Origin of the sequence: Enhygromyxa salina (assembly GCF_002994635.1) — a bacterium.
GTDB classification, from domain to species: domain Bacteria; phylum Myxococcota_A; class Polyangia; order Nannocystales; family Nannocystaceae; genus Plesiocystis; species Plesiocystis salina_B.
The window spans coordinates 1-57,671 of the sequence record NZ_PVNL01000011.1; the positions used below are offsets into that span (position 1 = coordinate 1).

Consider the following 57,671-nt stretch of genomic DNA (forward strand, 5'->3'; position numbering starts at 1 on the left):
GGCCCATGGGGCCGGGGCCTTCGGGGTCGAGGCGGTTGGGGTGGCCCTCGCGGATCGCCTTGAGGTCGGCGCCGGCGCAGAAGCAGTCGCCTGCGCCGGTCAAGATGGCGACGTCGAGGTTGGGGTCGTGGTCGAATCGTTCGAACGCGGCGCTGAGGGCCTCCGCGGTCGGGCGGTCGACGGCGTTGCGACGTTCGGGGCGATCGATCGTGACGATCGCGGTGCGGGCGGTTGTCTCGTAGCGAACGCTCATGGGCTGTGTTCGGCTGGTTTGGTCGGCTCGGCGGCTGGGGCGAGGTCGGCTGGGGCCTCGGCGAGCATCGGGCGGATCACGAAGAACCACACCAGCAGCAACACGAGCGCGACGAGCGGGACAGCGAAGTTCTTGAGGGTCTCCATGATCTGAGCTTCAGAAACTAGCCGATCGCGACCAGGCGCCGGGCCCGGGTGTCGAGCCGCACCCGCGTGCCTTCGGCCAGCCGCGTGCACCCGTGGCAACCGATCAACGCGGACAGGCCCAGCTCGCGGGCCATCAGCGCGCCATGGGCGAGCGCCCCGCCGTACTCGGTGCACACCGCCTGGATCCCGAGCCGCGCGAGCGCGACGGCGGCCTGGGCGGTGAGCGCTGGAATGCACAGGACCGCGCCAGCCTCGGGTGGATCCGCGAGCAGATCGCGAAGGTCACGCCGCTGCGCGATCGGGCCGTCGAAGGAGCCGCCAATGGCGAGGCCGCGCAGACGCCCACCGCAAGGGTGCGGCAGCGGCTGGCCCGCGATGATGCGGCTGGGTGGATCGAGCTCGCGCTGGGACTCGAGCAGCGCGATCCGTCGAGCGAGCTCACGCTCGAGCTCGTCGCCGTCCCCGAGCGCGAGCGGATCCGCGTCGAGGGCCACGAGCTCGGCGCCGTCGAGCAAGAACACGCGGGCGTCGTCAATGTCGAGACGGCGGGCGGCGTAGCGCCACAGGGCCCGCAGCGGAGCCAGGCCACACGCGAACAGGTGATCGTCCCACTCGCCGAGCAGGCCCACGGCCGCGGCCTCGCTGGTGGGTAGTGGCTCGCCTTCTTCCTCTTGTTCGACGTCGTCGAGCAGCTCCGCGAGGCTGGGGCTGGCGATGTCCCACACCGCTGGCAGCACGTCGAGGAAGTGGGCGCGCGCGCGCAGGGTCAGCGGGGTGTCGAGCCGAGCTGCGCGCGGATCAGTCCGTTCGGTCGCGGTCGGGCTGGAGCTCGCGGTGACCCGGGCCAGGCCGGCCCGACGCGCGGGCACCAGGCGATCGACGTAGGCGTCGATCATGTTGAGGAACAACGCCTCGGCGCGATCGAGCGCGACGCGGATCGGCGGCTCGCTGGCGAGCAGCGCGGCGTACTCGGTCAGCATCACGCGGGCGTGGGGGAGCGCCTCGTCGCGCAGCCACTCGAGGGCCTCGTGCACGGACATCACCGACGACGTCGCCAGCGCGGCCGAGCCGAGCGCGCGCGGGAGCACGCGGACGTACAGCCAACCAGCCAAGACCACGGGATCGCCCGACTTTCCCGGTCGCAGGCTGGCCAGCCGGCGCATCACCCATGCGTGGGCCGGGGACAGCGGCGCGGGGTTGTGCTCGCCGTCGAACAGCAGCGAGCCCCGCATGTGCTTTTGTTGACCCTCGCGCGCGACGGCCTCGGAGAACGCGGCCCAACCCGGATGCAGCGGGGCCGTGAGCGGTCGCGCCTGGACCAGCCAGGGCTCGCCGCTGGGATCGACGACGATCTCGAGGTCGACGCCGTGCGGTCCGCCCTCGCTGGCGGCGACCTCGACCGCGAGCTGCTCCACGCGGGCGCGGCTGTCGTCGGGCCACTCGCTCAGCGGCCCGGCCCAGTCCGGCGAGCGTCCCTCGGCCAGCGGCTCGGGCCCGGCGTTGGGGCCGTGGGTCTCGACGTAGAAACGATCGCCCGGCTCCCCGCCGCGCACGACCACGAGCAAGGCCTGGCGAGGGACCTCGCGCTGGATCAGCATGAGCGTGCGGCCGGCGTGGAGGTTGCCGACGCCCTCGAGCGTGCGACCGTGGGCCTCGATCATTGCGAGCGCGCCCTCGAGCTGGGTGAGATCGCGGATCCCGGCGATCGACATACCGAGCCCGGCGCCGCTGGTGTGCTCGCGATCTTCGCGGCTGCCCGCGCTGCGGGCGATGAGGGTGTGCCCGCTCGCGAACTGATCGCGAATCCAGGTGATCATGTCGTCGCCGTCGACCGCCGCGCTCAACACCGCCCGCGCCCGCGCGAGATCCAGGACCACGCCGGGCGGCACCCGCATGCCGCGAGCCGCGAGCGCGTGCTGCCGGGCGACCTTCGGATAGCTGCCGAGATCATCGCGGTCGGGTGTCTCGCCGATCGTGAAGCTCACACGGAGATTCTACGCGCTTCGCCCCGAACTTGGGGGTTGGTCCGTCGTGACGCAAAATCACCGGGTGGACGTCCACCTACCCTGTCCGCCGCTCGCCGAGTGGCTGCCGGTCCGACTGTCGGGACTGAAGGTGGGCGCGTGGGCGCCGAGCGAGGCCCCCCGCCGGGTTCGCTCGACGCTGGGCCAGTGGCCCACGCTCAGCGAGGACGACGACCCCGACGCGCCGAAGCCCGCGCAGCTCGACGCCCTGCTGTTCGGTGTCTGGCTCGAGCGCCCCAACCCGCCGGAGCCGTGCCTCGCCGCGCTGCGTCCCGGGACCCTGATCATCGAGCTCGCGGTCCCGCGTCGGCGCATCGTTCGCGGGCTGCTGGGGATCGAGCCGCGACCGCTCACCCGGGCCGCCGCCGGCCAGGCCCGAGTGCTTCAGTGGCTAGCCCGCGGCTACCATCAGCCCGAGCAGTGGGAGAGCGTCAACCCGCACGGGGTGATCGTCACCCTCGCCCGAGCACGCCACGGCGCCTGAGGGATCTCAGTGAACGGCGCGGGCGAGCGCGAGGATCTCGAACAGCGCCCGCGTCGCGGGTGAGCGGTTGAGCGTGTAGAAGTGGATGCCCGCGACGGTCGACGTCTGCCGCCGAAACGGCCCGCGGCTGGGCGGATCCAGCAGCTCGCGACACTGGTGGGCGGCGTAGCTGACCCCGGTCCAGAACACCTCTTGCGGATCGTAGCCGTCGGTGGTCTCGGCGATGCCATGCAGGCGGCTGCGCAGCATGTTGGGGATCGACGCGCCGCACATCTTGGTGAACCGCTCGATCTGCTTGACGTTGGTGATCGGCATGACGCCAGGGATGATCGGCACGGAGATGCCGGCCCCGCGCACGCGATCGATGAACCCGAAGTACGCGGCGTTGTCGAAGAACAGCTGGCTGATCAAGAACTCGGCGCCCGCGTCGACCTTGGCACGAAGGTGGCGAAGGTCGGCTTCGTCGCTCTCGGCTTCGGGGTGGATCTCGGGGTAGCAAGCCCCGCCCACGCACAGCTCGGGCCAGCGATCGCGCAGCCACGCGCACAGCTCACTCGCGTAGCGAAACCCGCCGGGGGTGTGCTCGAACTGGGTCTGCCCACGCGGCGGGTCCCCGCGCAGCGCCAAGATGTTGCGGACCCCCGCCTCGAGCAGCCGCTCGACCACGGCTTCGATCTCGTCGCGGGTGCTGCCGACGCAGGTCAAGTGGGCGAGCGGCTCGATCCCCAGCTCGCGCTTGATCCTGCCGACGATCTCGACCGTGCGCGTGCGGGTGCTGCCGCCTGCACCGTAGGTCACCGAGACAAAGTCGGGCTCGAGCGGGGCGAGCTGCTCGAGGCTGCGCCACAGCACGCGCTCGCCCTTCTCGTTGTTGGGCGGGAAGAACTCGAAGCTGAACACTGGGCGCTTGTGGGCCAGTCGATCGCGGATCAGCATGCCGTCCCCCCAATAGCACGCCCCCAACACCGCGCCCATTGTCGTCTGGCTCCCGCTCGCGGGGCACGTTCACGGCCGATCAAGGCCGCTTGGGAGCGCCAAAGGGATCGACGATCTCCGGCGCGAAGCTGTGGTCGTCACCGGGCTTCGGCTCGGTCTTCGGCTCGGGCTTGGGCTCGACCACGGGCTTCGGCTCCGGCTTCGGTTCCTGCTTGGGCTTGGGCTTGCTCGGTTTCGGCTTCGCTTCGGGTCGTTCAGGCTCCGGAGCGGGCTCGGCCGGAGCCGCGGGCGCCGGCTCCAGAACAAACTCGAGGTCTCGATCACGAGTGGGCGTGACAACGACGTGCAGGTCTTCGTGGCCCTCGGCCCGCAGCACCAGCTCGATGGCCACGTCGCCGATCGGGACCGCGGTCTGGGTGACGATGCCGGACTCACCCGACACGGGCTCGGACGCGATCGGTTGACCGCGGGCGTCGAGCAGCGTGACCGGTACATTGGTGTGGAACCGCAAGCTGGCGACAGCTGGCTGGATCGGCGTAGCGACGCTGGGCTCCCGCTGCGCTCGGGGAGCCTCGGCCGGCGCGACCCCGGGCACCTCGTCTGGCCCAAGTCGACCACCGAGCAGCACGGCCGCGTAGGTCAGCGCGATCACAGCGACAACCGCGACAAACCAGATCGCGAGCACCCGCGCGGGAGAGCGTGCCGAGCTCTCGCTCGTGGTCGGCTCCGCGGCGCTCGGCAGCTTGGCCCCGACCGGGAGCGTCGCCGCGATCGGCAAGGTCGCGCCGATCGGCAGCGTCGGCCCGATCGGCAGCGTCGATCCCCGCGGCCCCGCGCGCTCGGCCGGGCTCATGCCCGCCCGCCCCGGTCCGTCCAACAGCGTGCGCTCGGTCAGCAGCGGCATGGTGTGACGCTCGAGCAGCTCGACGGGCGCGCCGGTCCCCACCGCAGCGATCGCCTGCTCCATCTGCGTCATCGAGGCGAAGCGATGGTCGGGATCCTTGGCCAGCGCCCGCAGCACGATGGCGTCCATCTCGTCGCTGATCCCCGCCTCGGGCGCCCACCTCGAGGGTGGCTCGGGCGGCTCGAGCAGATGTTTTTGGCGCATCGCCGGGAACGTGTCGGCCTTGAACGGCACGCGCCCACACAGCAGCTCGTACATCATGATGCCAGCGGCGTAGATGTCGGCGCGATGATCGGTCGGGCGGCCGCGGGCCTGCTCGGGCGACATGTAGTCGGGCGTCCCCAGCACCATCCCGGTTCGGGTCAGGCGCAGGCCACCGCTGACCTGCATCTTGGCCAGCCCAAAGTCGAGGACCTTGATGTAGTCGGGATCCTCGTGTCGACCGACCCGCAGCACGTTCTCCGGCTTGACGTCGCGATGGATGATGCCGACGTCGTGCGCGGCCTGCAGCGCGCGACACAGCTGGCTCATGATGTGCGCGATCCGTGGCCACGCGAGCGGAGCCTCGCGCTTGCAGATCGCCGACAGCGACTCGCCCCGCAGGTGCTCCATGACCAGGTACGCCGATCCGTCGGCCTCCTTGCCAAAGTCGACCACCCCGACGACGTTCTCGTGATCGATCAGCGAGACCGCGCGGGCTTCTTGCAAGAAGCGCTCGGCGATGTCCTTGCGCTGGGCGTAGCGGCGATTGAGGACCTTGACCGCGAAGGTCTTGGGCAGCGTGGTGTGGCGGGCCACGTAGACCGTGCCCATCCCGCCCTTGCCGAGCATGCGCACCAGCTCGAAGCGCTCGCGGATGATGTCGCCCGCCCGATCATCAGGCTCGGCGCTTCGCTGGACCACGAGCGGCTTGGCCCCCTCGTCGGGGTTGGCAGCCTGGCGGTCCTGCAGCGCCATCGTGGGCGCGATCGTCTGCGTCATCGCGCTGATCAGAGAGTCCGGCGCTCCACCGCCGCTGATCGTCTCGGACTCGAGCACCGAGCGCTCGAGGTCATCTTCGGGCCCGGCCTGCGTCTCGCCGAGTGCGTCGGTCAGCGCCACCGGGGGCAGTATATGACCCCCCCACGACCGCACCACCGGGAACGACGGTCCATGCAGCGCCAGCGACTCAGCCAGCGGCTCAAAAAGTACCGCTGAAGCCGAGCCCCGCGTAGCCGGGGGCCACGTTGGGCAGCACCGACACGTTGCGCAGCCGCGCAGCCTTGTTGCGCTGCAGCCCGATGACCAGCAGGGCGATCCCTGCGCCGAGGAACACGGGCGCGACGATGCCCCCGGTGACCGCGAGCGCGTTCATGGTCCGGCCCGACTTGCGCGCGGCGTCCCGCTCGGTCGAGAACGGCGCGGCCGCGTCAAAGTCCTTCTGCGCAGACCCGCCGAGCACCAGCCCGGCGACCAACAGACCCGCTCCAGCCGCGCCAACACCGATCATCACGCCGCCACCAATGACGAGGCCGCGACCGGGGTTCTCATCGACGAACACCTCGACGGGCTCGTCGTTGGGCTTCTCTTCGGGCTTCTCTTCGGGCTTGTCCTCGGGCTCCTCGGCTGCGGCGAGCTTGGCCAGGATGTCCTCGATCTTGCCCTTCTCACTGGCGATCTCGCTGGTCAGCTCGGTGCCAGCGGACTCGAGCGAGGCCTCGTACTCGTCGAGCAGGAGCTTGGCGTCGTCGATGTGTGACCGGTCTTGGTCACCTCGGTAGGCCCGCAGGTAGGCGTCGAGCGCCACGTTCATCAGGGTCTGGCGGGTGGCCGAGTTGCTCGGGGACTCGGGCAGCGTTCGCACGGCCTGGGCCCACAGATCTCCAGCAGCCCCGTAGTCGCCACCGTCGAATTTTTCCTGACCTTGGGTGTACAGATCCTCGAAGCTCGGCGCAGCTTGGGCGACGTGAATTGGCGCCGTCACCAAGGCGACGGTGAGGAGGCTAGCGAAGAGACGCGACGGCATGCTCATGTGGCGGCCCATGACCGGGCGGACCATAGCACGAGGGGCGGCGGCGATACGACTCTCGGGCACCCTTTGGATGGCCCGGCGGACGGCCGTCCGCGATCGCCGCGCGACCTGGCTCGTCCGCTGGGCCCGGCGCAGCAGTGGGGCCAGCCGGCGAGCCGTGATAAAACCGGCCTCAAAATGCCTTACCAGGTCTCACGCACCGACACGGGTCAGTTCGTCTTGATGGACCCATCCACGGACACGGTCATCATCGACGACGAGCTCGCGGCGGGCTTCGAAAAGCTCGAGCGCGCGGTCGCAGACAAGCCCGCGACGACGCCCGCTCCAGGGGTGAGCGCGGGCGGCCTGGCAGGCGCCGACGCGACGACCCAGGGCTCCTCGGCGTTCAGCTTTCAGGGCGGACCTCGCTACACGCCGATCTTGCTGGGCGTGGTGCTGCCGTTCGCGTGGTTGGCGGTGCTCTACTTCGCGCTCTCGAACTTGCTGTCCGAGCACGCCCTCGACCGCGGCGCAGCCGAGCAGACCCAGACCCAGATCCAGGAGCTCGAGCGCGACGTCCAGTCACTTCGCAGCGAGATCTCTGGGGCGCCCCGCTCGGCCAAGACCAAGCCGCAGCGCAAGTCCAAGTCGGCAAAGGCCAAGCCCGCGTCGGTGTCGGGCACAGCGGTCCGCGAGGTCGCTCCTGACGACGACGACGACGACGACGACGACGACGACGCCGTCCAAGACGACTGAGCGCGCGCTCGGGATCACCCAGCCCGCGCCACCAGATCGAGGCCCACCGTGGAGTTCAACTCGCTCGAGTACGTGCTGCTGCTGGTCGTCTCCAGCTTGCTGTTCTTCGGCGCGGGCTATCGGGCCCGACTGATCATCCTGATCGCCGCGAGCTTGATCTTTTATGCGGCCTGGAACGTGCCGCTGGTCAGCCTGATCGTGATCTCGGCGGTGATCGACTTCACCGCCGGGCGGCTGCTCGGGCGCTATGGCAGCGATCAGGCCCGCAAGCGCAAGGCCGTGCTGGCGGTCAGCCTGATCGTGAACCTCGGGCTGCTCGGCTACTTCAAGTACGCCAACTTCTTCCTGGACAACCTGCACGCCGCGTTTGATCTGGGCCCCGGCGCCGAGTTTCTGGACATCGTGCTGCCGCCCGGCATCAGCTTCTACACGTTCCAGACCATGTCCTACACGATCGACGTCTACCGCGGAAAGATCCGCCCGACGTCCTCGTTCTTGCGCTTCTTCTTGTATGTCTCGTTCTTTCCGCAGCTGATCGCAGGCCCGATCGAGCGCGCCGGGCACTTGCTCGTGCAGTTCGATCAGGCCGCCAACCGGCGGTTCGAGGTCGACAACCTCGTCAACGGCGCGCAGATGATCGTGTTCGGGATGTTCAAGAAGGTGGTCATCGCCGACCACTGCGGGCGGCTCGTCGATCAGGTCTACGCCGATCCCGGGGTCTACGACGGGTGGAGCGCGTTGATTGCGACCTACGCGTTCACCCTGCAGATCTACTGCGACTTCTCAGCCTACAGCGAGATCGCTCGGGGCTCGGCGCGGATCTTTGGCGTCGACCTGATGCGCAACTTCGATCAGCCCTACCTGACCAGCAACATCTCGGACTTCTGGCGACGCTGGCACATCTCGCTGTCGAATTGGTTTCGCGACTACGTGTACATACCGCTGGGCGGCAACCGCAAGGGCAAGACCCGCACGCTCGCGAACCTGACGATCACCATGTTCTTGTCGGGCCTGTGGCACGGCGCGGCCTGGACCTTCGTGATCTGGGGCCTGTACCACGGGGTGTTGTTGCTGCTCCACGCGCAGGTCGGCCAGCGTCTGCGCGCGCGCTTGCTCGGCGGCTCGGCCGGGGCCAGGCCTGACTACCTCGGTCTCGGCGTGCGGTTCGGGTCGTGGTTTCTGTGCTTTCACCTCGTCGTGTTTGGCTGGATCTTGTTTCGCGCCAGGGACCTCGAGCAGTTTGGGATCGTGGTCCGCTCGATCGCCCGCGACGTCGCCGGGGTGTTCGTCGGTGGGTCAGGTCCGAGTCGGGAGCAGGCCTTGTTCTTGCTCGGGCTCGCCGGGTTCTTGTGGGTCTCGGCGATCGAGCGGCGCTATCGCGTGATCGATCGAATCTGGGCCTCGCCGATCTCCGCGGTCGTGTTCGCGACGGCGCTGATCGTCGCCATGATGCTGCTCGGCCTGCGCGATGGGCCTGCGTTCATCTACTTTCAGTTCTGAGCCTCCGTTCAGGTCAGCCACCCGATGCGCGCGCATACCCACGAGCCCGGCCAGGCCAGCGACGCAGCTCGCTCGGTGGCCGCGGGCGGTCCGTGGGTGAAGATCGTCGCGGTCGTGGTCCTGCTGATCTGCGTGGATCTGGCGCTCGCGCTCGGCCCCACCCAGTCCAGCGCGTCCGATCCCAACCCCAGCAGCAGCGCCGACATCCGCGCGAGCTTGGAGTCACTCGCGACCGCGGCCGGCGAGGGCCGGCCCGCGCTGTTGCTGATCGGTGACTCGGTCCTGGCCGGCGATGTCATGGCCAGCACGGTCGAAGACTGGCGCTCGCAGCGGGTCGTCGATCACATGCGGGCCGAGCTCTCGTACGACAGCGACGCGGAGATCCAGCAGGTCGCCCTCGACGGGCTGCTGCCGATCGACGCCCTGCACCTGGTCGCGGAGCTCGATCGCGTGGATCCGCGCGGCGAGGTCGATGTCGTGTTCGAGCTCAACCTTCGCTATTTCTCGCGCGAGTACGGCCGCAAGATCGATTGCACGCGCGAGCAGCTGTGCGAGCTCGGGCGCGTGTCGCTGTCCGCGTCCCCGACCCACGGTTCCGTCGCCGCCGAGATCCCCGAGCTCACGGCCGGGAGCTGGCAGCGGGCCGCGATCGGGTTGGCCGAGGCTGGCGGACTCGGCCGCGACTGGCTGGTCGAGCGCACCCCCGTTCATCGCCACCGTCAGCGGCTGCGCCAGCTCGAGCTCGATGGCGTGCAGGGGCTGTTGGTCCGCCGCGATCCTCAGACCACGGAACCACCAGACGATCCGCAGCACCGCGCGCAGGGCCTGGCCCGGGTCCAAGAGCACTACCGCCGCTCGACCCTCACGCCGTCCCACGCCCAGGTCCAGGCCCTCGACGCGATCCTCGATCGCCTCCAGGCCCGCGGCCGCAAGGCCACGCTGTTCTTGACCCCGCTCGAGGATCCCTTCGTGCGCGCGACCTTGCGAGGCAACCGGCTGACGCGTCGGTACGAACAGATCGCCACGCTCGTCAACGACCGCCGGGCCGACCCTGACGAGCTCGCGCTGATCAACCTGGATCACCCCGCGTTCGAGCCCCACGCCTTCTTGGATCACGTGCACCTGCGGCCCGAGGGCAACCGGCTGCTGGCGATCAACCTGCTCCACGAGCTGGGCCTGCCGCTGCGCTCGCGCCCGCTCGACTGGATGCTGGTTCACAGCGAGGACCACGACCGCACGCTGGTCCATCGGCGCGGCACCGGGTACGCCGACGGGGCCGGCTGGGAGGCCTTGCTCCGCGATCCTCGGGGCGTGGCCGTCAGCCCCGATGGGTCCTGGATCGTGATCGCCGACACCGGAAACCACGCGCTTCGGCAGCTGCGCGGCAACATGCAATTTCTCGAGCGGCTGGCCGGCAAGCCGACCGAGAGCGGGCGCAGCGACGGCGAGGCGCTCGAGCACGCCCGGCTGACAGAGCCACGCTCGCCAGAGATCGTCGGCGAGCGCGTGTACTTCATCGACGGTGAGACTCGCAGCCGGGTCCGCGAGCTGGCCGACGGGTTTGTGCGGACGCTGGCGTGGGACGGCCCGACCTGCGCCCACTATGACGTGCTCGAGGCGGGCCAGCTCGACGCGCGCGAGTGGCTGTACTTGCTGTGCGCCGATGATCGCATCCTCTCGGTCGACCTCGCGGCCGCCCGCGCCACGCTGATCTCGAGTCCGCGCGCCCCGGTCCTCGCCGATCCCCAAACCGGCGCGCCGCGGGGCTACGAGACCATCGAGCCGACCCACGACGGCCGCCTGCTGTTCGCCGACGGCAGCTCCGCGATCTGGCAGCTGGACCTGCGCAGCGACGGCCGAGCTCGGGCGCCGCGGCGGGTCTACGACAACCAGGGCGAGGAGCTGATCCCCGACGAATTCGGCCAGACCTATCCGTTCGGCTTCGACGAGATGCGCTTCGAGCAGATCGTCGACATGGAGTGGGTCGAGCGCTACGGCGCGCTGTTGATCCAAGACCAGCAAGAGCTCGGCGGCGGCAACTCGCGCCTACATCGCGAGCAGACCGAGCGCATCCACCTGCGCCTGGTCGACCTCGACAACCGCATGATCCTGCCGTGGATCAAGGCGATCCCCCACTCCGAGGCGTTTCACATGTGGAACGCCAAGACCGAGAACTTCGTCTCGTACTATCACCTCGGGGCCATGGCGATCGCCCGCGATGACGCCTCGCTGGTCTGGGTCGAGCACGATCGCTCCCGCGTGTTTCGCCTGGCCGACGGCCTGCTCGGCGTGCAGAAGACCGGCAACCTGCACACGCACTACGGCGCGATCCACCTGTTCAACCCGATCAGCAGCGAGGGCTCGGCGTGGGTCGGCAACAACTGGCGACCCGATCGCTTCATGGGCACGCGCCACGAGCCGATCCCGCGCCGCGGGCCGTTCGTGGCGCTGATGGTCGGCTCGTCGATGTCGTCGGTCTCGGATCGGATCGGCAGCTACTCGCTCGGCCGGCGGCTCGAGCTCGAGCTGCAGGCCGAGCTCGGCGTCCGCGACAACATTCGCCTCGACCTGTTTCAGCGGACCGCCAGCGCCGCGGCCTTCTACTACAGCGCGGGCATGTTCGAGGAGTTCGTGGAGGGCGGCGGCCCGCCCCCGGACGTGCTGTTGTTCGAGCTCCACGACTTCAACCATCGCTTCTTCCGCGGGACCAAGACCCAGAGCGAGCGCATCGCCCAGCTCGGCAAGATCGAGGCGCTCGCCGCCCGCTATGGGACCCTGGTGATCTTTTATGACAACTCCGCGATCCAGTCGCGGCTGCGCGACGGGCTGCGCCACACCCACCGGGAGCTGCGCGAGCTGATCGCCGACGCCAAGCGCCTAGGGTTCGTGGTGCTCGAGCCCTCGGACTGGCTGCTGCGCGAGCTCTTGAGCGAGAGCCCGTGGGGCAGCCAGCCGTGGGCCTCGGGCGGGCACCACGGCTCGGCCTGGGCGATCGATCTGACCGCCCGCGCGCTGGCGGCCATGAGCTACCCGGTGATCAGCGAGTTCCTGCGTGAGCGTGAGCCGGCGCGGCTGTCCGAGCGAGACCCGAGCAGCTTCGACGATGGCGACCCGGGCGAGCGGCTGCTCGCGGCGTTCGAGGGGACCATGGACGCGATCGATCAAGAGGCGCTGCTCGGGGTCTCTGCGGCCTACATGCAGCGCGCCTACGAGAGCCGGCAGGTCCGGATCTACGTCGATCTGAGCGGGTTCGAGGCGCTCGGTCGCAGCGAGCGCGAGCTCGAGCTGGTCGCCGTCTCGGTGCTCTACGCGGTCCTGGTCGACGAGGTCTACGGCGAGCTGGCGACCGCCGCCAGCATCGAGCTGCTCGAGTTTGCCAACTACGACGAGTACGGGGCGGGCGTGCTCGACTCGGCGAGCGCGGTGTGGTCGCGCAGCTTCGATCGGGCCTCGCTCGAGCAGTTCTTGCAGGGCTACGTCGCCGCGAGCGGGGGTCCAGAGTGAGCGGAGCCGACCCCCGCGTGCCCACGCACTGGGACGGCGCGCGGCTCGTCGACGGGCCGACGAGCCGCAACGCGTCGCCGTGGGGGCGGATCCTCGGCGTGGTGATCTTGCTGCTGGGCTTCGACCTGGCGCTGGGCATGATCCCCAGCAAGGACGAGCGCGAGCAGTCGGGGCAGGCATTCACAGCGGAGCCCAACCCTGCGACCGGGGCCGAGCTGCGGCGCACGCTCGAGGCCGCGACCACGGCCGCGAGCGAAGGGCGATCGCTGCTGTTGATCGGCGACTCGGTGCTGGCCGGCGACGTGCTGGCCGCCGATCGACCGCACGACTGGCAGCGCCACCGCGTGATCGACTACATGCAGCGAGAGCTCGCCGGTCACGCCGACGCGAGCCTGCATCAGATCGCGCTCGACGGCCTGCTTCCGGTCGACGCCCTGCACCTGGTCGCCGAGCTCGACCGCATTGATCCAGCGGGCCGCGTCGAGCTCGTGCTCGAGATCAACCTGCGCTACTTCTCGGCCCAGTACGCCGAGCAGCGCGAGTGCACCCGCGACGTGCTGTGCAAGCTGGGGACCGCGGCGTTCGACGCCGGGGGTCGGCCGCTGTTGCGCAGCTGGCAGGGCCTCGTCACCGCCGCCGCCGGGACCGGCGACTGGCTGCGCGAGCGGGTGCCCGTGCACCGACGACGCCCGCGGCTCGAGCTCGAGCGGCTCGATGCGCTCTCGGGCCTCGCGGTCGTGCGTGGCGCAGACGGGAGCGACGAGGCGATCGACCAGACTCCGAGCGACGCCAGCGAGCTCGACGAGCTCGACGAACTCGACGGGGAGGCCGAGCTCGAGGGCCGCGCCCGGGTCCGCGAGCACTACCGCAGCGCCGCGCTGCGATCCACCCACGAGCAGCTGCGCGCGCTCGATCAGCTGCTCGAGCACCTCGACGCCCACGACCGCCCCGCGACCTTGTTCGTGACCCCGCTCGAAGATCGCTTCGCCGAGGCCACGATGGGCGAGAGCACGCTCGGCCGCCGCTACACCGCGCTCGCGCGCAAGGTCAACGATCACGAGGATCCCAAGCTGCAGCTCGTCGACCTCGATCACCCGCTGTTCGTCGACGCACACTTCATCGATCACGTGCACCTGTGGCCCGACGGCGCGCGCCTGTTGGCGATCAACCTGCTGCACGAGCTCAACCTGCCCCTCGCGCAGCGGCCCTTCGAGGCAATGATGATCCACCCCGAGGGCCACGATCGCAGCTTGGTCCACCGGGTGAGCACTGGCTACAACGAGGGCGGCGCGTGGCAGGCCGAGCTGCGGAAGCCCGAGGGCGTCGCGGTCAGCGCCGATGGCACCCGCGTGGTCGTGGCCGACACCCAAAATCACGTGCTTCGCGAGCTGCGCGGCAACATGCAGTTCGTCGAGACCATCGCCGGTCGTCCCCGCGAGCCCGATCAGATCGACGGCTGGGCCCGGGTCGACGCGCACTTGGTCGAGCCGCGAGAGCCCGAGCTGCGCGGCGACGAGGTGTGGTTCATCGACGGCGAGCAGCGCGAGCAGGTCCGCGTGCTCGACGACGACTGGGTCCGGACCGTGCGCTGGTCGGGCCCGAGCTGCGCCAGCTATCTGCGCCTGCGGGCCCGCGCCGGGGGGATCTGGATGCTGTGCGGCGACGGTCGCTTGCTGCTGCTCGACGTCGACCATCACCGCGCGCGGGCCGTGTCCGAGGTCTCGATGAGCCCGCTGGTCGCGTTCGACGTGGGGCCCACGGCGGCCTACCTAGGCGACGCCGACGGCCGCCTGTGGCAGCGGGAGCTCGTGAACGCCGACACCCCCGAGAGCCTGGAGCTGGGCACCTGGGACCTGGTGTTTCGCAACGTCGGCGAAGACCTGCTGCCCAACGGCCACCGCGTTGGGTTCCCCTATCACTACGACGAATTGCGCCTCGCCAAGATCGTGGATCTGCGGTTCATCGAGCGCTACGGCGGGCTGTTGATCGCCGATGAATTCCCGCTCGAGAACCCCAGCGAATCGCTCGAGAAGCGGTGGACCGAGCGCGTGCACCTGCGCTACTTCGACCTCGACGCCGCGCGGGTGTTGCCGTGGCTCAAGCCGCTGACCCACGGCGACGGCCACGTGCTCTACAACGAGAGCGTCGACCAATACGCGTCCTACTGGCACCTCGGCAGCATGGCGATCGCCCAGGACGACGCGTCCATGATCTGGGTCGAGCGCCAGCGCTCGCGGATCGTGCGGATCGCCGATGGCCTGCTGGGCGTGGCCAAGACCGGCAATCACCACACCAAGGCCGTGACCGTGCCGATCCTCATGACGATCGCCTCGGTCGGGCCCAAGGTCGCGGCCCAGCTGCGGCCGGATCGCTACTTGGACCGGCGCTACGAGCCGCTCGCGCGGCGGGGGCCGTATGTCGCGCTGCTGCTGGGGTCATCGCTGAGCTCGATGTCCGACCGCTACTCGAACTACTCGCTCGGCCGCCGACTCGAGCAGGAGCTGCAGCGCGAGCTGGGCTACCGCGACGGGGTTCGCCTCGATCTGTTTCAGGTCTCGTGGGGGGCCGCGTCGTTCGGCGAGAACGTCAACAACTTCGCCAACTGGATGGGCACCTCGGTCCCGCCCGACGTGGTGTTCATCGAGGCCCAGGACTTCGGCGGCAGCTACGTGCGCGACACCAAGACCCCCGGCGAGGTCAACGCGGCGTTCGCCAAGCTACAGCGCTTCGCCGAGCGCTACGACACCCTCGTCGTGTTCTATGACCTGTCCTCGATCGAGTCCAACCGCCGCGACGGCATGCGCTCGACCGACTCGGGCACCCGCCGGTTGCTCGACAAGGCCGAGCAGCTCGGCTTCGTGGTGCTGGACCCCGGCGATCGCTTGCTCCCACAGTTGCTGACGCACTCGCCGTGGGGCAATCAGCCGTTCGACGACAACCAGCATCACGGCTCGACCTGGGCCGTCGACATCACCGCGCACACGCTCAGCGGCATGGTCGGACCGCTGCTGCGCGACTTCTTCGCTGATCGGGTGCCGGCGCGCGAGCGCGAGGTCGACCCGGCCGTGTTCGACGCGAACGAGGGCACCCGCAGGCCGCTGCGGCTCGCGCTCGAGGAGCTCGAGCTCGACGGCGTGGAATTGCCCGATGTCTCGATCACCCATGTCCAGACCAACTACGTCAACCGACAGCTGCAGGTGTATGTCGACACCGCCGGACTCGACGACGCCATGAAGCAAGCGAGCTGGGATCGGGTCGCGGCCGCCGTGATCGTGATGGTCTTGCAAGACGATCTCTACGCGGACCTGGCCGAGTCGCTGAGCTTGGAGCTCGTTGAATTCTCGAACTACGACGAGTATGGCAACGGCGTGCTGAGCTCGGCCAATTCGGTGTGGGCCCGGAAGTTCGATGGCGGCAGCTTGCGCAACTTCATGCGTAAGCACGCGCGCTGAGACCACGAGCCACACCGCCGTCCGCCCGGTCGCCTCGGGCCCTACCGGAAACCAGCGGCCTGTGTCATCATCCCGCGCTTGAACCCGCGAGATTGCTGGTTTTACCCCCCAGTCGGGCGAGGCTTCTGCCCCGCTTGCGGACGACGTGCGGGATTGATCTGGTGGTGAGCGTAAACGACATCTGGGTGATCGCCCGCTTCGAGATCGTGCGGCACCTCCGCTCGCGGCACGCGATCGTGGCGGGGCTGCTGCTGATCGCGTTTTGCGGGTTTGGGGCCTACGAGCTGGCGCAGTTCGCCGACAAGCTCGCCGAGCTCGACCGCGACCTCGGCCCCGCGCTCGACATGATCGCGGGCATGGTCGAGAGCCTGACCGATCTCCCCGTGATCGGGATTCGCGGCCTGCTGCGCGAGCACCCCCCCGTGCTCGTCGCGCTGTTCGCCCTGGTCATGTTGTTCATGCCCCTGCTGTGCATCATCTTGACCTACGACCAGACCGCGACCGACATCGAGACCCGCCACGTTCGCTACCTGCTGTTTCGCAGCGACCGGGTCTCGATCTACCTGGGCAAGGCCGCTGGCGCGCTGGTGCTCGTGTCGCTTGCGATCGCGCTGGTGCTGCTGATCTTCGGGGTGTTCCTGGGCGTTCGCTCCAGCGCGCTCGAAGGCTTGGAGGGGGTCGTGTATCTGGGGCGGATCTGGCTGACCGCGTCCCTCTACGCGGTGCCCTTTGTCGCGCTCTTGGCCCTGAGCTCGGCGTTGTTCGGTCGCGCGCGGCGGGCCCTGACGGCGACCTTCCTGTACTGGTTCGCGGTCGGGACCCTGTCGGGGTTGCTGTCGCTGGCCAACGACGGGTTCGAGCGGCTCAGCTATCTGTTCCCGTCGGTCGGCCGGTTCAGCCTGTTGCTCGATGATCCCGCGGCGGTGCGCGGGACGGTGCTCTACCTGCTCGCGTTCAGCCTGGTCGCTGGCCTGCTGGGGCTGTGGCGGTTTCGGAGTCGTGACCTATGACCGCCGCGCTTCGCGTCACCGGACTCAGCAAGTCCTACGGCAGCCTTCAGGCGCTGCGGGGCATGAACCTCGAGGTCCAGCCCAGCCAGATCTTTGGCGTGGTCGGGCCCAACGGCGCCGGCAAGACCACGTTGTTCTCGGTCGTCAGCGGGTTCTTGCCGGCTGACGCGGGCGAGGTCGAGATCGCGGGCAAGCGCCTGAGCCGGGGCCAACCACCACCAAAAGGCTCGCTCTCGATCCTGCCGCAGGACGCGGGCTTCATCGCCGAGCTCGACCTCGGGATGCAGCTGGTCCTCTACGGCGAGCTGCAGGGCCTAAGCCGGGCGCGGGCCCAGGACGAAGCCCGCCGGGTCCTGAAGCTGGTCGGGCTGTCGGAGGTCTACGATCGCAAGGCCAAGACCCTCTCGCACGGCATGCACAAGCGGGTCGGCATCGCGCAGGCGTTCATTGGTGAGCCCACGCTGGTGATCCTCGACGAGCCCACCGCCGGCCTCGACCCGCACGCCGCTCGCGAGATCCGCGCGCTGCTGCGCAAGATCCAGGGCCAGCGCACCGTCATCGTGTCGAGCCACAACCTCGGCGAGGTCGAAGATCTGTGCAACGAGGTCGCGATCCTCGACCAGGGCGTGCTGGTCCGCCAGGACACGATCACCGGGGTGATCGGCGGCGCGCAGCTCGTCGTGTTTCGACTCAGTCGCCCGCCGAGCGACGCCGATCTGGTCGGCCTGCGCGCCCTGCCCTTCGTCACCGACGTGGCCTGGTCAACCGACGACGAGCGGCTCCGCGTGGCCTTCAATGCCGACTCCCAGCCGCCCGGGCCAGCCTCGCGTGACATGGTCTGCGCGCTGGTCGACGCGGGCGTGCTGTTCGTCGAGATGAAGCTGGGCAAGAGCCTGGAGGAGCGGTTCTTGGAGGAGACCCGCGCAGGCGCCGGCTCATGAGCGATGAGATCCGCGACAAATTTTGAGCGCAGGGTCAGGCGTGCCAGCGTCCACGCGATGCGTGAGGACGACTCGGAGCAGGGCGACGACGAGCTCCTCGATGATGTTCCTGGTCCCCCAGGTGAGCCGGCCACGGACGGCAGCTCGCCGGTTCGCACCCGGCGGATCGCCCGCTGGCTGACGCGCAACAGCTGGCTGATCCTCGCGGCTGGGGCCGCGCTGGTGCTGACCCGGGTGGTCGAGTTCGAGCCGCCCGAGCAGGTCCGCATGGACGAAGCCAGCGTGGATCTGGTCGGCGAGGCGCCGAGCCAGGAATTTTCGAGTCAGCTGGGCAACCCCCAGGCGGTCCAGCTGCGCGCGACCTTGCGGCTGTACCCGCGCAATGATCTCGACGTGCGCGAGCCGGATCCGAAGCTCGACGGGACCGCGCGGGTGCTCTCGCAGCCGGTCGTGACCACGATCTATGCGATGAACGCCACGATCGATCAGACCGTGCGCCTCGACGGCGGCGAGCTCGAGATCGACGTCGCCCTGGCCGGGACCCCGCGCCTGGGTGACTCGACCGGGGCCAACAAGGTGCCCAACCTCGACCTCGAGCAAGAGCTGACCGTGACCAGCCGCGAGAAGAAGTGGCTGGGCGACCCGATCCAGCGCGTGCACCTGCACACCCGCGGGACCTTGACGGACCTCGAGGCGCGGCCGTACCGATGGGTGTTCGTCGTCGAGGGCAAGCTGTTCGCGCTCGACCTCGAGCTCAACCGCGCGGTGTGATCACGACGCCGCGAGCGTGCCGCAGCAAGTAGGCCGCGACGCCAAACGCGGTCGACACGTTCAGCGATCCCTTGACCCCGGCCATCGGGATCCGCACGACCTGCTCGCAGCGCTCGACCACGCGGGGGTCGACGCCGGAGACCTCGTGACCGAGGACCAACACGATCGGCGGATCCCCCGGTCCGCCGGCCTCGTTCACGAGCTCGAACAGGTCGCGCGATCGTGGCCCACCCTCGAGCGCCCACAGCCGCTTGCCGGCGTCGACCAGCGCGTTGGCGGCCGCGGCTGGATCGGGGTGATGGCTCCAGGCCACGCTGCGCTCGGCCCCCAGCGCCGTCTTGGCGAATTTCGGGTGGGCGGGCGTCGGCGTGAACCCGCCTAGATGCATGTGACTGACGCCGGCCCCATCGGCGCTGCGAAACATTGAACCGACGTTCCGCAGGCTGCGGACGTTGTCGAGCAGCGCCTCGACCGGGGGCCCCGCCGCGATCCGGCGCTCGGTGATCTCATGGGTGTCATAGACCTCACCCACGAAGATCGTGGGTGACTGGCACAAGGGACAATTCGCCCCGAGCTCGCTCGCTTCGGCCACCGGGAAGCGCAGCCCGCAGCTGGCCGCCTGGCACTCGCGTTGTTGGTACCGCACGGGCGCACCTTAGATCATGCACGTCGCTCAGGTTCCGCTAAGATCCCGAGGCGTGTCGTATCGGGACGAGCAGCAGGCGCTGATGCTCGAGGTCGCAACCCTCGAGCGTGAGAACCAGCGCTTGCAGGCCGAGCTGGCCGAGGCCGAGCAGCGCTTCAAGGGCCTGCTCAGCGGCGAGTACGAGCAGCGCCGCAAGACCGTGCGCAAGTCGTGTGTCATGTGTACGGGCAACTTGCTCCCGGTCGCGATCGTCGCCGGCCACGACGTCCGCAACCCGCTGCCGCTCAAGATGAGCACGCTGCGGTTCGGCTCCCCCGAGGGCGGGTTCACGGCCTCGGCCCCCGTCCGCTCTTACGCGTGCGGAACCTGCGGGTATATCCACAATTTCATCGACATGGATCTCGGCGACCTCGGCGGCACGCTGGGCGAAGTCGGCTAGCCCAGAGCGATCGACACCGGAGTTTACAATCGGCCGGGGGGTCGGGTTCGGTCGCGCCAGCGCGTGGCGGTGGCCTTGGCCCGCGGATGCTTGGCGGTGTGCGCCAGCCTCGCGAGGGCTTCCGGTCCCAGCAGCGCCAGGCCCTCGCGCTCGAGTCGGGGGGCGAGCGCTGCGGCGAGCGGCCCCTCGCCGCCGACCCAGCGCTCGAGCAGCGCGACGTCGACCTCGTAGACGGTGGCTGGCAGCGCGAGCCAGCGCTTGCCGATCTCGCGCAGCTCGTCGGACGCGTGCTCGAGCCAGACCGGCAACAACAGCTCGAGCAGCTCGGGCTCGAGCTCGCGCAAGGTCTCGGCGGTCGGCTCGCGCAGCTGCTGCTGATCCAGCTCGAGGATCGTCGCAATACCTTCAATGAGCGCGCTCGGCTCGAGGCCCAGGCGATCGAGAGACTCGCGCAGGCTGGCCACGCCAGCGTGGGCTTGGTGGGTAGGCGGATCGGCTTCGCCACCGTCGCCCCGCTCGAACTGGTCGCGCCGCTCGAGCTGACGCGTGACCAGGTCGCGCAGCCAGTCCCAGGGTCCGCGCCCTGCCCCGCCCGCTCCCCCCAGCACCTTGTAGCCGAGCGCCTCGAGGGTCCGCAGCCGAGCGGAGAGCAGCGATTCGGCTTCGCCCTCGCCCAGCCACCGCCACGAGAGCATGCGCCCAAGTCCGAGCGCCTCCGGCTCACGGCCGCTGCGCGTGACGTCCTCGGCCCGCGCCTCGCGGACGTTGTGCGCCTGGCCCAGCAAGGTCCGCTTGGTAACCAGCGAGACCCTCGCGTAGCGGTCGGGACCGCGAGCGTGCGTGAGGACCAGCGTGGTGCCGCGGCTTTCGCTCCAGCTCGCCATACCTGCGCGAGTGTTCCATGGATCCCCCGTCTCGAACAGCACCCCGGCCGCACCTCCGCGGCCGTAAGCCATGCTCAGAGGGTCGCGTTCCCCCGCCCCGACGACTCGGACCCCCCAATCGGCACCGTAGGCCGATCACGATAGGCGCGAGGACACGACCATGCACGACCCCAAGCGAAGCGAAGACCCCAACCTGAGCCGACGTGGCGCCCTGATCCGCATGATGGAGGTCAGCGTGGCGATCGCCGGCACGGCGCTATTGACCAGCGGCGCGACCGAGAACCACGCCGAGGCCAGGCGCCCGCCCCCCCCGATCGAACCGCAGAGCCCGCTGGTCTCACTTCAGCTGCAGTCGCCCCACGGCGGCGAGTTCCCCAGCTTCCGCCACGGTGGCGACGTGTGGATCGCTGGCTCCGAGGGCGAGCGCTACAGCCTGCGCCTGCAAAACCATAGCCCGGAGCGAGTCGAGGTGGTCGTCAGCGTCGATGGGCGCGACGTGATCAGCGGCCGACTCGGCGACTACGCCAAGCAGCGCGGCTACGTGATCGACCCGTTCGGTGTGTTGGTCATCGAGGGCTATCGGCAGTCGCTCGACAACGTCGCCGCGTTTCGCTTTGCCGACCTCGCCGACAGCTACTCGGCGCGCCTGGGCACCCCCGTTCACGTCGGCATCATCGGCGTCGCGGCGTTCGCCGAGAAGGTTCGCTCGCGCCGACACAAGCAGCCGCTCGCGCCGATCGACGGCGACCCGTTCCCCGGTGAGGACGCTGGCGTGGCGCTGCCGCCCTCGTCGGTCGTCAGCGGCGCCGACAAGGCCCGCCGCAGCGCCGAGAAGCGCGGCGAAGCGGGTTCGAGCGGGGGCTGGGCGGCCCCCGAGCAGCCCAACTCGCTGGGCACGGAGTATGGCGAGAGCACCTTCGCGCCAGTCGAAGAGGTCTCGTTCAAGCGCAAGCACAACAAGAAGCCCGACCAGCTGCTGGTGCTCCGCTACGACTCGATCGACGGGCTGCGCTCGCGCGGCGTGGTGTTCGATGATCGGCCCGTGCACCGACCGGTGCGGACCTGGGACCGCGAGCCGCGGCGCCCGTCTGGCCGCGACTTTGCCCCGCCGCCCCCACCTCGAGACTGGTGGCGCTGAACCGCGCGCCATCGCGGAGCGGCTCGCTCCGCGATGGTGTCGCCAGGCCTACTGCCAGGTGACCGAGACACACCACTGCTGAAACGTGCCGGCATCGCCAGCCGCCAGATCGTTGGGCTGCAGCGTCCAGTTGCCGACCATCGAGGTGTTGTTGAAGCCGTTGAGCGCGGCGTTGGGCGTGCGGTTGCCACCGATCGCCGGGTTCACGGTGCACTGGGCCTGCACCGACCCGCCGACGGACTGGTCGTCCAGGGTGACGTTGATGTTGTCGCCCCCGCAGTTGCCGAGGCCGTTGGTCACGCGGTTGATCAGCACGCGGCTGGTCGCGCCTTTGGTCAGCGTCCAGCTCAGATCGCCGACATAAGTGTGCAGCGCGGCGATCGAGACGTTGACATCCGTCACGGTGCCACCCGCCGGGATGTTGATGCTGGACGCCACGCCGAAGCCCGACGCGGGGATCGCCGTGTTCGGGCTGGTGCACACCGTGTACGGATTGGCGATCGCCACGCACTGGCTGGTGTTGAGCCCGCAGCTGTTGTCACACGTGAGCGTGCCGCCGCCGGCGAAGCCCTGTGACACGCAGGTCTCACCGCCGAGGTTCATGCCGTCACACTGCTCGCCCGGGTTGATCGCCCCGTCGCCGCAGACGTAGCAGGCAGAGGTGTTGAACTGGCAGTTGTTGGGGCTGTTGCAGGCCAGCGCCCCGCCGGCGAAGCCCTGGCTCATGCAGGTCTGATTGCCGAGCTGGGCGGCGGTGCAGTTGGCTCCCTGATTGCCGCAGTCACACTGGTCGTTGCCGTTCTTGACCCCGTCGCCGCAAAATTCGTTGCTGCACATGCCCGTGTCGAACACGCAATTGTTGGCGCACGACAGCGTGCCGCCGCCGACGAACCCGAGCCCATTGCAGGTCTGCCCGGCGAGGTCGTTGCCGTCGCACTGCTCGTTGCCCTCGACCATGCCGTCGCCACAGTCAGTGCACGCGCTGGTGTCGTAGCCCGAGCAGTCCTCATTGCAGCCGAGGATCCCCGCGTCGAAGCCCTGCGAGCTGCAGGTCTCGCCCTCGAGCACGCCTGGCTCGCAGACCTCGGCGCCCGAGACCACACCGTCGCCGCACAGCGAGCAATTCGAGGTGTCGATCATGCACGCGTCGACGCAGCTGAGCGAGCCGCTGTCGAATGGCGCCATCGAGGGACTGAGGAAGTCGCCGCAGGTCTGGCCGCCGAAGTCGGCCCCATCGCACTGCTCGTTGCCCTGCTGGACCGCGTCGCCACAGTTGTAGCAGCTGTCGGTGTTGAAGGTGCAGCCGGGGCTGCACGACAACAGGCCGTCGTCGAAACCGATCGACATGCAGGTCGCGCCGTCGAGCTCGTCCTTGTCGAGCAGATCACTCGCGGGCTCGCACTGCTCTGGATCATTGACGACCGCGTCGCCACATCCGCTGCACGTCTCGAAGTTGTATGTACAGTCGGGGTTGCAGCTGAGCGTCTCCATCGAGGTGCCAAGGTTGAGATCGAAGCAGGTCTCGTGCTCGCCGAGGTCGGCGCCATCGCACACCTCCATGCCATCGACCATGCCGTTGCCGCAGTCGCTGCACAGGCTGGTGTCGAGCATGCAGTCGGTGCACAGCAGGCCACCACCGCCGAAGCCCTCGCTCTGACAGCTCGCGCCGCCGAGATCCCCGGTGTCACACGCTTCGCCGTCCTCGATCACGCCGTTGCCACACGTACCGCCGTCGGTGTCCGTGTCCGTGTCCGTATCCGTATCAGTTGAACCGGTGTCCGTCGCGTCCGTGTCGGTCGCGTCCGTGTCGGTCGTGTCAGTCGCATCGTCGGTCGTGTTGCCGCTGCTCGACTCCGCGGTTGGATCATCCGTGTCGCTGCTCGTGTCGCTGTCGGTCGTGGTCGACCCCGCGTCGACGCGACCTTCATCCGGGCATGCGGTCAGCATGAACCCGAGCGAGACCAGGAGCGGAGCGAGGTTGTTGGAAGTCCCAAGAGGGTGGCGGCGCATGGCCATATTTTATCGAGCGGCAAAATCTCGAGATGAGAATCCATCGCTGACCAATTTTGGCAGGTTGGGCCCGGCCCTCAACCGCGCAAATCCAACTGGTAAATCAGCAGTTTATGGAGACGACGCCTGGTTAGTTTCGTGAGCACGACCGAGCCCGACCGCCCGCACTCGAGCCCGCCGCCGGGACATCTGCCCCCCTGCTCCCCCGTCGGCCGTTGGCCACCATGGCACGAAAGCTGCGCGACGCCGCGACCAGCCAAGCCCGCGCCGCCATTGTTGTTTTTGGTGATCGCCAGCTAGATCACCCGACCTCGGTCGAGCTTGAATCACCGCTGCCCGTGAGCGACGACGGCTCGAGACAAGACCAGGACGAACACACCCACCCGCGGAGACTCAAAGCTACCGATCAGGCAGGCCAGGGCCGCGTCGAACCCGGTAAAACCGTTGGGCGCTCGCGCGGGTCGACCGACGGGTCGTCCCGGTCGCGCACGCGGCCAGAGACTGCGCGGCGGGCTCAGATCGTACGAGTGGTCCGATCAGGGCCGGGTCCGCAGCGCCTCGCTGATGTACGGCCGCACGTAATCGGCCAAGAGGTGAGCCCCGCTCGGGGTCACGTGGACGCCGTCGCCCGAGCGCACCCGGGTGCGGGTGCCGTCGACGACCACGTGATCGCTGTACGCACCCTTGACCGTCAGCGCATCCCAGGTCGAGACGAACCGCGCGTTGGGTCGCAGCGACATCTCGACCTCGTAGACCTCGTTCATCACCGCGACGCGACTGCACAGCTTCTCGGACTCGACCTGCGGCATGCCCAGCCAGAACAACCGCTCGCGTCCGGGCGCGACCGCGTCGGCGAACGCGTTGACGCGGCGGCGGTACTCGGGGACCCAGCCAGGATCACCATAGCGGTACCACTCGGGGTCGGCGTTGCGGCCCATGTAGATGCCCTGCCCGTCATTGCCGCCAAACATGCACACGACGACGTCGGGGTTGGCCTCCTCGCGGGCCTTGGCGCCGAGCTTGAACCAGTCGTGGAAGTCCGGGCGCGCCAGACCCGACGACGCCTTCGCGCGGCGGTCGATCTTGCAGCCGAACTCGCGCTCGAGATCCTGGCCCAGGTACAGGCCAAAGCCCCCGCCCATCATGCTGCTGCCGATCATCAAGACCGTGGCCGCGTCGGCGCGAGCGCTGCGAGGTAGCACGAACGCCGCAGGCGCGGCGGCGAGCAGCGAGAGAAAGCCCCGCCGGGTGGTCCGAGTCGTGTTCATGGTTGGTCGTGTCACTTGGGCCACGCGTAGATGCCCGCGAGCTCGCGATCCGTCGCGCGGGCGTCAGCCGGGGCCGAGATCGAGACGAGGTCCCCAGGCAGCAGCGAGAGGTACAGCTCGCCGCGCTCGGACCTGAGATCGGGATGGTCCTTGCGGTCGTCGCTGTCGTCGATCAGCGTGCGCTCGGACGACCAGTCCACCGCCATCGCCATGCACACCGGGGGCGCGCCCGTCGAGCACACGATCGCGCGCTTGGTCGTGTCGATCGAGACCTCGTTCACGCCCAGATCCGAGTCGGTGATCTCGACCGTGATCTCGGCCAGGACCTCGCGCCCGACCCCCGACAACAGCTCGCGCGCGCGCAGGGTCATCGCCCTCGTCGTCACCGAGACCCCACCGACCCCAGCCATGCTGACGTCGGCCAGCGAGTCGGTCCAAAACCACCCGGCCTCGGTCTCGAGCGCGAGGATCAGGTGCCCGGTGTAGCCCACGTCGAAGTAGCCGATCTGCAGCAGCTGCGCGTGCTTGAACGAGCCGTTCAGGCGCCGCTTGGCGAGGGTGCGCTTGGTGGGTCGGTCCTTGATCTGGGGCTCTCGCTCGCAGCGGGCGTCGGCGTCGGTGGGGCCGAGACCGTCGGCCGCGAGCAGCCCGGTCGTCGCCTTGCTGCACAGCTCGTCGAGCGACTTGGCTGGCCCGTTGATCTTCACGCGCAGCTCCTCCGGTAGCGGCGCGCCGGGTCCACAGCCCACGATCGGCTCGCCGGCCCCGCACGCGGTCATGCAGGCGGCGAGCGCCGGCTCGTCCAGGGTCGCGTCGGACCGCCGCCGCGCCGCGTCACACTGGGTCTGGCACTGGACCTCACACGGCTGCGCGCTGAAGTCCTCGATGTCGGCGAGATCCTGCCCGGCCTGGACCCCGCGCAGGTAGCCCCAGATGCCCGCGCGCTTCCACTCGGCGTCGATGTACTGGTAGTAGCCAAACAGCTGGCCGTCACGAACCATGAAGCTCATCGTGTGCGTGGGCTTGCCCTTGAGCGAGACGGTCGCATCGATCGCGCCGGGGATCAGCTTCGACTCGCTGAGCGCCGCCTCGGACACCTGGATCTTGTTCTTCGCAAACACCACGTCGTCGTAGCCGGTCTTGGTCAGCTGGATCTTGCCTTCGCAGTTGTCGACGCTGACCTTCATCTGAAAGTGACCGTTGATCCCGCGCGACGAGAGGTCTTCGGAGCCGACGACCGTGGTGTCGAAGGTCCAGTCCCCGGCGAGGTCAACCAGGCTCGCGCAGTGGCCGGTCACTGGCTCGGGCGGCGCGTCGAGCTTGGTGCACTTGCCGTCGAGGCAGCTCAGGCCGTCGACGCAATCGTCTTTCTTGGTGCACGCAGCACCCGCGTCGCCCGGCTCGGACTTGCAGGCGAACATGAAGGCCAGTCCAAACCCGACCGCGACTGAAGGCGCGAGAGCGATGCGCATGACCGGGACGCTAACCGCCCGAGTTTGAGCAGAATCGCTCGACTGGCCGATATAAAGTGAGCTTTTTCACAAACAACAGATATGGCGGACCATGGAAACTACTGAAACTGTCTTAGATACTGAGAACCGTCGGGTGAGCGTGGCCCCTCGTCAACCCAGCCGAACCAAGAGAGAAACTCGATCATGAAAACTCTACGACTGCTTTCGCTATGTCTTGTTGGAAGCGCGCTGACCCTGTCGGCGTGCGGTGACAAGGTCGACACCCAGACCACCGCAGCCACGACGGCCACCAACACCTCGAACGGCAGCGCCGACACGGACAACGAGGATACGGAGACTGGCGGGGCCAGCGACTTCGGCGGCGACGGTGATGGCGATCCCGCCACCACGACTTCCGCTGGGTTCGTGCCCACCGACGGCGACATGGCGTCGATCGCCGAGTGCGATCCATGGACCCAAGATTGCCCCGAGGGTGAGAAGTGCGTCGCATACGGCAGCACGGGCGGCGGCTGGGACGCCAACAAGTGCGTGCCGATCAACGGCGAGGGCACCCAGGGTGAGCCCTGCACCTACGACGGCACCGCGGCGTCGACCGACGACTGCAACGCAGACACCTGGTGTTGGAACGTCTCGGAAGAGGGCGTGGGCGTCTGCACCTCGTTCTGCACCGGCTCGCCCGACGACCCGATCTGCGAGCCCGGCTTCGGCTGCTCGATCGCCAACGAGGGCTCGATCACCCTGTGCCTGCTGAACTGCGACCCGCTGCTGCAGGACTGCCCGTCGGCTACGGACTCGTGCTTCTACGACTTCAGCGGCAACTTCGTGTGTGCCTTCTTCACCCAGAACCTGCCCACCGGTGAGCCCTGCGGCTTCATCAACGACTGCATCGGCGGCGACATCTGCCTGGGCGCCGAAGTGCTGCCCAGCTGCGCCGGGGCGTCTTGCTGCGCCGAGTTCTGCGACCTGACCGATCCCACCTGCACCGTCGGCGGGACCGAGTGCACGCCCTTCTTCGAGGACGGCACCGCGCCGCCCGACTACGTCGACGTCGGCGTGTGCATCATCCCCGGCGCCTGATCAGCTGATCGGCCTGCGCGCCAAACCATCGAAGGCCAGCGGCGACGCTGGCCTTCGTCGTTTGCGCTCTAGAACTACAGGTGGACGACCTTGGTGTGCTCCTCGCCGGCGATCAGCCGCAGCTCTCGCCACGAGCTGCGGTCGTTGAGCGAGCTCCAGCGGCGCTCGACCTCGCGGTAGTGCCAGTCGATGTCGACCTGGTAGTACAGCTGCAAGCCCCGGGTCTCGATGATCTTGCGGATCTCGTTGCTGTGATAGTTGCGGGGGTCGTGGTCGGTGTTGGCGCGCTGGCCCATCTCTGCGTAGGTCTGGCCGAGGGCGATCAGCAGCTCCTCGACCTCGGGCGCGAGCGGCTTGGCGGGCAGGCCGATCCGCTGCGCCTCGCGCAGGGTGATCGGGTAGCCGTGCGCGGGGTAGTCGGCATTGAGCGCACGAGCGATCTGCGCCGCCCGGTCTCGGTCCGCGAAGTGATAGGACAAGATCTCCGTACACAGCTTGATCGACAGTGAGCTCGCGCGGTCGACCGCGCCGATCACCAGCGGATGCACGAAGTCGAACAGCTTGCCCCACGGGTTGGGGATCGGCTGGTCGGCTCCTGGAACCGACTGGTCTGGGTCGGCTCGGGACTCGTGTTCGTGCCACAGACGAACCACGCGGACCAGCTCGTCATGGCTGACGCTGACCCGATCGTTGGTGTGATCCAGGGGCGAGAGCGCGTGGCGGATCGAGGTGTCGACGGCCGACAGATAGCCGAGCGGACCGATCTGGATCTCGTCGGCTCCGAGCGCGAGCATGGTCGCAGCCGAGGCCGCCTCGAGCGGGACCAGGGCCGTGACCTCGTCGGCCCAGTGCCGCAAGATGTTGGTCATCCGCAGCGCGGCCGTGCCCTGGCCGCCGTCGGACTTGATGAACAGGAAGATCCGCCGCGAGCCAGCGTGGGTGTCCCGGGCGCGACGCAGCACGTGATCGAGCGCCGCCACGTCGGCCTGGCTCATGCTCGCGTGGGGCGAGCACCAGTAGCTGACGAACACGCCACCCAGCGCTCGCTCGAGCCGCTCGATCAGCGGCGCGGTGCGGTTGAACAAGATCGGCGGGCGGCGGATCTCCACGCTGTTCGTCAGGGCCGCGGACGGCTCGAGCGTGGTGTCGAGTTCGGGCTCGGTCATGCGGACCCGAGCATAGCGCTGTCGATGGGTCCGTCCGGTTGTAGACTCCGGCCGTGTCGGACCGCGAGCGCGCCCCGCGAACCACTCGGCTGCTCGCGTGGGTGATCGCGGGTGTTCTGCGGCATCGCAGCGTCGCGCTGATCAGCGTGGCGATCGCGGTCGCGGCCGCGGGTCTGGGGCTCGCGCGGCTGCAGGTCGACTTCTCCTCGACCGCGTTCTACGGGGACGCCTCGGCGGCCGCCCAGCGGCTGGTCGACCACCGCGCGAGCTGGGGCGCCGACGACGACACGCTGCTGGTGCTGATCGAGCCGAGCGACGCCGACGATCCAGCCGGGGTGCTCAGCCGCGAGCGGCTCGACGCGATCGCCGGGCTGAGTCGCGCGCTCGCGGACGCGTCGCAGGTCGAGCAGGTCGTGTCGATCGCCACGCTCACGCTGCCGCTGCCACCACAGCTTGGGTCAGCGTCGGCGAGCGCCACGTTTCCCAGCGTGGCCGCGGGGCTCGGGCTCGCGCAGCTCGACCCCGCGCAGCGCCGCGCGCTGCTCGAGCGCATGCCCTTCGTGCCCACGCTGCTGTCGGCCGACGGCAGCGTGACAGTGATCATGGTCGAGCTCAGCTTCTCGACCGACGACGTCCTGCGGGCCCGGTCGGTCGTCGACGAGCTCGAGGCGTTGATCGCCAGCCACCAGGCGAAGCAGGGGAATCAGCCGCTGGCCGAGGTCGGCCTGATTTGGCAGATCGCCGGGGTCCCGGCCGTGCGCGCGGGGTTCATGGGCCTGGTCGTGCGCGACCAGCTGCTGTTGGTGCCGCTGACCTTGCTGGTGATCGGCCTGGCGCTGTTCGTCGTGTTTCGCCGGCTCCACGGCGTGGTGATCCCCGCGATCGCGGCCGGGCTGCCAACTTTGATGTTGGTCGGGATCATGGGCTGGACCGGCGAGGGCCTGGGCTTGCTGAACCAGGCCTACTTCAGCTTGCTGCCCGTGATCGTCGTCGCCGATGCGATCCACCTGCTCGCGCGCTACCACGAGGAGCGCCGCGCGGGCGCGGACTCGCGGGACCAGGCGATCGTTCGCGCGGGCTCGCGGGTCGGCGTGGCGTGCCTGCTGACCTCGCTGACCACCGCGACCGGGTTCGCCTCGCTCGCGCTGGCAGACATGCCGATCTTGCGGGGGTTCGGGCTGTACGCCGCGCTCGGGGTGGTGCTGGCGTTCGTGACGGTGATCGTGCTGGTGCCTATGTTGCTGACCTTCGTGCGCGACGATCGACATCCGCCCCCGTTGCCGGGGCTGCGCTGGGTCGACGCGGTCGTGGGGCTGGCGATCCGCCGACCGTGGGCGGTGGTGATCGGCAGCGTGGGGCTGATGCTGCTCGCGTTGGTGCCCGCCTCACGGGTCGAGATCGACAATCAGATCTCGGGCCTGCTCGAGCCCACGCACCCGACCAGCGTGGCCAGCGAGACCGTCGACGAGCGGCTAGGCGGCGTGCTGGGGCTGGAGCTCGAGCTGCGTGCGCCGCCCGGCGTGGATCTGCGTGAGCCACAGCTGCTCGCGGCGATCCACGGGTTCGAGCTGTGGCTGGCCGAGCAAGCTGGCGTGCGCACGGTCGAGGGCGTGGCGTCGATCGTGGCGGGCGCTGGGGAGCTGCTCGGTGAGCCCACGACCGTGCCGAGCTCGCGCGCAGCGATCGACGCCCGGCTCGCTGCGGTCGCGGCCTACGCTCCGCTCGATCGCTTCGTGCGAGACAGCGGCCAACACCTGCGGATCCACGCGGGCATGCCCGACTTCGGCGGGCAGAAGTTCGTCGCCATCGCGGATCGAGCCGAGGCCGAGCTCGCGCGACGCCTGGCCGCGGTCCCCGGCGGCGAGCAGGTGCAAGCGTACGCGACCGGCACCGCCCTGCTCGCCTATCGCGGCGTCAATGCGATCACCAACGACGTGCGAGACAGCTTCGTGCTGGTGTTCGCGGTGATCGTGGGCGTCATCGCCGTGTTGTTTCGGAGCCTGTGGCCCGCGCTGATCGGGCTGCTCCCAAACGGCGCGCCGCTGCTGCTGGGCTACGCGATGCTCGGGGTGCTCGGCCAGGTCCTCGATCCCTTGGCGGCGGTGATCTTGACGCTGGCGCTGGGGATCGCGGTCGACGACACGCTGCACATCATGGTCCGCACGCGCGAGGAATTGCGCGACGGCAGCAACCTCGAGACTGCGCTGCGCCGGGCGGTCGGGCACACCGGGCGGGCGGTGCTGGTGACGAGCGTCGTGATCGTCGGCGGGCTGTCGCTCGAGATGCTGTCGTCGTTTCCGCCGATGCAGCTGCTGGGGCTGCTCGGCGGCGGCGTGATTGGCTTCGCGGTCGTCCTGGACCTGTTGCTGCTGCCCGCGCTGATCGTGCTCTCGCGTGGGCGCGGGCTCAGCTAGTAAATGACCCCCACATGGACCTTAGACTTCGCCGACTGCAGCCGCTGGCGCGTCTGGTCGCTTCGCTCCTCGGGGCTGTTTGTTCGCAGGCGCATGTGTGGCCCCCTGGGAGGGGGCTCTAAACCCATTTCCTGTGTCCATGGGTCGCACGACGTGCGGAAAAATCTAGCTAGCTCCCGGGCCTGACGCGATCAACCGGGCCGGGCCCAGGTGACCTGGGCGAACGCGGCGTGGTTGTGAATGCTCTCGTGGTTCTCGGCGTGGACCCGAAACCACTGAACGCGGCGATCATCTTGCAACACCCGCGCGACGTTGCGGACCATGTCCTCGACGAACACGGGGTTGTCGTAGGCCTGGACCGTCACGAAGGCCTCGTCGGGCCGCTTGAGCAGCGGATACACGGGGGCCGATGCCGATCGCTCGGCGACGTCGATCAGCTCCTCGATCCACACCAGCTGCGGAGCGCCGAGCTCATCGCGATCCGTGCGCACGCTGATCGTGATGTAGCCGCGCTGGTTGTGGGCCCCCCGCTCGGAGATGGCCTTGCTGCACGGACACAGGCTGGTCACGGGCACCCGCACCCGCAGCACGAAGTCGTCGCTGGCATGCTCGCTCACCTCGCCGATGAAGGCGCAGGCGTAATCCATCAGCGCCGTCGCGCCGCTGACCGGCGCAGCTCGCTCCAAGAAGTAAGGGAACTCGACCTCGATCCGCGCGCTGGCGGCGTCGAGCCGATCGCGAAGATCCCGAAGGATCGCCGGCACGGTGCGCATGGTCACCTCGCCGTGATGGTCGTTGAGGACCTCCACGAACCGGCTCATGTGGGTGCCTTTTTGCTCGCGCGGCAGCGACACCGACATCGTGAAGGTGCCGATCGTCCGCTGCTTCTCGGTGGTCCGGTCGAGCACGACGATCGGGTGACTCAGGCCGGCGACGCCGACGCGGTCGAGGGCGATTTCTCGGTCGTCTGAGAGGCCCTGAACGTCCTGCATCGTCGGCGTCCTACCACGGATCCGGGGGCGGACAAACGCGACGGATCGCGGTCAGAGGTTGCGACCGACCAGTGACCAGCGCTCGCGATCCCAGCTCAGCAAGTTGGCCGTGGCGTTGCGCAGCTGGAACTGCGGCCAGTCTCGCAGCGGCCGCTCGAGCGCGTGACAGACGAACGCGGCCTGGGCCATCTGGTGGCACACGACCGCGATCACCCGACCGCGCCAGTCGTCGCCGAGCTGGGCCAGGATCTCCGTCATCCCACCGCTCACCCGCCGCGCCAGCGCGCCCATGCTCTCCCCGCCGCCGGGGATCTCGACGTCGGTTGGGTCGCGCTTCCAGGCGCGAAAGAACTCGGCGTGCTCGGTCAGGATCGGCTGAAAGTCGTGGCCTTCGAACAGGCCCTGATCGAGCTCGCGCAGGCTGGGAACGACCACGGGTGTGCCCAATCCCGCCGCCAATCCCGCGGCGGTCTGGCGGGCCCGCTGCTGCGGTGAACACCACACCCGCTCGACCTCACCCGAAAATCGCTGGGCGAGCGCGGCCGCCTGTTCGCGGCCCTGCTCATCGAGCGGAGGATCCGAGCGCCCGCCGCAGAATCGGTGCTCCGCGTTGAACGAGGTGCGACCGTGGCGGACCAACAACACCGCCAGCGCGCGTTGGTCCGCGACCCGACGCCACGGTTGATCGGCGCGACCCAAGCTCACTGCACGTTACAAAATTGCTCGTAGTCGATCAGCTCGATCTGTTCGGGCGGCTTCGAGCACACGCGGCACTCGGGATCCTTGCGCAGCTTCATGGTCCGCCACGAGGTCTCGAGCGCGTCGAACACCAGCAGCCGACCCGACAGGGTCTCACCGACGCCCAAGATGATCTTGAGCGCCTCGTTGGCCTGAAGCGTGCCGATCATGCCGGGCAACACCCCGAGCACGCCCGCCTCTTGGCACGAGGGCGCCATCCCGGGCGGCGGCGGATCCGGGTACAGGCAGCGGTAGCACGGGCCGCCGTCTGCGGGGTTGGCCGTGAACGTGGTGACCTGGCCCTCGAACCGGAAGATCGACGCGTGCACGACCGGCTTGCCCAGCTTGAGGCTGGCGTCGTTGAGCAGGTAGCGGGTCGGGAAGTTGTCCGCGCCGTCAACGATCAGATCGTACTGCGAGATGATGTCGAGCACGTTCGAGCTGTCGAGCCGATCCTCGATCGGGATCACCTTCACGTCGGGGTTGAGCGCTTGCAGGGTCTTGCGCGCGCTCTCGACCTTGGTCATGCCCAGCCGCTCGATGTTGTGCAGGACTTGGCGCTGCAGGTTGGACTCGTCGACCACGTCGTCGTCGACGATCCCGATCGTGCCCACGCCCGCGGCCGCCAGGTACAGCGCGCTGGGCGAGCCCAGCCCGCCCGCGCCCAGGAACAACACCTTGGCGTCGAGCAGCTTGCCCTGCCCGGCCTCGCCGACCTCGGGCAGCATGATGTGTCGGCTGTAGCGCTTGAGCTGCTCGGGCGTCAGCACCCGCGGCCGCTCGAACGGGTAGCCGGCGTTCTTCCAGGCCCGAAACCCGCCGGCCATCGACGAGACCTTGGTGTAGCCGAGCTCGCTGAGCGAGCGCGCGCCCAGAGCCGAGCGCACACCCCCCGCGCAGTAGACGATCACCTCGCGGTCGCGATCGGCGACCAGATCTTCGATCTTGAGCTCCAAAAACCCGCGCGGGATCCACTCGGCGGTCGGGATGAAGCCTTGCTCGTACTCGTCGCGCTCCCGCACGTCGACCAGCACGGGGCCGCTGCTCCCGTTGCCGTCGAGCACTCGTGCCTTGGTGTCTTCGGCCGAGACTTCGTGGATACCTTGTTTGACCTGGGACAGGACCTCGTTGAACGTCGCCATGTTTTACCTGTTCTTCGTGGGGTTATCTGACCCGACGATTTTGCTTCTCAGAGCATGCCAGGTACCTGCCAGACTCTGACCGAACCCGGCCAGATCGTCAACGATCAGCTATTTACGGTCAACGGCCGCCAAATCACTCCGCGAGTGATCGGCGATCACCAGTCAGCGCTTGGCGTGGAGCAGCACCTTGACGCCCTCCGTGAAGTTGACGCGGATCTTGCTGTCCTCGACGCCGCACACGATCCCGGCTCCAAACTTCTTGTGCTGGATCTGCTCGCCGAGGCTGAAGCGCTCGCTGATCCCGTAGTCACGCGTGGGAAGGTTTGGATCGTGGACGATGCCCGCCGCCGCAGCTGGCTTCGCGCGCGCGCGCGTGGTCTTGGGCCCGGCGCTCGCGACCTTGCGACGCGTGGGATTGAGGTTGGCCTCGGGGGCGTCGCCAGTCGGCTTGAACCGGTGCTGCTTGCTGCACTGCTTGCACTGGACCTTGGTGATCTTGTCGCCGACCTTGGCGACGACGACGTGCCACACGTCCCCGCAGGGGTTGCACATCGCCTCGATGTCGGAGCCAACTTGAAAAGCCATCGTCGCGCTGAGTCTCGTTCCCGCGGTCGGAGCTCGCCGTTGGAGCGGGCCGCCGCGGGGCGAGTGTAGTCGTTAACCGCCGGGCGTCACCCACCCGCCGACGCCCACAAACCCCGCCGTCAGCGCAGCTCGAGGCCGGCGAACAGATCGCGGCCCATGACCGACTCGTAGCCCGCGGCGTACCCGTTGGTCGACGGCCGCGCCACCAACTCGCAGTGTGAGCGACACCCACAGCCGGGCAGCTCGAGGCCCAAGTCGGTGACGATGCGCTCGAGCGCGTGCGCGAACACCTGCGCCCGGCGAGCGCGGAGCTTGTACACGGCGCCGTCGGCCGGCGCGGGCACGCTGCCGAGCAGGATCATGGCGTCGACGGCGTAGGCGCGCCCGAGCTCGAGCAAGCCGGCGATGGTGAGCTCGCGCTGGCACGACACGAGGTTGTGGATCTGTTGGGCGTGGAGCTGGCCGACCACGACCACCACGCGGCGCACGTCCGCGGCTTCGACGTTGCGGACCAGCGGCATGAAGCCGTTGGGTTGGTCGTGGATGCCCGGCATCACCGGACCGATCCGCGCGACGACCGGGATCTCGAGGGTCTCGATGTGTTGGGCCTGGAGCAGCAAGGCCACCGCGGGATCGGCCTGGTCGCCGAGCAGGGCGCGCTGCACCTCGGGCTTGTGGTGGGCGACCTCGAGCTCCACGATGACACCCGCGTTCAGCTCTTGGGCCTCCGTGAGGGCCGCGACCACGCGCTTGGGCATGACCACCCGGGTGCGGACCACGACCCGGCGACCGCGCACGCCCAGCCAGGCGATCGCGTGAGCGACCCAGCTCGCGTCTTCGCGCGAGCGCATTAATAGACTGACAACGGGAACCCGAGAGCCGCGTGACTCGCGCTCTGCGAGCAGTTCGGACAGCATGGACTCGAGCTGACCCCGCTCAAAGTGATCAGCGAGGCCCCAAATGGCCAAATGCTCACCGTCGCAGGCTCGTTCGACGGTCTTCGCGTGGGTTGGGGAACTCATGACCAGTCCTGATAAGTTGTATAGTGTGCTGTTGCGACTCGCGCCAGTGCTCTTTGATCACCTGATCTGGCTCAGACAACGCGCTAGTGCCTGTCCTGGACCAAATACGCGCGGTGCCTGGCCGCTGGCGACATTCGCGCCCGCTGGCCAGAAACCTGGCGCCCGCCCCTAAACGTCCGCCCGCGGCTGTGCTAGACGACGGCCAAACCGTGACTAGCGACAATTTAAGCTCGAAGCCCGACGACACTCCGGGCGAGCACACCGCCGGCAAGAACCACCCGCTGCCGCTGCAAGACATCGACACGGAGGCGCTGAAGGTCGTCCGCAAGCTGCTCGCGGCCAACCATGAGGCCTACCTCGTTGGAGGGTGTGTCCGCGACCTCTACCTCAACCGCAAGCCCAAGGACTTCGACGTCGCGACCAGCGCCCGACCGGAGCAGATCCGCCGGGTGTTCCGCAACAGCCGGATCATCGGGCGCCGCTTCAAGCTCGCGCATGTGTTCTTCGGCTCGAAGATCATCGAGACCGCGACGTTCCGCTCGATACCCAGCGAAGACGCGGCGAGCGAGGGCGAGTCCGACGGCGACGACCTGCTGATCACCCACGACAACGAGTGGGGCAACATCGAGCAGGACGCGCGCCGCCGCGACTTCACGATCAACGGGCTATTCTACGACATCGAGCACCAGGAGATCGTCGACTTCGTCGACGGCGTGGCCGATCTCGATCGCGGTGTGATCCGCACGATCGGCGATCCCGAGGTGCGGTTCCGTGAGGACCCCGTGCGCATGATCCGGGCGATCAAGTTCGCCGCCCGCCTCGACTTCACGATCGAGTCGCAGTCATGGGCTGCGCTGCTCGAGTGCGCCCCCGACATCGCCCGCTGCTCCCGGGCCCGGCTGGTCGAGGAGCTCTACAAGCTGCTCCGCGGCGGGGCGGCCAAGCGCGCGTTCGAGCTGATGCTCGAGGCCAACTTGTTTCAGCACATCTGGCCGGCCTACATGGAGCTCTACGACGACGCTGGGGGGCTGCGCCGCCCCAGCCGAGCCCAGCCCTCGGACCAGCCCGGCTCGCTGTTCTGGCGCTACCTCGGCGCCCTCGACGACTACGTGATCGAGACCGGCCACGTGCCCAGCAACGGCGTGATCCAGGCGATCTTGTTCGCGCCCTTGCTCGATCAGCTGCTGCTCGAGGCCAACCGCGCCGAGCTCGACGTCCGCGTCGACGATCTCATGACCCCACCGTGCGCCGCGCTGGGTGTGGCTCGCCGCGACCGCGAGCTTGCCCGGCAGATCTTCATGGCTCACCGCCGGATGATCCAGCCAAGCCGCAAGCGCGGGCGCAAGGCCTCGCTGGTCCAGCGCCAGTACTTCCACGACGCGCTGCTGTTCCTGGGGTTCTCGGTCGAGGCCCGGGATCTCGACGGCAGCGCCCTCGATCAGTGGCGCCAGCTCGCGGTCGTGCAAAACAGCAAGTCCGACACTCCTGATGACGGTGACTCGGGCGGTGGCGACCACGGCGGGGCCGGGGGCCAGCGCAAGCGCAAGCGCAGCAGGAGCCGGCGGGGCAAGTCCAAGTCCGGCTCACGATCAGGTCGCGGCCGGGCGGGCGCGCCGCGGTCGGCGAGCGAGAGCTGAGCGTGGGCCGGCGCGACGAGCAGCGGGCCAAGGGCAAACATGCGAGGGCGGAGCAGCTCGCCCAGGAGCTCGCGCGGGGGACCACCGAGCACTACGTCGATCCGCTGCTCTACGACCTCGAGTACGCCGACCAGCACGACGACGTCGACTGGTACGGCGCGCTGGCCGACGAGCGTGGCGTGGGCAAGACGATCCTCGAGCTCGGGGCTGGCAGCGGCCGGATTGCGATCCCGATTGCGAGCGCTGGTCACCGCGTGCTCGCGCTCGATCGCATGCAGCCGATGCTCGATCACCTGTTCCTCAAGCTCGACCGTCTGGCCCAGGCGGGCGAGCCGATCGCGGGCAGCATCGAGCCGCTGCTGGCCGACATGACCCAGATCCCCCTCGCGGATCACAGCGTCGGCCTGGTGATCGCGCCCTTCAATTGCTTGATGCACCTGTACACCTGGCGGGAGCTGCTGGCCTGCTTTCGCGAGGTGTATCGCGTGCTCGAGCCCGGCGGGTCGTTTGGCTTTGATGTGCTGCTGCCGGATCTCGACTGGCTGCGCTGGGATCCCCACGAGCGCCACGCGGTCACCCGCTTCGAGCACCCGCGGACCGGGGAACAGATGATCTACTCGACCAACCACGAGTACGATCCCGACACCCAGATCTGCGATGTGCGGATCTACTATGACGCCTATGACGAGGAGTGGGACGGCCTGCGCCCTGGCGTCAAGCCGCTGTCGGTCGTGCACCTCGCCCATCGGCAGATCTTCCCGGAAGAGGCCCGCGCGCTGCTGGGGATCGTCGGGTTCGAGATCGAGAGCCACACCGGGGACTTCTTGGACCTGTCGCTGTCGAGCGACGTCGAGGTCCAGGTGTTCGTGTGCACGAAGGGCGCTGGCTAAATCGCACAGGCGCGCGCGACGATCGTGCGCTAGCCTGGCCCGGTGCCTGATAGCCTGTCCCGCACGAGCACCCCAGTAGCGATCGAGAGCGGCCGGCGGCGTCTCGCCAGGCTGGGCGGAGTCGCGCTGCTGAGCGGCATCGCGCTGCTGGGCGCGCCAGCGCGGTCAGACACGCTCGAGGCGGATCCAGACGCTGGCTACGTGCCGATCGACGAGCTCTCGTACGAGACGATCATTCGCCCCGGCGCCGGCTATGAGGCCGAGCTGGCGATCCGCGTCGCGCTCACCAACACCAGCGTCAACCCGCAAGACATGGTGCTCGCGCTGGGCGTGCCGCACGGCAGCGAGCTGACCGGGATCTCGATCGCCGCAGGCGGTGACTGGATCGCCGGTGAGATCAGCAAGCTCGCCACCAGCGCAAACGGCCCGAGCAACGGTCGCCGGGACCCTGGCACGGTGTTCGCCCACGAGCTCGAGGCGGCGGGCCCGGGCGAGCTCCCAGGCGTAGAAATCGTCGCGTTTGGGCTCGATCCAAACGTCACCACCCAGATCGAGCTGCGGCTGCGCGTGCTCCCGCTGCTTCGCGGCGATCGCTGGCAGCTCGAGCTACCCCGCCGCAACCTCGAGCTGCCCAACCTCAGCGATCAGCGCCGGGTGATCGTGCAGGGCCTCGGCAACGACGAGAACTTCTGGGTCGACGGCAGCTCCAGCGCGGGCACGCCCTACATGGTCACCCGCTCCGAGGACGCGATCGTGGTCGAGTGGCCGGCCCAGGCCCGCAGCACGGCCCAGCTCGACGGCAACTACGAGGTCTCGCGTGATCCCGACGGCCAAGGTGGGCGCCTGCGGGTGGCGCTGCGACTCGGTCCGAGCAAGCCGATCACGCCAGATCACGTGGTGCTCGTGGTCGATCGCTCGCAGTCGGGCTCGGCCACGCTCCCCCGCGACAGCGGTCGGGTGTTCGCGCAGCTGCTAGAGGCCCTGCCCGCGTCGACCACGTTCGACGCGGTCACGTTCGCACGCGACGCGGAGCGGCTGATCGATCCCACCTTCTTCGCGGGCGGCAAGGCGCCCCGGGCCGACAATCAACCGGCTCGGGCAGACCTGGCGCGCTCGCTGGGGGTGACGGTCGCGGGCCAGGGCACGGATCTGCGCGCGGCCATGCAGCTCGCGGGTGAGCAGCTCGCGGCCCGCGGGGCCAAGCACCCGCTGATCGTGGTGGTGACCGACGGCATGCTGCCGCCGAGCGTCGGCGCCGAGCAGATCACCAAGGCCCTCGGCGACTCGCTCGGCAAGGCCAAGCGGCCCGAGATCCTGTTCGTCGTCGATGATCCGCTGCTCAACATGCGCGGGCTCCCAGCCGACCATGCGATCGCTAATCTGGCCGCAGGGCTCGGCGCCAGGATCTCGCTCGAGACCCTGGCCAACCTTGGACCCGCGCAGGTCAACGAGCTGCTGGCCGCGCCCAAGGTGCTCGGCAATCTGTCGGTGTCGCTGCCCGACACGGTCGTGCTCGACGAGCCGCTGCCGACCGGGCTCGTCGCTGGCGACTTCGTGGTGCTCGAGGGCAGCTACGGCGGGCGAGCGCCATCCAAGGTAACTGTGCGCGGGCGGTTTGGCGCGACCAAGGTCTCGACCAGCTTCACCCTCGCCAAGCGGGACCCGCGGCCAGAAGCGCTCGCGACAGCCCTGCGCGAGGGTGATCGTCCGCGCGCGGTCCAAGAGGGGCTGGTGCTGCCAGATTGGTACACGCCCAGCATGCGCCGGACCACGACCATGAACGTGGCCCAGGCCGGGCGGGTTGGCTGGGTGCCGACCGGGCAGCTCGACTCAGCGATCATCGAGCGCCAGCTACGGACGCGGGTGCTGCCGCGGGCGCGTGCTTGCTACAACCAAGCGCTGACCCGCAACCAGATCCTGGGCGGTCGCGTGGAGCTGCGCATGGAGGTCGGCAAGGGCGAGGTGATGATGGCCGGGCTGACCAAGTCGACCCTGAGCCACGCCGACGACAAGCTGCTCGCGTGCCTCGAGGGCGCGGCCTGGGCGATGGACGTGCCGGCCGGCAACCTGGACTCGCAGGTCTATGTGATCAACTACCCGCTCGAGTTTGTCGCGCCGAAGGGCGGGCAGCCGCCACACGCGGGTGAGCTCCGCGATCCCCTGCTCGAGCACCTGGTCCGCAGCGCCGATGTGCTGTCGGACTATCAGAGCGCGCACGAGCGCGACTGACCGGCTGACCGATCGCCGGCGTCGGCAGCTCAGTCGTCGCGTCGGCGGGCGACGCCGAGCAGCGCGAGCAGACCGAGCGTCAGCGCGGCGCCGCCGATCGGATCGCCCTTGCTCGAGCAGCCGCAGCCAGGATCCGCGCCACCCGTGTCGGCGCCTGCGTCCGCGCCGGTCTCCCCGGTGCCGGAGGTGTCACCCCCACCCTCCGCGCTGCCGCCATCGTCGGACTCTTCGCCGGCCGTCCAGCCAGCGTCATCGCCGTCGCCACCACCGTCTCCGTCTCCGTCACCGTCACCGTCTCCGGGCGGCGGCTCGTCCGTGTACTCGTAGGCGCCGACGTCGGGGGCCGCGGCGTCACGCGGGACGTTGTCGATGTCCTGCGTGCTCCACTCGCCCGCGGCCCGACCCGCGCCGACCGCCACCGAGGTCTCGAGCAAGTGAAAGTCGCCCGCGGCCGGGTCGACGAAGCCGGCCTCGGCCACGCTGATGTCGACGATGTTGTTCTGATCGTCCCAGTCGACGTCGCCACCCGGCGCAATGTTCTCCTTGCCGGACTCGAGCACCAGGTTGTTCCACGCCAGGTTGCCGACCAGATTGCCGCCAAAGATCGCAATGCCCCAGCCGCCCGAGCGCAGCACCGTGTTGTGCACGAACACATAGCTCGAGCCGTCGAATTCGCCGTTCGAGTTCGAGTAGATCCCGCTCTCCCCAAAGTCGACGATCAGGTTGTCGTGCACGTAGGTGGTGGCGGCATACTGAATGAAGATCCCGTTGGTCGGCCCGCGCTCGAGTCGGTTGCCCCAGATCTCGCACTGCGAGCCGCCGCCGATCTGCATGCCCTGTTGCTGGTACTGCACGCCCTCGAGCCCGACGTCGCGGATATAGTTGGCCCAGACTCGACAATCGACCGGCGAGACCCCGACCTGCATACCGTCCCAGCCGGTGTCCTCGATCAGGTTGTGATGGATCTGAACGCCGTGGTGCTCGTGCGGATACAGCACCACGGTCTCGCCATCGCACTGAAACTCGCGCCCGCCGTAGCCGGTGCTGCCAAAATAGATCCCCTCGCCGCGGGTGTCGTGGATCCAGTTGTGGTGGACGCGGGTGTCGTACTGGACGAAGTTGCCGAGGTTGGCGGAGCCGTCGCAGGTTGACTCGGTCTTGAGGCTAAACCCGGCAAAGCCGGTCTCGTAGACCTCGAAGTGGTCGAGCTCGTAGTCGCTGCTGAGCCCGCCCACGGCCACGCCGCTGGCCGAGTAGTCGGGGCCATCCTTGGACGCGCGGACCCGAAAGCCGTAGGTGTGGTCGGTGTCGCCAGTGCCCGTGATGTGGACGTAGCGCGAGCCGTCCATGGTCAGGCCGTAGCCGCGATCGTCGTTGTCGATCTCGACCACGCCTTCGCAATTGCGGACGGTGATCCACTGATCGGGGGTGCCGTTGAATTCGTACAGACGCAGGAATTCACGCTCGCCGCCGCGCACACACACGCTGGCGCCGGGGGCGATGCCGAGCTCCGCGCCGTTGGCCGAGGGCGTGGCGACGTCGATGATGTGATCGCAGTCGCAGACGCCAGCCGCCTGGGCGAACCCGGGAGCGAGCAGGCATGAACCGAACAACCCAAGCGCGACAGGTAGATCTCGCATGTGGGCAATGAGGCGCGAAGACGCCGCGCATGTCAATTGCCTGGTCACCACTTGGCGAAGGGCCCAGGCGTACCCGCGGCCGCATGAAGCTCGAGCTTGGGCAGCGCCTGGCGCAGCTGAACGAGCACGGCCCCACGCTGCTGCGCGACCGCGGGGGTGATCGACACACGCACACGCTCGAGCTGGCGCAGGTGCTCAGCGTGATGCAGCAAGGTCTCGAGCGCCGAACCCCGCACGCCAACGAACTCGAGCGTGCGCAGCCGCTGTATTAGAGCACACACTAGGATCGCGGCCGTGAAGTCGGCGGTCATTGGTCCGACACGCAGATGTGACAAGCGGGGGATCTCCGACAGCGTGCGCGCGGCTCCATCGATCTCGGCGGTGTTGGTGCGGCTGCCCGACGGGAGCGCGAGGTCGAGGTGAGTCAGGTCCGGCAGCGAGAGCGCGAGCCCGACGCAGCCTTGCGCCCACTCCGAGGTGCTGCCGTGGCGCAGGCGCAGGTGCGTGAGCCCAGGCCAGCGCAGCGAGCCCGAGTGAATCTTGCTCGAGCCTACCAACCACAGCGAGCGCAGCGCGGGGAAGCTGTCGCGCAGCAACCCGAGCTCGGGCAGCTGCGGTGGCAAGCCCTCGAGCACCAGCCGACGCAGCCGCGCTGGAGCGTCGAGCGTTTGCAGCCCAACCACGGGCTGGGTGCCGAGGTTGGCGAGGTTCAGGTGCAGCTCGGCCAGCAGTGGCTCGTGACCCAGCAGCGCGAGCGCGGCCTCGGTCACGGTTCGCGCGAGGTGGTGGCACTCGTCCGGCCACCGCCAGCCTGTGGTCGACAGGCGGGCGGCGGTCACGAAACCATGCGTCCACGTCAGCTTGATTGGGCTCGCGCGCACGGGGGCGAGCGGGTCTGCACATTCGACCCCCATGCGCGTCACCGCGGCGGCGGCCTGCTCGACTCGGGCGTACTCGCGGGCCATGTGTTGCTGCTTGCGCTGGCCCAGGCGTGCGCGCGCGAGTGAGAGGGCGACGAGCTGACCACGCGGATCTCCGCAGCTTTGCAGCCAGTCCGCCCACACCATCCAGTCGTCGGTGTGGCTCGGCCCGCGCGTGACCGGCTGCGTGGGATCTGGAGGGTCGGGCGCCAGCTGGTCGAGCAGGCGTTCGACCAGCGTGGCTTCGATCGCCAAGCTCGGCGCACCGGGGCCCGACGCGACCGCGATCTGAGCATCGAGGGGGCCGCCGTCGGCATGCTCGACGCCCTGCCACACGCACAGCTGCGCGGGCGAGCGACCTGCACGATCTCGGCTCGGCCGCGCGCCGGCCTCGACGAGCCGACGCGCGAGCGCCTGATGCCGCCGACCTGCAGTGCTCGCGGCCAAGTAGTGCAGGGCGCTCCAGCCATGGTGGTCGCGCGCGTCCGCGTCGGCGCCCGCCGACAGCAGCAAGTCGACGAGCTCGACCATGGGGGCCCGGCTGAGCGCGAGCATCAAGGGTGTGCGGCCGCGGTGATCCTGGACGTCGAGCTTGGCGCCCGCCTGGATCAAGCTCGCGGCGCAGCGCAGGCGGCAGGCGTCGGCCGCCCAGTGCAGGGCCGTCCAACCTCGATGGTCGATCGCCTCGCGCTGGGCCCCGGCGGCGAGCAACCATTCGCACGCCTTCGCACCGATGAGCTCGCTGATCGGCACGCTGATCTCGGCCGCCGCGGCGCCAGCGGGACCCTGGCTGGGGAGCCCGGCCGCGAGCATCAACGCCGTGCGATCCAGCGGGTCGCGGGCCTCGAGATCGAGCTGACCAGCAGCGTGCTCGGCCAGCAGCGCAAGCACCTCGGGTCCGCCGTAGCTGGCAAAGTGGATCAGCCGCGGTTGCTCGGGCTCATCGTCACCGGGCAGCAGCGGCAGGCCGCGGCGCAGCGTGGAGAGATCCCCACGCGCGCAGGCGAGGCGCAGCGCCGTTAAGCGCCGCGACCACACCACGCGACCACGGTCGCGCGCCTTGGCTGGGGGGGCGCCGCGTGGAGCGGGGAACGGCGCCGCGAGCTCGATCGTGGGCGACGCCTGGCCCTCGACGCGGACGCCCCACAGCGAGTAGCCGGTCAACGCCAGCGCCAGCCATGGCTCGAGCGGGTTCGGGAGCTCACCGAACGCCCGACCGCGCAGCGCTGCGGGGAGCGGTCCGCCGAGCAGGCTCTGCTCGTGCGCGTGGATCTCCGAGTTTGCGATCAGCTGCCAGCGCCGCACGCCATGCAGCGCGTCGACCACGACCTGAAACCGACGGTGCGGATGCGCGGGCTCGTAGATGCGCTGCGTCCCGCCCAGCACCGCGCGCAGCCGCGCGAGCGCTGGCGCGAGCGCGCCGAACGTGCGCGGCCGGGCCCCCCTCGGGCCGACGGGATTGCCCGCGAGACGCCACACCACCTTGGTCGCGGATGGACAGCCCCACGCCTCGAACCGCGAGACCAACACCTTCGCGTGTCGCTCGGCAGCGAGCAGACCGCTTGGATCGCTGGCGAGCAACAGCGCAGCCTGGGCCGTGGCGGGGACCGGCAGCGCGGGCTGCCCACGGGCAGCCCGAAACCGACGGGTCGGATCGTCTGCCCAGCTGGGTTCGATCATTCCCGCCTGGATCGCTCGGGCCCACACCACCGCGCCTGGATTTGTGCCGCGGTAGCCGATCGCCGTCGCTAGCTCGCCGAGGTCGACTCGAGCAGGTCGCAAGAACCGACGCTCGTGCTCGGCGAGTCGCAGGCCGAAGTCGAACTCCTCGGACACGTGGGCTGGATCGCCAGAACGTCAATCGGCGAAGACCGCGTCGATCGTGTCGGCGGTCAGGATTCGCCCGAGCACCCCCACCCGGGCTTCGTGTCGGCCTTCTTCTCGACCCTTCTCTAAGCCAATCTTCAGGCCTTTCTGGTGTAGCTCTTCTGCGATTGTCATGACGACACCGAAGACTCTTGGGGTCCGCCGGGAACCTCGAGGGGCGTCAGTCGCTAAAGACCGCGTCGATCGTGTCGGCGGTCAGGATTCGCTCGATGTACCGCTCGAGCTGCTCGTCGGTCGCCGCCTCGATCAGCGCCGCGTACTCCGGCGGCATCCCACCGAACTTGAGGCTCAAGAGCTTCCCGAGCACCCCCACCCGACCTTCTTGCCGACCTTCTTGCCGACCTTCTTGCCGACCTTCTTCCCGGCCCTTCTCCAGACCGGTCTTCAATCCTTTTTGGTGTAGCTCTTCTGCGATTGTCATGGCGACTTCCTCGGCGGCGGGGATCTGCTCCCGGATTTTGGCACGAAAGTTCTCGAACGTCACGTTCCCGCTGACCAACGCGATGTAGCGCAGACACTGCGCGACCGCCTCCATCCCGTTGGTCGCCTGCATCACCGAGGTCAACGCCGCCGCCCACTGGTCGAAGCTTCGCAGCAGCTCTTCACCGTCCCGGCCATCTCGAAGCAGCCACAGCGCCACCTGAGGGAACGCCGACTGCGCCCAATCACGCAGGTCTTCGTCCGTGCGGGTGGAGAGGTCCTCGATCAACAACGAAAAGCTGGGGATCAGCCGGGCAACCCCCGGCACGCTTGCCGGGTGCGGATCAAACAGCTCCCCGAATGTCGTCGCCGCGGTCCAGCCCCCCGGTGCGTGGCTGATGACGACCGGGATGATCAACGGCAGCGGCCCGCCCTTCTTCTTCTTGATGTGCCGCTCGCAGGCCAGCCCGAGGTAGGTGAGCATCCGCAGCGGCATATACGGGTGGTTGGTGCTCTGATGCTCGAGCAGCAGGTACAGCAGCACCGGCTTGCCCCCCAGCGTGGCCGAGAACACCAGGTCGCTGTGGCGATCGCCCAGCTGTGTGCCGATGAACGTGCCTGCCTCTAGCTTTAGCGTCTCCCAGGCGATCAGGTCGCGCAGCTCCGGGGGAAGGATCGCGTAGAACAGGGCCGCAGCGTGCTCGGGGAGCTCGAAGGCGGACTTGAACAGGGCGTCGTGGGGTCGTGTTGTCATGGCCGGCAGAACCTAGCAGCGCGGCTCGAGACGACTCGTGCATGGCGTCGCTCGCGGTCGATCAAACTGCCCGTCAGCGGCCTCGTGTGGCACTTTTAATTCGTGCTCGACGAGCCCGCCCGCGCCCCGTGGCCCAGATCCGGGCCACCTGTTTTGGGCCCTCGCGCAGGTCATTGCCGCCGACCAACCTTGACTCGGGACACGTCCACGCGGACATGCGACAGTCCGCCCCCACGTGTCGGAGCCCCACGACCGCACCGGGTACTCGTTCGCGCTCGCGGCCTACGGCCTGTGGGGCGCGCTGCCGCTGTTTTGGAGGCTGCTGCGCCACGTGCCCGCGGGCGAGCAGCTGCTCCACCGAGTGGTATGGGCGGTCGTGGTCATGTCTGCGCTGTTGCTCGCGCGCGGTCGCCTCGGCGAGCTGCGCCCGGTGCTCGCCGACCCCCGCAAGCGCCGCGGCTTGGCGCTCTCGGCCGCGCTGCTGGGGATCAACTGGTTCACGTTCCTGCTCGCGGTCGAGACGGATCGGGTGTTGCACGCGAGCCTTGGCTACTACCTCAACCCGATCGTGAGCGTGGTGTTGGGCATGGTCGTGCTCGGCGAGCGGCTGCGTCGCCTGCAGTGGGCGGCCGTGTTCGCGGCGGCGACGGGCGTGATCGTGTTGCTGTGGCAGGCCGGCGAGTTCCCGTGGATCGGCCTGGTGCTGGCGAGCGCGTTTGGGCTGTACGGGCTGCTGCGCAAGACCATCGAGGTCGAGCCCCTGCCCGGCTCGACGATCGAGGCCGGGATGCTGGCGATCCCCGGGGTGGTCGTGATCGCGTGGCTTGGGTTTGACGGGTCCGGCCACTTCGCAGGGCCCGACCTGCGGACCACGGCGTTGCTGCTCGCGGCCGGGCCGATCACGGCGGTGCCGCTGTTGTGGTTCACGAACGCTGCGCGTCGTCTGCCTCTGTATGCGCTGGGGTTCATGCAGTACATCACGCCGACCTCGCACTTCTTGCTCGCGGTGCTGGTGTTTGACGAGGTGTTCACGGGCGCGCACGCGCTCGCGTTTGCAGCGATCTGGGCTGGCGTCGCGCTGTTCGCCCTGGACCTGATGCTGCAGCGCCGCCGACAGCTACCCGCACGCCCCTGAGCTCACACCTGCTGCTTGCGCACCGACCACACGAACCCGTCGTACCAAAAGTGCATCAGCGAGACCAACAGCGTGAGCGCCCACCACATGTGGACGCCGGGATCCATGTACTGCACCCACGTCCCATACAGCAGCGCCAGGCCCACGAACAGCCCGAGCGTCAGCCACTTGCCGATCGGCTTGCCCTCGACCCGCAGCGTTCGCTGCATGTTCTCGTTCTCGGTCGCCCACACGATCCCAAAGTACTGAAGCGCGTGGAACAGGTTCATGATGAAGAACGCCTCGCCCCAGCTGTTGAAGCCCCAGGTGTAGAGCGAGGTCGCGCCAGTGGTGACGTAGAGGAACACCTTTTGCCACGAGACCGTGTGGCCGGCGCGGTGGAGCTCGAACTGCGCGTAGAGGTAGTAGGTCAAGAACCCGGCGCCGCCGCCCAACATTGCCCAGGTAAAATAGGCCTGGTTGCCGTCCATCCACGCGGGGATCTTGGTGAAGAACATCAGCCCGACATCGCTGAACTCGTTGAAGTCCTCGAAGTGGTCGATCATGACCGCGCCCGCGACGATCGGGCCAGCGTAGAGCAACTGGTTGAGCGCCCAGTCCAGCTTGCGACCGCGGGTGGGCTCATTGCCGGCCTTGGACTCGTAGATGCGACCAAAGCCGAAGGTCTGCATGCCGGAGTGGTAGACGTCCCAGAACGTGGCGATCACCGAGCAGGTGTAGAGCACGTAGTTGGAGCTGACCATTGCTGCATAGAGCAGCACGGGCACGACCACGAAGCGCAGCTTGTGTTGCCTGAAGATGTCCTTGTTGCCGTGGCTGCGCACGAACACCAAGATCAGGTGCGCGTGGATGAACACGCCGATCAGCAGGCCAGACCAGGTGACCTCCCAGCCCCACCAGGTGAAGGGATCGTCGGCGAAGGGGGTGCCCGAGATCCCCATGCCCACGAACAAGGCGAGGATCGGCGGGAGCAAGAAGAACACCCAGTCGTACCAACCGCTGACGATGTAGCGGGACTTCGCGCCAGCCTCAGCGCCAGGCTTGGCGCTAGGTCGGGCGCCAGACTTGTCGCCAGGAGAGCTCATCGCCGCTCGAGGCTAGCAGGATCGATGGCCCCGAGCGAGGTGTCGCCAGACCTCGCGCCACGATGTTTCAGCTCGCGCTCGCCATTTCGCTGGACGCGCTCGAGGAACTCGGCTCCACTGCTCCGATGCCTAAAACCCACCTTGGCTCCGTGCTCGGTGCCTGCTTGCTGTGCTCGCTGCCCGTAGCTTGTGTCGACGATGTGATCGGGACCTCGGGCCCAGCAACGACGTCGGGTGATGGCGATGGAGACGGTGATGGCCCCAACGAGGGGAGCAGCAGCGGTGGTCATGAGGCCGAGGGCGACGGTGATGGTGACGGTGATCCCACCGGCAACGACAACGACAACGGCGGTCCCAGTGACAGTAACGGCGACGGCGATGGTGACCACAGCGAGACCGCGGGCGACGGCGACGGTGATGATCCGCCAACGTGGTCGTGCGGCGACGGCAACACCGACCCGGACGAGGAGTGCGACGACGGCAACCTCTTCAACACCGACGAGTGCACCAACACATGCACGATCTCGATCTGCGGCGACACCTTCGTGGAGGCCGACGTCGAGGCGTGTGACGACGGCAACATGATCGACGGCGACGGCTGCTCGAGCAGCTGCCTGATCGAGACCTGCGGCGACGGCATCGTGCAGCCGCTCGAGCAGTGTGACGACGCCAACATGGACAACAGCGACGCGTGCACCAACATGTGCACGGCGGCGACCTGCGGCGACCTGATCATTCAGGCCGGCGTCGAGGAGTGTGACGACGCCAACGACATCGACTCCGACGACTGCATCGACTGCGTCGCGGCCACCTGCGGCGACGCGTTCGTGCTGCTGGGCATCGAGGGCTGCGACGACGGTAACCTGATCGACGGCGACGCCTGCACCAACCAGTGTCAGCTGCCAAACTGTGGCGACATGATCGTCGAGCAGGGCGTCGAGGAGTGCGACGACGGCAACGACATCAACACCGACAGCTGCACGAGCGCCTGCACCAACGCGGTGTGCGGCGACTCGTATGTGCAGCAGGGCGTCGAGGAGTGTGACGACGCCAACAACCTCGACACCGACGCGTGCGTGGGCGCGTGCATGAACGCGGTGTGCGGGGACGGCTACGTGCAGCAGGGCGTCGAGGCGTGTGATGACGGCAACAACGTCAACAACGACGGCTGCTCGAACACCTGCACGCTGCCCGTGTGCGGCGATGGGCTCCTGCAATTCGGCGAAGAGTGCGACGACGGCAACAACATGGCGTTTGATCTGTGCTCACCCGGCTGTACCTGGGAGGTGCGGCTGGCGTTCGCAACCAGCACGATGCACACCGGCAACGTCGGAGGGCTCGCTGGCGCCGACAACATCTGCAACGCCCGCGCAGCGGCCGGCAACTTGCCCGGCAGCTACAAGGCCTGGATCGCGACCGCCCAGGGCACCCCGGCGAGTCGCTTCGTGCTGTCGACGGTGCCCTACGTGACAGCCGACGGACACCTCGTGGCGCTCAACTGGAACGACCTGATCGACGGCTCACTCAACTTTGCGATGGCCCGCAACGAGTTCGGCGGGCTGACCGGCAACACCAGCGGCGGCTGTGAGGCCAGCGTGCGACTGGCCCGCACGGGCGCCACGTCGAGCGGGAGCTCGGGCGCCAGCAACTGCAACAACTTCACGTCCTCGAGCCCCAATTCGTTCGGGACGATCGGGCGCACGACCTCGCAGGTTGGGTCGTGGTCGAGCTGCAACGTGGCGACCTGCGACATCCCGATGCCGATCTACTGTTTCCAGCAGTAGATCGGCCAAGTGGGCGGGCTCGGCCCCGGCCCGACGGCGTTCGAAAAAGTTGGGAACGCTGCGGGGGGTCGGATCTCTACCGGGTCCGAAGCGGCACCGTTGGCCGCTGTCCCCGCAACCAACTCAGGAACCCAACCATGTTGAAGAAGATCATTCTCGCGTCCGCGCTGTCCGGCCTCACCTACGGTCTCGCCCTCGGCACCTTTGGCACCACCACCGAGGCGCTCGCGCTCGCGCCAAGCTCGGCCGAGATCGAGCTCACTGACATCGAGACTCCGCTGGTCCCCACGGCCGTGCTCCGGGGTGACCGCGAGTTCGGTGGCAACGGTCCCGACATCATCAGCAGCGTCAAGCTCGAGCTCTCGGGTGACCGCCGCTCGATCATCGCCAAGGTCTATTTCAAGGCGACGGAGACCAAGGGCGACCGCTCGACGACTGAGGCCAGGTGGGATCGGACCGTGTTTACCGCGCCGAGCGGCAAGCGGATCGAGCGGATCGAGAGCCCGACCTACTCGCAGGTCGTGTTCACCAGCCGGTCGGCGGGCTTCCAGATCCTCGGCCCCGGCGAGGACTTCAAGAAGTTCATCACCGAGCTCGAGAAGCTCGTCAACATGGTGTTCGACGCCGAGCGAATGCTGGCCGGCCGTCCCGCGGACACCAGCGAAGTCCGCCGAGCGCGGGACCTGCTCAACACGCTCGAGAGCGCGGCTGGGGCGATCAACTTCGAGGGTAACCACGTGCACATCGTTCACCCCGAGGCCGACGGCCCGGTCAGCCTGTTTGCGATCGTCGGTGACACCGGCGGCGACGACATCAGCAAGGACAACAACCCCAAGGACGACACGCGGATCCAGGCGATCAAGTTCAACAAGGTCAAGGTCCGCTACTACTGATCGCGCACGCCGAGCGACCCATCCTCGCGGGCGGCGGGGGCACCCAAGCTGGTGCCCCGTCGCCACCGTGCACACGAACCGCCGTCCAGTTGCTATACCCCGTCGGGCCCGAGCTCCTGTCCCGATCGGGAGACGCCTCCGCATGAACGCGAGCCTCGATGATCTCATGGAAGAGCTGCGGCCGCGCGACGACGGGCTCGATCGCGAGCGCGTCGCCGCGGCGGTCTCGGGCGTGTTGTTCGGTTGCGCGCCGGTCGTCTCGATCGGACGCTTCGTGGTCGAGTCTCGGCTTGGCGTCGGCGGGATGGGCATCGTCTATCGCGGCTACGATCCCAAGCTCGACCGCCGCGTCGCGATCAAGGTCGTGGACCTGCGTCGAGTCAGCGCCAGCCCTGCGCTCACGCAGGCCCGGCTGATCGCAGAGGCGCGGGCGCTCGCGCAGCTGACTCACCCCAACGTCGTCTCGGTCTACGACGTCGAGGCGCTGCGATCGCGCAGCCGAGCGTGGCGCCGAGCAGCCATCGCCGTCGACGTCCGCGACGCTCGAACCCAGCTTGGAGCGCGGCGAGCAGCTCGGGCATGTCGACGAAGCGCCGAGCCGGATCAGCCGCGAGCCCGCGCAGCAGCACGGCGCGGACGGATCGTGGGATCTTGCGGTCGACGAGCTCGACGAGCTCGCCGCTCAGCGCGGCTGCGCCGAGCTCATCGAGGCTGTCACCCGCGAACGGCCGTCGACCATAGAGCAGCTCGCACGCGACCACACAAAACGAGAATTGATACAAGCTCGCGAAGTGGCGCTTGAACAGCGCATTTCCGGCTTCCTGATCGTCCGCACGCCAACGATCCAGGAGCTCGAGGTCCGTCGACATGAGCAGATTCTACCTTGGATGCGACCGCTGTCGCGGGACTCGACCCGCCAAGAACTCCGTCCGCGCTAGCATGAACGCAGCGTCATGGGGTTTGAGCTCACACGTCGTGCTGTGGCGACACGCCAGCAATCAGATCGAACAGACCCAAAGATAGGCCCGACCTCGAATGCGCATTGGCTCGGGATCGCCCCCGTCGGGCAGCGCACGCAAGGTCAGCCACGCTCGAATTGACCTACCGAAGCTGAGCAACGAGAACGCTGCTGCTGAAACGGCCGCGATCATGAGAATGAGCTTGTTTCTGCTGTCGGTCATACCGTGAACCTATTACACGCCAAGGTCAGATCTAGTTGACGCCTGGTCGCGAAGGGCTGACCATCACGCATGTCGAGAACGTCAATCGCTGTCCTCTCGTGTGTGCTGCTCTCCACGCTGGCATGTGGAGCACCAGCCGACCCGGCCGCTAACAAGCAGGCCGCCAACAAGACGCCCGCGGCTCAGAACGGCCCGGCCGCTGCGCCCGAGGCCAAGCCAGTCGAGCCGCCTGTCGAGCCGCCTGTCGCCCCGCCGCCGTCGAGCGTCGAGCCCGAGGGTGATCCCGCAGACGCGCCCGTCGAGGAGCTCGCTCCCGAGGTCGCCGACGGGGAAACCGAGGGGGAGGCCCCGACCGAGCCAGCCGGCGAGGCTCCGGCAGACTGGGCGCCGCCTCCCGACGCCGACATCCGCAGCGACGCCGTGATTCGGCCCGGGACCCCGGCGGCCAACGCCGAGGCGTTCAAGAGCCTGCCCAACGCCAAGGGTGACGGGCCACCGGTCGGGGGCATCGGGACCAACGGCATCCACTTCGACAGCATGGTCGTCGGTCGCGGGTTCGAGAAGAGCCGCTGTGTCGAGCCAACCGACACCTTCGACGTCGAGGTCGACGACCGCGTCAACATCTGTCTGCGGATCGTGCATCCCGCCGACGCCGAAGAGACGCTCACGGTGACGTGGGCGAAGATCGGCGGTCACGGGTCGCGCAAGAGCACGGTCACCGTCAAGGCCATGCACGCGTACCTGACCCGCAGCTATCTGCCGATCAAGAAGAACGGCTACCAGGGCGAGTGGACGGCGACGATCACCACCGAGGACGAGACCGTGCTGGGCGAGGTCACGTTCACCGTCAAGTGAGCGCGGGCGGGTCGGGATCGCTCGGCGTCGATCGAGTCACTCGCTGGCGTCGATCGACACAAGCGAGCCATCCCCAATCATCGCGTCACGCTGCCTCAGCACGATCTCGAGCTCCTGCGGGACGAACACCCGCTGGTCCCAGGCCGGCTGCTCGCGCGGACGCTTGTTCATGATGCTGTCGGTGTAGCGCGAGTGTGGCAGCCCAAAGAAGTGGCCCAGCTCGTGGGCCATCACCACGTTGGAGCCGATCTGCGACAGGATGATCCAGCGCTTGTCGGTGTTGCTGCGCTGCCGCCAGTGGACGCCGCGGATCTGGGCCCCCGGCACGTCGACGTCGTCGAGCTGGGCGACCAGGTACACGTGGATCACCCCCCGGGTGAACTGCCGCCGACCGATCTCGTCGCGCTGCGCCGCGGTCTGCATGACCGCGAAATCGGCCGAGATCGCGTCGATGCCCACGACCGTGAACCCCACGTCGGCGGGCGCGAACAGCTCGAGCGCGTGCTCGACCTCGGCGGCCATCCACGCGGGCGACTGCTCGGCCCCGTCCGCGAGGTGGAGCTGCAGCCCCACACAGTAGCGGCGGTCCGGCGGGCAGCCTGGGACCCGGTCGATGAAGCAGGCCAGCCGCGGCTCGACCGCGGGATCCAGGACCGAAGGACACTGCTGGGCACCGAGCACCAGCGGCAGCATCATGAGCAGACCGAGCACTACCGGGGTTATACCCGCCCGTCCCCGAACGCGGGCGCCTCACTGCGCTACCATCGTGCCGATGCGAGAACGTGGGGACGCACCCGAGGACGAGCAGGAGATCCAGACGGTCCCCGAGGACGAACCCGTCTCGCCAGACTCGTTCGACAGCGAGTCCGGCATGCGCGGCATCGTGAACATCATGGCCGGCTCGGTGTTCTGCTCGGAGTGCGGGACCGAGAATCCTGCGCGCGCCAGCGCCTGCGAGAGCTGCGGTCGGGTCCTCGATCCGCTGGCCCAGGCGCAGCGCTCGACCGCGCCGGTCCGCAAGCTGCACGGGGTCGTGGTCGCGACCGTGACCGGGATCTGTGTCGGCGCGGTGCTGCTGGCGTGGGTGACGGGGCTGTCGATGCACCTCGGGGTCGCCGAGGTGCTCCGGTTCGAGGGTGAGCGCCCGGTCCAGATCAAGGTTTTGGCATCCGAGGCCGATCTCTCCCAGGTGTTCGGCCTGGCGCTGGCGTTTGGGCTGGCGGGGCTGGTCGCCTCGATCGTGTTCGCGGGCCGGTACCTACGCGAGGTCGTGCTCGGCGCGACAGCCGGCGTGTTCGTGCAGTTCGTCCTGTGGCTGCTCATGGCCCGGGCCGCGGGGGGGCGGCTGCGCAGCGACCTGTGGATCGCCGGCGACGGCTTCGTGATGCGAGGGCCCGCGCCGATCTTGCTGACCCAGCTGCTGCTCTTGATGTTGTTCACCGCGATCTTGTTCGCGTTCGCCGGCTGGATCGCGCAAGAGCAGATCACCGGGAAGGCCACCTGCGTGCACTGTCACAGCCGCTACTCGCTGCGCCCCACGGCCCCGGTTCGGTGCCCCAAGTGCGACGCCGAGCAAGACCGCGACGGCGTGCAGTGGCCATGGGTGATGCTCGTGGCCCTGGGCTCGTCGATCGCGTTTGCGTTGATCGTCGGGTTGTTGCGTGAGCCGCTGGGGTTCGCGCTCGAGTGCCACGGGCAGATGTCGAAGGCCTGCATCGCCGCGCGGGGCGACGACAGCTTCACGATCTTCGTGACCTCGATGACCGCGAAGGACTTCACGTTCTGGGCCGTCGCCCAGTGGCGCTACCTGGCCGTGACCGCCCCCCTGATGTTCGGGGCGCCGCTGCTGCTGACCTTCCTGGTCAAGCGAGGCTCGCGGGCCTCGGCGGGCGCGTTGGTCCCGATCAACTGGTTGCTCGCAACCTTCGTCGTGATGATCGCGCTGGGGGATCTGGGGGGCAGCGACGCAGGCTTCATCTTCTTGATGCGCATGCAGGTGCTGGCGCTGTTCTCGTGGGGGGCCGTCGGCGTGGTCGGGGTGCTGATCGGCGACAAGCTGCGCTACCGCAAGGGCTCCGCGTACCTCGACGAGCTCGACGATGACTAGCGCCGGCTCAGGCCGCCGGTGCCGTACATGATCAGCGGCGGGGCGTTGCTGCGCTCGTCGAAGATCTGCAGCTCGATCTGCGCGAGCTCCATCAGGAACCCGAGCCCGCGCATGTACAGATCATCGACACAAAACGAGAGGTCGCCGAAGATCTCCGGGTCCGGCCGAAACCACACGCGGGTACGCGTGGGCAGCTCGGGCTTGGGCGGATCCCGAGTCAGCGGGCACTCGGCCTCGCCGCGGTAGAACGCCTGGTGCCAGACACCGTCGGCCCGACAGATCTCGATCCGACACCAGTGGCTGAGCGCGCAGGTGACCACGGGCGCCGCCAGGCTCTGGGTCAGCATGACCTGCCCGGCCGTCGAGCGGCGCAGCCACGGCCACCGCTGCAGCCCCCGGGTCGCGCGATCGGGATCGAAGCCGGGACCGCCATGGGTGATCGTGGCGGACCCATCAGTCAGCAGCCGGATCTCCAGACCCTCGCAGCGGCGGTCGATCACGTCGTCGAGCGCGAACGCCATCGCCCCCTCGAGCATCGTGCCCAGCGCAGCTGGCCGCGCGATGTTGCCGACCGACGCGGCCGGATTCTCGCGGATGTTGGAGATGATCCGCAGCCGCTCGCGCGGCCGCCGGGGCTGACTGCTGACCCACACCCGCGACTGGACGACGTCGTGCGAGGCATGCAGCTCGTCGGGCGTCTCGAGCTTGCGCTCGCTCACCAGACCGTCGAAGGCCTCACGCAAACGCTCTCCGACCCCGCGCACCCGAACAAATGTAACAGCCAATCACCGCGGGGAGCGGCTCGACGGGATTAACCGAGCGCTTCCGCCCCGCGCACGATCACCTCGACAACCGAAGGGTCGGCGAGCGTCGACACATCACCGAGCTTGTCGGGCTCACCCTCGGCGATCTTGCGGAGGATTCGCCGCATGCACTTGCCAGAGCGGGTCTTGGGCAGGCCTGGCACGATCTGAATCCGATCGATCCGAGCGTGGGCGCCGATCGAGCTACGCACCGCTGCGTGGGCTCGCTCGATCGCACCGGCCTCATCCGTACAGGCAGGTTGCAAGACTACGTAGGCGTACACGCCCTGACCTTTCACCGGATGTGGATAGCCGACGACCGCGGCCTCGGCGATGTCGTCGATGGCGATCAGCGCGGCCTCGAACTCGGCGGTGCCCATGCGGTGCCCCGAGACGTTGAGCACGTCGTCGACCCGACCGGTGATCCAGTAGTACCCGTCGGCGTCGCGCCGACAGCCATCGCCAGTGAAGTAGCGGCCCTCGAACATCGAGAAATAGGTGGCGACGTAGCGCGCGTGATCCCCCCACACGGTCCGCGCCAGGCCTGGCCACGGGTGCTCGATGCACAGCCTGCCCTGCCCCGGTCCGACGATCTCCCGGCCGGCGTCATCGACGAGCGCGGGGATGATCCCGGGCATCGGCAAGGTCGCCGAGCCCGGCTTCTCTGGGGTCGCCGGGGCGATCGGCGTGATGCAGTGCCCGCCGGTCTCGGTCTGCCACCAGGTATCCACGATCGCGCAGCGACCCTGGCCAACCGTCTCGTAGTACCAACGCCACGCGACCGGGTCGATCGGCTCACCCACGGTCCCGAGCACCCGCAGCGAGGACAGATCATGCTTGCGCACGGGCGCCTCACCGTGGGCAGCGAGCGTGCGAATCGCCGTAGGCGCCGTATACAGCACGGTGATCTGGTGGCGCGCGACCATGTCCCAGTAGCGATCCACGTCCGGGTAGGTCGGGATCGACTCGAACATCAAGCTGGTCGCGCCGTTGCACAGCGGGCCATACACGATGTAGCTGTGCCCGGTGATCCAGCCGATGTCGGCCATGCACGCGTACACGTCGTGCTCGCGCAGATCAAAGGTCAGCGCGTGGGTGTAGGCGACCCAGGTCAGGTAGCCCCCGCAGCTGTGCACCAAGCCTTTGGGCTGCCCGGTCGAGCCCGAGGTGTAGAGCACGAACAGCGGATCTTCGGCGTTGCGCGGCGTGGCCTCGCGAGCCGGGCTGGCGGCGTCGACCCGCTCGTGCCACCAGACATCGCGGCCCGCCTGCATGTTGACGGTGACCGAGGGATCGCGCTGGTAGACCAACACCGCCTCGACTCCGCGCTCACCCTCGAGCGCGGTGTCGATCGTCGCCTTGAGCGGGATGTTCTTGCCGCCGCGCTTGCCGACGTCTTGGGTGATGACGATCGAGGCCCCGCAGTCGCGGACCCGGTCGCGCACGGCCTCGGCCGAGAACCCGCCAAACACGACGGAGTGCACGGCGCCCAGCCGCGCGCAGGCCAGCATAGCGATCGCGGCCTCGGGTACCATGCCCATGTAGATGATCGCCCGCTCGCCAGGTTTGAGCCCGAGCTCGGCGAGCGCGTTGGCGCAGCGACACACCTGCTCGTGCAGCTGCGCGTAGGTCAGCGACCGGACGTCACCGGGCTCGTCGCCCTCCCATGAGATCGCGACCTTGTCGGCGCGGCGCTCGAGCTGGCGATCCAGGCACGACTCGCTGACGTTGAGCTCACCGTCCCCGAACCACGAGATCGACTGGTCGCGGACCGAGTAAAAGTCGCC

Annotated in this window: 46 protein-coding genes (1 of these 46 running past the window's edge); 20 read left to right on the top strand and 26 right to left on the bottom strand. The window is 68.5% G+C overall.

Translation table 11 applies throughout. The features are described from left to right. The 3 genes from ENSA7_RS01940 to ENSA7_RS01945 all read right to left on the bottom strand — a co-directional run. Positions 1 to 253: enoyl-CoA hydratase-related protein (locus ENSA7_RS01940; protein ID WP_181232950.1), on the bottom strand; the 253-nt coding region annotated here is incomplete at its 3' end. Beyond that, positions 250 to 399 (bottom strand): hypothetical protein, encoded by a 150-nt coding sequence (locus tag ENSA7_RS43030; protein WP_181232952.1) that lies wholly within the window; start codon positions 397 to 399, stop codon positions 250 to 252. The genes ENSA7_RS01940 and ENSA7_RS43030, both read right to left, overlap by 4 nt. Positions 400 to 416: 17 nt before the next feature. Continuing rightward, entirely contained in the window at positions 417 to 2,384 is a 1,968-nt protein-coding gene (locus tag ENSA7_RS01945) for a PEP-utilizing enzyme (RefSeq protein WP_106087475.1), read from the bottom strand. A 64-nt stretch (positions 2,385 to 2,448) separates the two neighbouring features. Between ENSA7_RS01945 and ENSA7_RS01950 the strand changes: the two genes are divergently transcribed. After that, positions 2,449 to 2,907 (top strand): hypothetical protein, encoded by a 459-nt coding sequence (locus ENSA7_RS01950; RefSeq protein WP_146157220.1) that lies wholly within the window; start codon positions 2,449 to 2,451, stop codon positions 2,905 to 2,907. 6 nt (positions 2,908 to 2,913) lie between these two features. Here ENSA7_RS01950 and metF read toward each other — a convergent pair whose 3' ends face one another. The 3 genes from metF to ENSA7_RS01965 form a co-directional block, all read right to left on the bottom strand. Next, positions 2,914 to 3,843, bottom strand: a complete 930-nt coding sequence (gene metF, locus ENSA7_RS01955; protein ID WP_106087519.1) for a methylenetetrahydrofolate reductase [NAD(P)H] — start codon at positions 3,841 to 3,843, stop codon at positions 2,914 to 2,916. 79 nt (positions 3,844 to 3,922) lie between these two features. Further along, positions 3,923 to 5,848, bottom strand: a complete 1,926-nt coding sequence (locus tag ENSA7_RS01960) for a serine/threonine protein kinase (RefSeq protein WP_106087477.1) — start codon at positions 5,846 to 5,848, stop codon at positions 3,923 to 3,925. A 79-nt stretch (positions 5,849 to 5,927) separates the two neighbouring features. Further along, positions 5,928 to 6,710: a hypothetical protein gene (locus tag ENSA7_RS01965; protein WP_146157221.1), complete on the bottom strand. Its 783-nt coding sequence runs from the start codon at positions 6,708 to 6,710 to the stop codon at positions 5,928 to 5,930. A gap of 225 nt (positions 6,711 to 6,935) precedes the next feature. Here ENSA7_RS01965 and ENSA7_RS01970 point away from each other — a divergent pair, with 225 nt between their 5' ends. The 7 genes from ENSA7_RS01970 (at position 6,936) to ENSA7_RS02000 (ending at position 18,671) form a co-directional block, all read left to right on the top strand. After that, entirely contained in the window at positions 6,936 to 7,493 is a 558-nt protein-coding gene (locus ENSA7_RS01970) for a hypothetical protein (protein WP_106087479.1), read from the top strand. Between the two features lie 48 nt (positions 7,494 to 7,541). After that, positions 7,542 to 8,993 carry an MBOAT family O-acyltransferase gene (locus ENSA7_RS01975; RefSeq protein ID WP_106087480.1) on the top strand — a complete coding sequence of 484 codons (1,452 nt, stop codon included), beginning with the start codon at positions 7,542 to 7,544 and terminating at the stop codon, positions 8,991 to 8,993. Positions 8,994 to 9,017: 24 nt separating this feature from the next. Continuing rightward, positions 9,018 to 12,497 (top strand): NHL repeat-containing protein, encoded by a 3,480-nt coding sequence (locus ENSA7_RS01980; RefSeq protein ID WP_146157222.1) that lies wholly within the window; start codon positions 9,018 to 9,020, stop codon positions 12,495 to 12,497. Positions 12,498 to 12,514: 17 nt separating this feature from the next. Continuing rightward, the gene (locus ENSA7_RS01985) at positions 12,515 to 15,949 is read left to right on the top strand and encodes a hypothetical protein (RefSeq protein ID WP_146157223.1); all 3,435 of its coding nucleotides are present in this window, start codon (positions 12,515 to 12,517) and stop codon (positions 15,947 to 15,949) included. 164 nt (positions 15,950 to 16,113) lie between these two features. Beyond that, complete coding sequence (locus ENSA7_RS01990) at positions 16,114 to 16,959, top strand: ABC transporter permease (protein ID WP_146157224.1); 846 nt, start codon at positions 16,114 to 16,116, stop codon at positions 16,957 to 16,959. Next, the gene (locus ENSA7_RS01995; RefSeq protein ID WP_106087484.1) at positions 16,956 to 17,900 is read left to right on the top strand and encodes an ABC transporter ATP-binding protein; all 945 of its coding nucleotides are present in this window, start codon (positions 16,956 to 16,958) and stop codon (positions 17,898 to 17,900) included. The genes ENSA7_RS01990 and ENSA7_RS01995 overlap by 4 nt, the downstream gene beginning before the upstream one ends. A 57-nt stretch (positions 17,901 to 17,957) precedes the next feature. Next, positions 17,958 to 18,671 carry a hypothetical protein gene (locus tag ENSA7_RS02000; protein WP_106087485.1) on the top strand — a complete coding sequence of 238 codons (714 nt, stop codon included), beginning with the start codon at positions 17,958 to 17,960 and terminating at the stop codon, positions 18,669 to 18,671. On the opposite strand, the gene ENSA7_RS02005 is transcribed toward ENSA7_RS02000, so the two are convergent. Beyond that, the gene (locus ENSA7_RS02005; protein WP_106087486.1) at positions 18,655 to 19,317 is read right to left on the bottom strand and encodes an RNA methyltransferase; all 663 of its coding nucleotides are present in this window, start codon (positions 19,315 to 19,317) and stop codon (positions 18,655 to 18,657) included. The genes ENSA7_RS02000 and ENSA7_RS02005 overlap by 17 nt on opposite strands. Positions 19,318 to 19,369: 52 nt before the next feature. Between ENSA7_RS02005 and ENSA7_RS02010 the strand changes: the two genes are divergently transcribed. After that, the gene (locus ENSA7_RS02010) at positions 19,370 to 19,756 is read left to right on the top strand and encodes a hypothetical protein (RefSeq protein ID WP_106087487.1); all 387 of its coding nucleotides are present in this window, start codon (positions 19,370 to 19,372) and stop codon (positions 19,754 to 19,756) included. Positions 19,757 to 19,779: 23 nt separating this feature from the next. Here ENSA7_RS02010 and ENSA7_RS02015 read toward each other — a convergent pair whose 3' ends face one another. Further along, positions 19,780 to 20,712, bottom strand: coding sequence for a hypothetical protein (locus tag ENSA7_RS02015; RefSeq protein ID WP_146157225.1), 933 nt, complete (start codon positions 20,710 to 20,712; stop codon positions 19,780 to 19,782). Between the two features lie 88 nt (positions 20,713 to 20,800). Between ENSA7_RS02015 and ENSA7_RS02020 the strand changes: the two genes are divergently transcribed. After that, positions 20,801 to 21,778, top strand: a complete 978-nt coding sequence (locus ENSA7_RS02020) for a hypothetical protein (protein WP_106087489.1) — start codon at positions 20,801 to 20,803, stop codon at positions 21,776 to 21,778. A 48-nt stretch (positions 21,779 to 21,826) separates the two neighbouring features. Here ENSA7_RS02020 and ENSA7_RS02025 read toward each other — a convergent pair whose 3' ends face one another. From ENSA7_RS02025 to ENSA7_RS02035, 3 genes are all read right to left on the bottom strand, one after another. Continuing rightward, the gene (locus tag ENSA7_RS02025; RefSeq protein WP_146157226.1) at positions 21,827 to 23,788 is read right to left on the bottom strand and encodes a proprotein convertase P-domain-containing protein; all 1,962 of its coding nucleotides are present in this window, start codon (positions 23,786 to 23,788) and stop codon (positions 21,827 to 21,829) included. A gap of 536 nt (positions 23,789 to 24,324) precedes the next feature. Further along, positions 24,325 to 25,056 carry a DUF459 domain-containing protein gene (locus ENSA7_RS02030; protein WP_106087491.1) on the bottom strand — a complete coding sequence of 244 codons (732 nt, stop codon included), beginning with the start codon at positions 25,054 to 25,056 and terminating at the stop codon, positions 24,325 to 24,327. 11 nt (positions 25,057 to 25,067) lie between these two features. Continuing rightward, positions 25,068 to 26,528 carry a hypothetical protein gene (locus ENSA7_RS02035; protein WP_106087492.1) on the bottom strand — a complete coding sequence of 487 codons (1,461 nt, stop codon included), beginning with the start codon at positions 26,526 to 26,528 and terminating at the stop codon, positions 25,068 to 25,070. Positions 26,529 to 26,711: 183 nt separating this feature from the next. Between ENSA7_RS02035 and ENSA7_RS02040 the strand changes: the two genes are divergently transcribed. Beyond that, positions 26,712 to 27,605 (top strand): ribulose phosphate epimerase, encoded by an 894-nt coding sequence (locus tag ENSA7_RS02040; protein ID WP_106087493.1) that lies wholly within the window; start codon positions 26,712 to 26,714, stop codon positions 27,603 to 27,605. A 74-nt stretch (positions 27,606 to 27,679) separates the two neighbouring features. On the opposite strand, the gene ENSA7_RS02045 is transcribed toward ENSA7_RS02040, so the two are convergent. After that, entirely contained in the window at positions 27,680 to 28,771 is a 1,092-nt protein-coding gene (locus ENSA7_RS02045) for an SDH family Clp fold serine proteinase (RefSeq protein ID WP_106087494.1), read from the bottom strand. Positions 28,772 to 28,824: 53 nt separating this feature from the next. Between ENSA7_RS02045 and ENSA7_RS02050 the strand changes: the two genes are divergently transcribed. Then, positions 28,825 to 31,185: an efflux RND transporter permease subunit gene (locus ENSA7_RS02050; protein ID WP_106087495.1), complete on the top strand. Its 2,361-nt coding sequence runs from the start codon at positions 28,825 to 28,827 to the stop codon at positions 31,183 to 31,185. Between the two features lie 191 nt (positions 31,186 to 31,376). On the opposite strand, the gene folE2 is transcribed toward ENSA7_RS02050, so the two are convergent. The 5 genes from folE2 to ENSA7_RS02075 form a co-directional block, all read right to left on the bottom strand. Next, positions 31,377 to 32,177, bottom strand: coding sequence for a GTP cyclohydrolase FolE2 (gene folE2, locus ENSA7_RS02055; RefSeq protein ID WP_106087496.1), 801 nt, complete (start codon positions 32,175 to 32,177; stop codon positions 31,377 to 31,379). 51 nt (positions 32,178 to 32,228) lie between these two features. Beyond that, positions 32,229 to 32,876 carry a histidine phosphatase family protein gene (locus ENSA7_RS02060; protein ID WP_181232954.1) on the bottom strand — a complete coding sequence of 216 codons (648 nt, stop codon included), beginning with the start codon at positions 32,874 to 32,876 and terminating at the stop codon, positions 32,229 to 32,231. Positions 32,877 to 32,878: 2 nt separating this feature from the next. Next, on the bottom strand, positions 32,879 to 34,057 hold the full coding sequence (gene moeB / locus ENSA7_RS02065) for a molybdopterin-synthase adenylyltransferase MoeB (protein ID WP_106087498.1): 1,179 nt from the start codon (positions 34,055 to 34,057) through the stop codon (positions 32,879 to 32,881). 162 nt (positions 34,058 to 34,219) lie between these two features. Then, positions 34,220 to 34,642 carry a hypothetical protein gene (locus tag ENSA7_RS02070; protein WP_106087499.1) on the bottom strand — a complete coding sequence of 141 codons (423 nt, stop codon included), beginning with the start codon at positions 34,640 to 34,642 and terminating at the stop codon, positions 34,220 to 34,222. Between the two features lie 119 nt (positions 34,643 to 34,761). Continuing rightward, the gene (locus ENSA7_RS02075) at positions 34,762 to 35,493 is read right to left on the bottom strand and encodes a hypothetical protein (protein WP_106087500.1); all 732 of its coding nucleotides are present in this window, start codon (positions 35,491 to 35,493) and stop codon (positions 34,762 to 34,764) included. A 380-nt stretch (positions 35,494 to 35,873) separates the two neighbouring features. Between ENSA7_RS02075 and pcnB the strand changes: the two genes are divergently transcribed. From pcnB to ENSA7_RS02090, 3 genes are read left to right on the top strand one after another with little or no spacing between them, the layout of a single operon-like run. Then, a complete protein-coding gene (gene pcnB / locus ENSA7_RS02080; protein WP_181232956.1) occupies positions 35,874 to 37,301 on the top strand; it encodes a polynucleotide adenylyltransferase PcnB in 1,428 nt (475 codons plus the stop codon). Positions 37,302 to 37,303: 2 nt separating this feature from the next. Beyond that, positions 37,304 to 38,191 carry a class I SAM-dependent methyltransferase gene (locus tag ENSA7_RS02085; protein ID WP_181232958.1) on the top strand — a complete coding sequence of 296 codons (888 nt, stop codon included), beginning with the start codon at positions 37,304 to 37,306 and terminating at the stop codon, positions 38,189 to 38,191. A 42-nt stretch (positions 38,192 to 38,233) separates the two neighbouring features. Beyond that, positions 38,234 to 40,420 (top strand): VWA domain-containing protein, encoded by a 2,187-nt coding sequence (locus ENSA7_RS02090; RefSeq protein WP_106087503.1) that lies wholly within the window; start codon positions 38,234 to 38,236, stop codon positions 40,418 to 40,420. Positions 40,421 to 40,449: 29 nt separating this feature from the next. Here ENSA7_RS02090 and ENSA7_RS02095 read toward each other — a convergent pair whose 3' ends face one another. The 4 genes from ENSA7_RS02095 to ENSA7_RS02105 are packed head-to-tail and all read right to left on the bottom strand — an operon-like array spanning position 40,450 to position 46,041. Then, a complete protein-coding gene (locus ENSA7_RS02095) occupies positions 40,450 to 42,060 on the bottom strand; it encodes a right-handed parallel beta-helix repeat-containing protein (RefSeq protein WP_106087504.1) in 1,611 nt (536 codons plus the stop codon). A 44-nt stretch (positions 42,061 to 42,104) separates the two neighbouring features. Then, entirely contained in the window at positions 42,105 to 44,816 is a 2,712-nt protein-coding gene (locus ENSA7_RS02100) for an ankyrin repeat domain-containing protein (protein ID WP_106087505.1), read from the bottom strand. A 21-nt stretch (positions 44,817 to 44,837) separates the two neighbouring features. After that, positions 44,838 to 44,981 (bottom strand): hypothetical protein, encoded by a 144-nt coding sequence (locus ENSA7_RS43035; protein WP_181232959.1) that lies wholly within the window; start codon positions 44,979 to 44,981, stop codon positions 44,838 to 44,840. A gap of 46 nt (positions 44,982 to 45,027) precedes the next feature. Continuing rightward, positions 45,028 to 46,041 (bottom strand): Rpn family recombination-promoting nuclease/putative transposase, encoded by a 1,014-nt coding sequence (locus ENSA7_RS02105; protein WP_106087506.1) that lies wholly within the window; start codon positions 46,039 to 46,041, stop codon positions 45,028 to 45,030. A gap of 235 nt (positions 46,042 to 46,276) precedes the next feature. On the opposite strand from ENSA7_RS02105, the gene rarD reads away from it, so the two are divergent. Continuing rightward, on the top strand, positions 46,277 to 47,176 hold the full coding sequence (rarD, locus tag ENSA7_RS02110) for an EamA family transporter RarD (protein WP_106087507.1): 900 nt from the start codon (positions 46,277 to 46,279) through the stop codon (positions 47,174 to 47,176). A gap of 2 nt (positions 47,177 to 47,178) precedes the next feature. On the opposite strand, the gene ENSA7_RS02115 is transcribed toward rarD, so the two are convergent. Then, positions 47,179 to 48,261, bottom strand: coding sequence for a hypothetical protein (locus ENSA7_RS02115; protein ID WP_244923688.1), 1,083 nt, complete (start codon positions 48,259 to 48,261; stop codon positions 47,179 to 47,181). Positions 48,262 to 48,386: 125 nt separating this feature from the next. Between ENSA7_RS02115 and ENSA7_RS02120 the strand changes: the two genes are divergently transcribed. Next, positions 48,387 to 50,045 carry a DUF4215 domain-containing protein gene (locus ENSA7_RS02120; protein WP_181232961.1) on the top strand — a complete coding sequence of 553 codons (1,659 nt, stop codon included), beginning with the start codon at positions 48,387 to 48,389 and terminating at the stop codon, positions 50,043 to 50,045. A gap of 137 nt (positions 50,046 to 50,182) precedes the next feature. Next, positions 50,183 to 50,938, top strand: a complete 756-nt coding sequence (locus tag ENSA7_RS02125; RefSeq protein ID WP_106087509.1) for a hypothetical protein — start codon at positions 50,183 to 50,185, stop codon at positions 50,936 to 50,938. 398 nt (positions 50,939 to 51,336) lie between these two features. Here ENSA7_RS02125 and ENSA7_RS43040 read toward each other — a convergent pair whose 3' ends face one another. Beyond that, positions 51,337 to 51,807 (bottom strand): serine/threonine-protein kinase, encoded by a 471-nt coding sequence (locus ENSA7_RS43040; protein WP_106087511.1) that lies wholly within the window; start codon positions 51,805 to 51,807, stop codon positions 51,337 to 51,339. Positions 51,808 to 52,221: 414 nt separating this feature from the next. Here ENSA7_RS43040 and ENSA7_RS02140 point away from each other — a divergent pair, with 414 nt between their 5' ends. After that, entirely contained in the window at positions 52,222 to 52,974 is a 753-nt protein-coding gene (locus ENSA7_RS02140; RefSeq protein ID WP_106087512.1) for a DUF2914 domain-containing protein, read from the top strand. 36 nt (positions 52,975 to 53,010) lie between these two features. On the opposite strand, the gene ENSA7_RS02145 is transcribed toward ENSA7_RS02140, so the two are convergent. Beyond that, entirely contained in the window at positions 53,011 to 53,685 is a 675-nt protein-coding gene (locus ENSA7_RS02145) for a matrixin family metalloprotease (RefSeq protein WP_106087513.1), read from the bottom strand. Positions 53,686 to 53,746: 61 nt separating this feature from the next. Here ENSA7_RS02145 and ENSA7_RS02150 point away from each other — a divergent pair, with 61 nt between their 5' ends. Beyond that, on the top strand, positions 53,747 to 55,081 hold the full coding sequence (locus tag ENSA7_RS02150) for a zinc ribbon domain-containing protein (protein ID WP_106087514.1): 1,335 nt from the start codon (positions 53,747 to 53,749) through the stop codon (positions 55,079 to 55,081). On the opposite strand, the gene ENSA7_RS02155 is transcribed toward ENSA7_RS02150, so the two are convergent. Both ENSA7_RS02155 and acs read right to left on the bottom strand, forming a co-directional pair. Next, complete coding sequence (locus tag ENSA7_RS02155) at positions 55,078 to 55,845, bottom strand: hypothetical protein (RefSeq protein WP_146157230.1); 768 nt, start codon at positions 55,843 to 55,845, stop codon at positions 55,078 to 55,080. The two genes, ENSA7_RS02150 and ENSA7_RS02155, sit on opposite strands and share 4 nt — an antisense overlap. A gap of 47 nt (positions 55,846 to 55,892) precedes the next feature. Beyond that, a protein-coding gene (gene acs / locus ENSA7_RS02160; RefSeq protein ID WP_106087521.1) for an acetate--CoA ligase crosses the window boundary here: on the bottom strand, positions 55,893 to 57,671 show its 3' portion. The gene runs 192 nt beyond the window's last position; only the last 1,779 of its 1,971 coding nucleotides appear in the window; its start codon lies off the right edge, out of view; its stop codon occupies positions 55,893 to 55,895.

Excerpts from the sequence above, each read along its gene's own strand:
- folE2 (WP_106087496.1), bottom strand. The coding sequence starts at position 32,177 with ATGCAGGACGTTCAGGGCCTCTCAGACGACCGAGAAATCGCCCTCGAC.
- ENSA7_RS02075 (WP_106087500.1), bottom strand. The coding sequence starts at position 35,493 with ATGCGCTCGCGCGAAGACGCGAGCTGGGTCGCTCACGCGATCGCCTGG.
- moeB (WP_106087498.1), bottom strand. The coding sequence starts at position 34,057 with ATGGCGACGTTCAACGAGGTCCTGTCCCAGGTCAAACAAGGTATCCAC.
- ENSA7_RS02150 (WP_106087514.1), top strand. The coding sequence starts at position 53,747 with ATGCGAGAACGTGGGGACGCACCCGAGGACGAGCAGGAGATCCAGACG.
- ENSA7_RS02120 (WP_181232961.1), top strand. The coding sequence starts at position 48,387 with ATGCCTAAAACCCACCTTGGCTCCGTGCTCGGTGCCTGCTTGCTGTGC.
- ENSA7_RS02095 (WP_106087504.1), bottom strand. The coding sequence starts at position 42,060 with ATGCGAGATCTACCTGTCGCGCTTGGGTTGTTCGGTTCATGCCTGCTC.
- ENSA7_RS02035 (WP_106087492.1), bottom strand. The coding sequence starts at position 26,528 with ATGCGCATCGCTCTCGCGCCTTCAGTCGCGGTCGGGTTTGGACTGGCC.
- ENSA7_RS02105 (WP_106087506.1), bottom strand. The coding sequence starts at position 46,041 with ATGACAACACGACCCCACGACGCCCTGTTCAAGTCCGCCTTCGAGCTC.
- ENSA7_RS01995 (WP_106087484.1), top strand. The coding sequence starts at position 16,956 with ATGACCGCCGCGCTTCGCGTCACCGGACTCAGCAAGTCCTACGGCAGC.
- ENSA7_RS01970 (WP_106087479.1), top strand. The coding sequence starts at position 6,936 with ATGCCTTACCAGGTCTCACGCACCGACACGGGTCAGTTCGTCTTGATG.
- ENSA7_RS02030 (WP_106087491.1), bottom strand. The coding sequence starts at position 25,056 with ATGAACACGACTCGGACCACCCGGCGGGGCTTTCTCTCGCTGCTCGCC.
- ENSA7_RS43030 (WP_181232952.1), bottom strand. The coding sequence starts at position 399 with ATGGAGACCCTCAAGAACTTCGCTGTCCCGCTCGTCGCGCTCGTGTTG.
- ENSA7_RS02070 (WP_106087499.1), bottom strand. The coding sequence starts at position 34,642 with ATGGCTTTTCAAGTTGGCTCCGACATCGAGGCGATGTGCAACCCCTGC.
- ENSA7_RS43040 (WP_106087511.1), bottom strand. The coding sequence starts at position 51,807 with ATGTCGACGGACCTCGAGCTCCTGGATCGTTGGCGTGCGGACGATCAG.
- ENSA7_RS02025 (WP_146157226.1), bottom strand. The coding sequence starts at position 23,788 with ATGCGCCGCCACCCTCTTGGGACTTCCAACAACCTCGCTCCGCTCCTG.
- metF (WP_106087519.1), bottom strand. The coding sequence starts at position 3,843 with ATGCTGATCCGCGATCGACTGGCCCACAAGCGCCCAGTGTTCAGCTTC.
- ENSA7_RS01980 (WP_146157222.1), top strand. The coding sequence starts at position 9,018 with ATGCGCGCGCATACCCACGAGCCCGGCCAGGCCAGCGACGCAGCTCGC.
- ENSA7_RS02045 (WP_106087494.1), bottom strand. The coding sequence starts at position 28,771 with ATGACCGAGCCCGAACTCGACACCACGCTCGAGCCGTCCGCGGCCCTG.
- ENSA7_RS02040 (WP_106087493.1), top strand. The coding sequence starts at position 26,712 with ATGAAAACTCTACGACTGCTTTCGCTATGTCTTGTTGGAAGCGCGCTG.
- ENSA7_RS02115 (WP_244923688.1), bottom strand. The coding sequence starts at position 48,261 with ATGAGCTCTCCTGGCGACAAGTCTGGCGCCCGACCTAGCGCCAAGCCT.
- ENSA7_RS02125 (WP_106087509.1), top strand. The coding sequence starts at position 50,183 with ATGTTGAAGAAGATCATTCTCGCGTCCGCGCTGTCCGGCCTCACCTAC.
- ENSA7_RS02020 (WP_106087489.1), top strand. The coding sequence starts at position 20,801 with ATGCACGACCCCAAGCGAAGCGAAGACCCCAACCTGAGCCGACGTGGC.
- ENSA7_RS02000 (WP_106087485.1), top strand. The coding sequence starts at position 17,958 with ATGCGTGAGGACGACTCGGAGCAGGGCGACGACGAGCTCCTCGATGAT.
- ENSA7_RS02015 (WP_146157225.1), bottom strand. The coding sequence starts at position 20,712 with ATGGCTTACGGCCGCGGAGGTGCGGCCGGGGTGCTGTTCGAGACGGGG.
- ENSA7_RS43035 (WP_181232959.1), bottom strand. The coding sequence starts at position 44,981 with ATGACAATCGCAGAAGAGCTACACCAGAAAGGCCTGAAGATTGGCTTA.